This is a genomic window from Nitrosomonas cryotolerans ATCC 49181, assembly GCF_900143275.1.
GTDB classification, from domain to species: Bacteria; Pseudomonadota; Gammaproteobacteria; order Burkholderiales; family Nitrosomonadaceae; genus Nitrosomonas; species Nitrosomonas cryotolerans.
Genome location: NZ_FSRO01000001.1, coordinates 1,730,142 through 1,787,812, shown reverse-complemented (window position 1 = coordinate 1,787,812; position 57,671 = coordinate 1,730,142). Strand labels below are relative to the sequence as shown.

The 57,671-nt window shown below is 43.5% G+C and carries 51 protein-coding genes, 1 tRNA gene and 2 pseudogenes (1 of these 54 only partly in view); 14 read left to right on the top strand and 40 right to left on the bottom strand.

Features of this window, described 5'->3' with window-relative positions; all coding sequences use genetic code 11:
* Positions 1-53 precede the first annotated feature (53 nt).
* The 5 genes from BUQ89_RS08005 to BUQ89_RS07985 all read left to right on the top strand — a co-directional run bounded on the left by BUQ89_RS08005 (position 54) and on the right by BUQ89_RS07985 (position 6,402).
* Complete coding sequence (locus BUQ89_RS08005) at positions 54-410, top strand: ribulose bisphosphate carboxylase small subunit (RefSeq protein WP_028461212.1); 357 nt, start codon at positions 54-56, stop codon at positions 408-410.
* Positions 411-518: 108 nt separating this feature from the next.
* Positions 519-1,322: a CbbQ/NirQ/NorQ/GpvN family protein gene (locus tag BUQ89_RS08000; protein WP_028461213.1), complete on the top strand. Its 804-nt coding sequence runs from the start codon at positions 519-521 to the stop codon at positions 1,320-1,322.
* 78 nt (positions 1,323-1,400) lie between these two features.
* Positions 1,401-3,728, top strand: coding sequence for a nitric oxide reductase activation protein NorD (locus BUQ89_RS07995; protein WP_028461214.1), 2,328 nt, complete (start codon positions 1,401-1,403; stop codon positions 3,726-3,728).
* A 340-nt stretch (positions 3,729-4,068) separates the two neighbouring features.
* A complete protein-coding gene (locus BUQ89_RS07990; protein WP_028461215.1) occupies positions 4,069-5,784 on the top strand; it encodes a cation:proton antiporter domain-containing protein in 1,716 nt (571 codons plus the stop codon).
* A gap of 315 nt (positions 5,785-6,099) precedes the next feature.
* Positions 6,100-6,402, top strand: a complete 303-nt coding sequence (locus BUQ89_RS07985; protein WP_028461216.1) for a hypothetical protein — start codon at positions 6,100-6,102, stop codon at positions 6,400-6,402.
* A 70-nt stretch (positions 6,403-6,472) separates the two neighbouring features.
* Here BUQ89_RS07985 and BUQ89_RS07980 read toward each other — a convergent pair whose 3' ends face one another.
* Positions 6,473-6,880 carry a hypothetical protein gene (locus tag BUQ89_RS07980; RefSeq protein WP_028461217.1) on the bottom strand — a complete coding sequence of 136 codons (408 nt, stop codon included), beginning with the start codon at positions 6,878-6,880 and terminating at the stop codon, positions 6,473-6,475.
* Positions 6,881-6,928: 48 nt separating this feature from the next.
* Between BUQ89_RS07980 and BUQ89_RS07975 the strand changes: the two genes are divergently transcribed.
* Positions 6,929-8,740: an ABCB family ABC transporter ATP-binding protein/permease gene (locus BUQ89_RS07975; protein WP_028461218.1), complete on the top strand. Its 1,812-nt coding sequence runs from the start codon at positions 6,929-6,931 to the stop codon at positions 8,738-8,740.
* A 186-nt stretch (positions 8,741-8,926) separates the two neighbouring features.
* Here the strand turns inward: BUQ89_RS07975 and BUQ89_RS07970 are convergent, their stop codons facing one another.
* The 6 genes from BUQ89_RS07970 to BUQ89_RS07945 form a co-directional block, all read right to left on the bottom strand.
* A complete protein-coding gene (locus BUQ89_RS07970) occupies positions 8,927-10,906 on the bottom strand; it encodes a monovalent cation:proton antiporter family protein (RefSeq protein WP_028461219.1) in 1,980 nt (659 codons plus the stop codon).
* 831 nt (positions 10,907-11,737) lie between these two features.
* The gene (locus BUQ89_RS07965) at positions 11,738-12,604 is read right to left on the bottom strand and encodes a formate/nitrite transporter family protein (protein WP_051537559.1); all 867 of its coding nucleotides are present in this window, start codon (positions 12,602-12,604) and stop codon (positions 11,738-11,740) included.
* A 78-nt stretch (positions 12,605-12,682) separates the two neighbouring features.
* Positions 12,683-13,291 (bottom strand): hypothetical protein, encoded by a 609-nt coding sequence (locus BUQ89_RS07960; RefSeq protein ID WP_051537560.1) that lies wholly within the window; start codon positions 13,289-13,291, stop codon positions 12,683-12,685.
* Positions 13,288-13,902 carry an SCO family protein gene (locus tag BUQ89_RS07955; RefSeq protein WP_028461221.1) on the bottom strand — a complete coding sequence of 205 codons (615 nt, stop codon included), beginning with the start codon at positions 13,900-13,902 and terminating at the stop codon, positions 13,288-13,290. The genes BUQ89_RS07960 and BUQ89_RS07955 overlap by 4 nt, the downstream gene beginning before the upstream one ends.
* 51 nt (positions 13,903-13,953) lie before the next feature.
* Positions 13,954-15,438, bottom strand: a complete 1,485-nt coding sequence (locus BUQ89_RS07950) for a cbb3-type cytochrome c oxidase subunit I (protein WP_028461222.1) — start codon at positions 15,436-15,438, stop codon at positions 13,954-13,956.
* 4 nt (positions 15,439-15,442) lie between these two features.
* Positions 15,443-15,988, bottom strand: coding sequence for a cupredoxin domain-containing protein (locus BUQ89_RS07945; protein ID WP_028461223.1), 546 nt, complete (start codon positions 15,986-15,988; stop codon positions 15,443-15,445).
* A gap of 1,423 nt (positions 15,989-17,411) precedes the next feature.
* Between BUQ89_RS07945 and gshA the strand changes: the two genes are divergently transcribed.
* Together gshA and gshB are read left to right on the top strand one after the other, a co-directional pair.
* On the top strand, positions 17,412-18,710 hold the full coding sequence (gshA, locus tag BUQ89_RS07940) for a glutamate--cysteine ligase (RefSeq protein ID WP_028461224.1): 1,299 nt from the start codon (positions 17,412-17,414) through the stop codon (positions 18,708-18,710).
* A 6-nt stretch (positions 18,711-18,716) separates the two neighbouring features.
* Entirely contained in the window at positions 18,717-19,661 is a 945-nt protein-coding gene (gene gshB, locus BUQ89_RS07935; protein ID WP_028461225.1) for a glutathione synthase, read from the top strand.
* A 120-nt stretch (positions 19,662-19,781) separates the two neighbouring features.
* Here gshB and BUQ89_RS07930 read toward each other — a convergent pair whose 3' ends face one another.
* The 9 genes from BUQ89_RS07930 to aroQ all read right to left on the bottom strand — a co-directional run bounded on the left by BUQ89_RS07930 (position 19,782) and on the right by aroQ (position 30,434).
* Entirely contained in the window at positions 19,782-20,417 is a 636-nt protein-coding gene (locus BUQ89_RS07930; RefSeq protein WP_036572870.1) for a DsbA family protein, read from the bottom strand.
* A 148-nt stretch (positions 20,418-20,565) separates the two neighbouring features.
* Positions 20,566-20,874 (bottom strand): hypothetical protein, encoded by a 309-nt coding sequence (locus tag BUQ89_RS07925; RefSeq protein ID WP_028461227.1) that lies wholly within the window; start codon positions 20,872-20,874, stop codon positions 20,566-20,568.
* A gap of 257 nt (positions 20,875-21,131) precedes the next feature.
* Positions 21,132-21,401 carry a hypothetical protein gene (locus tag BUQ89_RS07920; protein WP_178377645.1) on the bottom strand — a complete coding sequence of 90 codons (270 nt, stop codon included), beginning with the start codon at positions 21,399-21,401 and terminating at the stop codon, positions 21,132-21,134.
* A gap of 68 nt (positions 21,402-21,469) precedes the next feature.
* Entirely contained in the window at positions 21,470-25,180 is a 3,711-nt protein-coding gene (gene metH / locus BUQ89_RS07915) for a methionine synthase (RefSeq protein WP_028461229.1), read from the bottom strand.
* Positions 25,181-25,534: 354 nt separating this feature from the next.
* Positions 25,535-26,377 carry a zinc-ribbon and DUF3426 domain-containing protein gene (locus BUQ89_RS07910; protein ID WP_028461230.1) on the bottom strand — a complete coding sequence of 281 codons (843 nt, stop codon included), beginning with the start codon at positions 26,375-26,377 and terminating at the stop codon, positions 25,535-25,537.
* Positions 26,378-26,722: 345 nt separating this feature from the next.
* Positions 26,723-27,640 carry a 50S ribosomal protein L11 methyltransferase gene (gene prmA, locus BUQ89_RS07905; protein ID WP_028461231.1) on the bottom strand — a complete coding sequence of 306 codons (918 nt, stop codon included), beginning with the start codon at positions 27,638-27,640 and terminating at the stop codon, positions 26,723-26,725.
* Between the two features lie 104 nt (positions 27,641-27,744).
* Positions 27,745-29,106 carry an acetyl-CoA carboxylase biotin carboxylase subunit gene (accC, locus tag BUQ89_RS07900; RefSeq protein ID WP_028461232.1) on the bottom strand — a complete coding sequence of 454 codons (1,362 nt, stop codon included), beginning with the start codon at positions 29,104-29,106 and terminating at the stop codon, positions 27,745-27,747.
* A 69-nt stretch (positions 29,107-29,175) separates the two neighbouring features.
* On the bottom strand, positions 29,176-29,652 hold the full coding sequence (gene accB, locus BUQ89_RS07895; RefSeq protein ID WP_028461233.1) for an acetyl-CoA carboxylase biotin carboxyl carrier protein: 477 nt from the start codon (positions 29,650-29,652) through the stop codon (positions 29,176-29,178).
* 326 nt (positions 29,653-29,978) lie between these two features.
* Entirely contained in the window at positions 29,979-30,434 is a 456-nt protein-coding gene (gene aroQ / locus BUQ89_RS07890; protein WP_028461234.1) for a type II 3-dehydroquinate dehydratase, read from the bottom strand.
* Positions 30,435-30,675: 241 nt separating this feature from the next.
* Here aroQ and BUQ89_RS07885 point away from each other — a divergent pair.
* Positions 30,676-30,751: transfer RNA gene (locus tag BUQ89_RS07885), tRNA-Thr, on the top strand.
* 483 nt (positions 30,752-31,234) lie between these two features.
* Here the strand turns inward: BUQ89_RS07885 and BUQ89_RS07880 are convergent.
* The 4 genes from BUQ89_RS07880 to BUQ89_RS07865 form a co-directional block, all read right to left on the bottom strand.
* A complete protein-coding gene (locus tag BUQ89_RS07880; RefSeq protein WP_074202566.1) occupies positions 31,235-32,407 on the bottom strand; it encodes a GIY-YIG nuclease family protein in 1,173 nt (390 codons plus the stop codon).
* A gap of 47 nt (positions 32,408-32,454) precedes the next feature.
* Positions 32,455-32,973 (bottom strand): hypothetical protein, encoded by a 519-nt coding sequence (locus BUQ89_RS07875; RefSeq protein ID WP_143071227.1) that lies wholly within the window; start codon positions 32,971-32,973, stop codon positions 32,455-32,457.
* A 193-nt stretch (positions 32,974-33,166) separates the two neighbouring features.
* Complete coding sequence (locus BUQ89_RS14615; RefSeq protein WP_074202565.1) at positions 33,167-33,337, bottom strand: integrase core domain-containing protein; 171 nt, start codon at positions 33,335-33,337, stop codon at positions 33,167-33,169.
* 111 nt (positions 33,338-33,448) lie between these two features.
* Positions 33,449-34,495 (bottom strand): IS5 family transposase, encoded by a 1,047-nt coding sequence (locus BUQ89_RS07865; protein WP_483869885.1) that lies wholly within the window; start codon positions 34,493-34,495, stop codon positions 33,449-33,451.
* A 75-nt stretch (positions 34,496-34,570) separates the two neighbouring features.
* Between BUQ89_RS07865 and BUQ89_RS14700 the strand changes: the two genes are divergently transcribed.
* The 4 genes and pseudogenes from BUQ89_RS14700 to BUQ89_RS13260 all read left to right on the top strand — a co-directional run.
* The gene (locus tag BUQ89_RS14700; RefSeq protein ID WP_483869883.1) at positions 34,571-34,690 is read left to right on the top strand and encodes a transposase; all 120 of its coding nucleotides are present in this window, start codon (positions 34,571-34,573) and stop codon (positions 34,688-34,690) included.
* A gap of 16 nt (positions 34,691-34,706) precedes the next feature.
* The gene (locus BUQ89_RS13720; RefSeq protein ID WP_178377644.1) at positions 34,707-34,847 is read left to right on the top strand and encodes a hypothetical protein; all 141 of its coding nucleotides are present in this window, start codon (positions 34,707-34,709) and stop codon (positions 34,845-34,847) included.
* Positions 34,848-35,006: 159 nt separating this feature from the next.
* On the top strand, positions 35,007-35,201 hold the full coding sequence (locus BUQ89_RS13265; protein WP_143772760.1) for a hypothetical protein: 195 nt from the start codon (positions 35,007-35,009) through the stop codon (positions 35,199-35,201).
* Between the two features lie 80 nt (positions 35,202-35,281).
* A pseudogene (locus BUQ89_RS13260) lies at positions 35,282-35,791 on the top strand (IS3 family transposase); the annotation flags it as partial.
* Positions 35,792-35,948: 157 nt separating this feature from the next.
* Here the strand turns inward: BUQ89_RS13260 and BUQ89_RS07850 are convergent.
* From BUQ89_RS07850 to BUQ89_RS07825, 6 genes are all read right to left on the bottom strand, one after another.
* Positions 35,949-36,716 carry a hypothetical protein gene (locus BUQ89_RS07850; protein ID WP_028462350.1) on the bottom strand — a complete coding sequence of 256 codons (768 nt, stop codon included), beginning with the start codon at positions 36,714-36,716 and terminating at the stop codon, positions 35,949-35,951.
* A 476-nt stretch (positions 36,717-37,192) separates the two neighbouring features.
* A complete protein-coding gene (locus BUQ89_RS14390) occupies positions 37,193-37,567 on the bottom strand; it encodes a transposase (RefSeq protein ID WP_256205463.1) in 375 nt (124 codons plus the stop codon).
* A gap of 56 nt (positions 37,568-37,623) precedes the next feature.
* Positions 37,624-38,091: a transposase gene (locus tag BUQ89_RS14385; RefSeq protein WP_083399561.1), complete on the bottom strand. Its 468-nt coding sequence runs from the start codon at positions 38,089-38,091 to the stop codon at positions 37,624-37,626.
* Complete coding sequence (locus tag BUQ89_RS14610) at positions 38,009-38,269, bottom strand: transposase (protein ID WP_483869884.1); 261 nt, start codon at positions 38,267-38,269, stop codon at positions 38,009-38,011. Before BUQ89_RS14610 ends, BUQ89_RS14385 begins: the two co-directional genes overlap by 83 nt.
* Positions 38,270-38,610: 341 nt before the next feature.
* The gene (locus BUQ89_RS07830; RefSeq protein ID WP_177183614.1) at positions 38,611-40,101 is read right to left on the bottom strand and encodes a caspase family protein; all 1,491 of its coding nucleotides are present in this window, start codon (positions 40,099-40,101) and stop codon (positions 38,611-38,613) included.
* Between the two features lie 112 nt (positions 40,102-40,213).
* Entirely contained in the window at positions 40,214-41,083 is an 870-nt protein-coding gene (locus BUQ89_RS07825; RefSeq protein ID WP_051537724.1) for an HNH endonuclease, read from the bottom strand.
* A gap of 645 nt (positions 41,084-41,728) precedes the next feature.
* On the opposite strand from BUQ89_RS07825, the pseudogene BUQ89_RS14605 reads away from it, so the two are divergent.
* A pseudogene (locus BUQ89_RS14605) lies at positions 41,729-41,894 on the top strand (IS5/IS1182 family transposase); the annotation flags it as partial.
* 55 nt (positions 41,895-41,949) lie between these two features.
* On the opposite strand, the gene BUQ89_RS07820 reads toward BUQ89_RS14605, so the two are convergent.
* The 14 genes from BUQ89_RS07820 to BUQ89_RS07760 all read right to left on the bottom strand — a co-directional run.
* Positions 41,950-43,884, bottom strand: a complete 1,935-nt coding sequence (locus tag BUQ89_RS07820) for a nitric oxide reductase activation protein NorD (protein ID WP_028462348.1) — start codon at positions 43,882-43,884, stop codon at positions 41,950-41,952.
* A gap of 28 nt (positions 43,885-43,912) precedes the next feature.
* Positions 43,913-44,737 carry a CbbQ/NirQ/NorQ/GpvN family protein gene (locus BUQ89_RS07815; protein WP_036573921.1) on the bottom strand — a complete coding sequence of 275 codons (825 nt, stop codon included), beginning with the start codon at positions 44,735-44,737 and terminating at the stop codon, positions 43,913-43,915.
* A gap of 9 nt (positions 44,738-44,746) precedes the next feature.
* Positions 44,747-46,096 (bottom strand): cbb3-type cytochrome c oxidase subunit I, encoded by a 1,350-nt coding sequence (locus BUQ89_RS07810; RefSeq protein WP_028462346.1) that lies wholly within the window; start codon positions 46,094-46,096, stop codon positions 44,747-44,749.
* Between the two features lie 33 nt (positions 46,097-46,129).
* Positions 46,130-46,582, bottom strand: a complete 453-nt coding sequence (locus tag BUQ89_RS07805; protein WP_028462345.1) for a c-type cytochrome — start codon at positions 46,580-46,582, stop codon at positions 46,130-46,132.
* 249 nt (positions 46,583-46,831) lie between these two features.
* Positions 46,832-47,458, bottom strand: a complete 627-nt coding sequence (locus tag BUQ89_RS07800) for an alpha-ketoglutarate-dependent dioxygenase AlkB family protein (protein WP_028462344.1) — start codon at positions 47,456-47,458, stop codon at positions 46,832-46,834.
* Entirely contained in the window at positions 47,434-47,682 is a 249-nt protein-coding gene (locus tag BUQ89_RS14600; protein WP_074202561.1) for an Ada metal-binding domain-containing protein, read from the bottom strand. The genes BUQ89_RS07800 and BUQ89_RS14600 overlap by 25 nt, the downstream gene beginning before the upstream one ends.
* Before the next feature lie 196 nt (positions 47,683-47,878).
* Positions 47,879-48,592 (bottom strand): 2OG-Fe(II) oxygenase, encoded by a 714-nt coding sequence (locus BUQ89_RS07790; RefSeq protein ID WP_028462343.1) that lies wholly within the window; start codon positions 48,590-48,592, stop codon positions 47,879-47,881.
* Between the two features lie 2 nt (positions 48,593-48,594).
* Positions 48,595-49,458, bottom strand: coding sequence for a bifunctional helix-turn-helix domain-containing protein/methylated-DNA--[protein]-cysteine S-methyltransferase (locus BUQ89_RS07785; RefSeq protein ID WP_245812948.1), 864 nt, complete (start codon positions 49,456-49,458; stop codon positions 48,595-48,597).
* A gap of 566 nt (positions 49,459-50,024) precedes the next feature.
* Positions 50,025-50,762 carry a tetratricopeptide repeat protein gene (locus BUQ89_RS07780; RefSeq protein WP_051537723.1) on the bottom strand — a complete coding sequence of 246 codons (738 nt, stop codon included), beginning with the start codon at positions 50,760-50,762 and terminating at the stop codon, positions 50,025-50,027.
* Positions 50,763-50,974: 212 nt separating this feature from the next.
* The gene (locus BUQ89_RS07775; protein ID WP_074202560.1) at positions 50,975-52,534 is read right to left on the bottom strand and encodes an SEL1-like repeat protein; all 1,560 of its coding nucleotides are present in this window, start codon (positions 52,532-52,534) and stop codon (positions 50,975-50,977) included.
* Between the two features lie 460 nt (positions 52,535-52,994).
* Complete coding sequence (locus tag BUQ89_RS14205) at positions 52,995-53,450, bottom strand: transposase (RefSeq protein ID WP_245813041.1); 456 nt, start codon at positions 53,448-53,450, stop codon at positions 52,995-52,997.
* Complete coding sequence (locus tag BUQ89_RS14200; RefSeq protein ID WP_245812946.1) at positions 53,444-54,067, bottom strand: transposase; 624 nt, start codon at positions 54,065-54,067, stop codon at positions 53,444-53,446. The genes BUQ89_RS14205 and BUQ89_RS14200 overlap by 7 nt, the downstream gene beginning before the upstream one ends.
* A gap of 189 nt (positions 54,068-54,256) precedes the next feature.
* Complete coding sequence (locus BUQ89_RS07765; protein ID WP_051537611.1) at positions 54,257-57,307, bottom strand: efflux RND transporter permease subunit; 3,051 nt, start codon at positions 57,305-57,307, stop codon at positions 54,257-54,259.
* On the bottom strand, positions 57,304-57,671 hold the end of the coding sequence (locus BUQ89_RS07760) for an efflux RND transporter periplasmic adaptor subunit (protein WP_074202559.1). Its footprint extends 904 nt past the window's final position; the window shows 368 of its 1,272 coding nt (coding positions 905-1,272); the start codon falls outside the window, past its right edge; the stop codon is at positions 57,304-57,306. The genes BUQ89_RS07765 and BUQ89_RS07760 overlap by 4 nt, the downstream gene beginning before the upstream one ends.

Here is a 57,671-nt window from a genome sequence, read left to right as displayed (position 1 = left end):
GGCTGTCATAGGGCTTTTTCTTCCCTTGTAACTGAATTCAAGGAGTAAAATTAATGAGTGAAGTAATCGATTACAAATCGCGTGTCAGTGATCCAGCAAGTCGCAAGTTTGAAACCTTTTCTTACCTGCCTGCAATGACTGATGATGAAATCAAGAAACAGGTAGAATATCTAATCAGTAAAGGCTGGAATCCCGCGATTGAGCATACCGAGCCAGAATACCTGATGGATTCCTACTGGTATATGTGGAAATTACCCATGTTTGGTGAGACCGATGTAGATCGCGTATTGACAGAAGCGGCCGCCTGTCATAAGGCTAACCCAAACAATCATGTACGCTTGATTGGTTACAATAATTTCAATCAATCTCAAGGTGCAGCTATGGTGATCTACCGTGGCAAGACCGTTTAAGCAGTAGCCGGGCTTTACTTACTACCCGAAGCCCCCATTACCCGTAAGGGTCGGGGGTTTTTTTTGACCTAAATATATGCATTCTAAAGAGTTAAACAGGAGTTCATCATGAGCGAGATCATTGATCAGTACCGTATTACTACAGAACCTTACTACCTTCCAATTGCTGACGAAGTGGAACTGTATGAGGCTGCCTATTCTGTGCGTATGCCCATGATGCTTAAGGGCCCGACCGGTTGCGGAAAAACTCGGTTTGTCGAGCACATGGCCTGGAAATTAAAAAAACCGCTTATTACTGTCGCCTGTAACGAAGATATGACAGCATCCGATCTGGTCGGTCGTTTTTTACTCGATGCAAAAGGAACATACTGGCAAGATGGCCCGTTAGCCATTGCTGCCCGTTATGGTGCAATCTGTTATCTGGACGAAATTGTGGAAGCGCGACAAGATACTACTGTAGTTATTCACCCACTAACTGATAACCGGCGTGTATTACCGCTGGAGAAAAAAGGCGAACTCCTTCATGCACACGCTGATTTTCAGATTGTCATTTCTTATAACCCGGGATATCAAAGCCTGATGAAGGATCTCAAACAATCTACTAAACAACGGTTTGGTGGCCTTGATTTCAATTATCCAGAGCATGATACAGAAAGTGAAATTGTCGCACATGAAACGGGCGTATCACTGGATATTGCAGAAAAATTGGTTTCAATAGCTGAACGAGCACGCAATTTGAAAGGACATGGGCTGGATGAAGGAATTTCTACGCGCATGCTGATTTACGCAGGAAGCCTGATTGTCAAAAATATTGATGCGCATGCTGCTTGTCGAGTTGCGCTGGTTCGACCGATTACTGATGACCCTGATATGCGAGATGCACTGGATGCCGCTGTAACCACTTTTTTTTAATTAACCATTACATTAAAAATAACAGCAATAACTAATTCTCACCAGCTGGTGGATTTTGTGTAAATAGGTGAATACAACATGAGTATTAATCTGAGTGACTACAAGGAATTACTAGAAGATCTGGAGCCTGAGTCGATCGCATTATTAAATAATATCTGGCCAGATGCGACTAAGATTTTTTCTCCCCGTGGCCTGGATAATTATTTGAAAGGTGCGTCTGCACTGCAGAACCTTGGGCGTGGGCGTAGCCTGGTGGATACCTGGATTGACGAAGCGCCGCAAGTAGCCAAGGAGGTTGGTGAAGACGTTGTTGCTGATCTCGCCACAGCAGCCTTGTCTCTGGCTTCAAGAACTTCAGGTTCAGTCATCGAACTGGTTCTAGCCACTGCACCGACAGCCGCTCAGCGGTTAGGGGACGCACAGTTATTCCAGAATTATCTGCAATTTCTGAATACGCTGATAGCACAGGCCCCACGTGGCGTACGCCCAATGCTTGACAAATTAGATGTGCTATTCGGACAGCTTACTTTGGGTGGATTACGCCGTTGGGCAATGTGGGGAGCACACGCGCATCGCACCGATTATGAGGAACAGTTTAAGTATTTCGGCTTACAATCCAAAGAATCCCTGGCTATTTTACAAAAGGAACGTAAAGGCACTTTATTTGTCGATGTACAACGTCGTATTAATATGTACATGCGCGCGTTATGGGCCCGTGATTTTTTTATGAAGCCAACATCAGGTGATTTCGAAACGCGCGAGGGTTACAAGCCATATATTGAAAATTATTTCATACATCTGCCAGATGCTTATGATAGCTATGCCGATGTAGAAGCCAGTGAAATTTATCGTGCAGCCGCCGCTCATGCAGCAGCACATCTAGTAGAAACAAGGGAACCCATCTCTGCTGAAGGACTCAACCCTCTGCAAATGGCGGTTATTGCTGTCATAGAAGATGCACGTATTGAGGCACTTTCAATTCGCCGCTTTCCAGGCCTACGCAAAACCTGGTCAACATTGCATACTGCCACCCCGGAAATGGCAACGAGTGTTGGTGATTATTTGAATCGCCTGGCTCGGGCATTATTAGATCCAGCTTATCAAGATGCAGATAACTGGATTGTTGAAGGCCGACACCTTTTTGCACAGGCACAGGGCAAACTCCATAGTCATCATATATCATGGGAAATTGGTGTTCAGCTTGCGCATCGCATTAAAGATAAGGGACTTTCCTTTAATCCGCGTACTGATCAACTGACCGCGCCTTACCTGGATGACAATCGTTATTTTTGGGAATTTGTTGAATTTGATTTCAATAAGGCATTAGCCGCCGGTTATGATGCACCCAAGCAAATCCGCAAGCATGTCAGCGTCATGGAATTTGCAAACGCAGTGGAAGTTGAAAATGCTGGAGATGATGCCCAGGAAATTTGGGTCATGGAAACAGAATTTTTTCCCTATGAAGACATGGGTATTTCTTACAATGAATTAGAAGGTAAAGAGCCTGTCTCATCGCCCTATCACTACTCCGAATGGGACTATCAGATTCAGCTTGAACGTCCTGCATGGACAACGGTCCAGGAAAAACGGGCCAAACTGGGTGATATTCACTGTATTGACGATATTGCCAAGCAATATAAACGTGAAATTGCCCGCATGAAATTCCTGCTTGATGCCATGCAACCACAAGGTGTTCGTCGCATACGCAAACTCGAAGATGGTGATGAAATTGATATCAATGCGGCTATTCGCTCCATCATTGACATGCGGATGGGTATGCAACCAGATCCACGCATCATGATGCGGTCAGTGAGAAAAACCCGTGATATTTCCGTTCTGGTCCTGCTCGATCTGTCTGAATCAACCAATGAAAAAGTTGCCGGACAGGATTTTTCAGTACTGGATTTAACACGCCAGGCGACCGTGTTACTGGCTGATGCTATCGATAAGATTGGTGATTCATTTGCAATTCATGGTTTCTGTTCAGATGGTCGACATGATGTAGAATATTATCGTTATAAGGATTTTGATCAGCCTTACAATGAAATACCTAAAGGGCGACTCGCGGGAATGACGGGACAACTTTCCACTCGCATGGGTGCAGCCATGCGTCACGCCAGTCACTATCTCAAATTACAAAAATCTGCCAAGAAGCTGATGCTAGTGATCACCGATGGCGAACCCGCAGATATCGATGTACGGGATCCTCAATATTTGCGCTACGATACCAAAAAAGCAGTAGAGGAAGCTGCTCGCGTTGGTATTGTTACCTATTGCATGAGCCTTGATCCGCGCGCTGACCAGTATGTTTCGCGCATCTTTGGTGCGCGCAATTACCTGGTGGTAGATCATGTGGAAAGACTGCCAGAGAAATTACCCATACTCTATACTGGGCTGACTCGTTAACCTCATTCACTTTGCCATTAGATAGCAACAATCGTATTCAATACCTATCTAATGGCAAGTATCCAAAATTAAAAAGCAGACATCGCCTGATTATAAATCAAGGTAGCACGATCATAACCAATAGCTTCACACCCGATAGCTCTTCTCTACCTACATACTCCTCAACCGAACACCTTCTGGATAGAAAATACTCGAATCTCCATCCTTTATGCAGGACAAAGTAAAACACCATTCTATCTTATACATCAAAAAAGCAAGCAATCAATAAAAAGACGTTCTGTCATTAACGTTATAATAATGATAGTGAATTGAATTTGAATGGAGTTTGAATAGGATTTGAATGGAACATAACGTAACCCTGATCACCACGATCGCGGCTGGTTTTGGCCTCGCTTTGATATTTGGCTTTATTGCCGAACGATTTAAGATCCCAGCACTGATTGGCTATCTACTCGCTGGAATTGTGCTCGGCCCAGAAACACCAGGATTTGTAGCAGATATCGGAATTGCTTCTCAGCTGGCAGAAATCGGCGTTATGTTGCTGATGTTTGGCGTTGGGCTTCATTTTTCCCTGGATGACCTGCTAGCGGTTAAGCGGATTGCGTTACCTGGCGCAATCGTACAAATGGCAGTAGCAACTATTCTAGGTATGAGTATGGCCTCATGGTGGGGCTGGAACTTTGGCGCCGGGCTGGTTTTTGGCTTATCATTATCCTGTGCCAGTACTGTGGTGTTACTCAAGGCACTCGAGTCTCACGCTATTCTAGAAACGATGAATGGGCGCATCGCGGTGGGCTGGCTGGTTGTAGAAGATCTGGTAACAGTCCTGGTTCTTGTGTTACTCCCATCACTTGGGGGAATACTCCACAATCCAGTTACATCCATCAGTGAAGCCATCCCACTATGGCGCACGGTCGGGTGGACGCTGCTTCAAGTCTCGGCCTTTATTGCCCTAATGCTGATCGCTGGCCGCCGTATATTACCTTGGCTGTTATGGCAGGTCGCACGTACTGGCTCGCGGGAATTATTTACTTTATTAATCGTCGCATCTGCGATTGGAATTGCTTATGGCGCATATGCACTATTCAATGTGTCGTTTGCATTAGGTGCTTTTTTTGCGGGAATGGTCATGCGGGAGTCTGAATTCAGTCATCGTGCTGCTGAGGAGTCACTACCACTGCGCGATGCATTCGCAGTACTATTTTTTGTTTCCGTAGGAATGTTATTCGATCCAGCCATCTTGATTGAAGAACCCGTACATGTATTAGGTGTTGTTGCTATTATCATTGTCGGCAAGTCGATCGCAGCCATGTTGCTGGTGCTCGCTCTTCGCTATCCTTTGAATACTGCCTTGACCGTAGCAGCCAGCCTGGGCCAGATCGGTGAATTCTCTTTTATTCTGGCTGGACTTGGCTTATCTCTCGGCTTAATGCCTACCGAAGGATTAAGCCTGGTGCTTGCTGGTGCATTGATCTCCATCGCTTTTAACCCATTGGCATTTGCAGTCATCTCACCAATCAATCGCTGGGTGCTCAAGCACTCGAAACTGGCACGCCACCTGGAACGACGCGATGACCCATTTGCCGAATTACCGATGAATACGGAGCGCAAGTATCTTGAAGGGCAGGTTATACTGGCAGGTTATGGCCGAGTCGGGCAATGTATCGCAACCGCCCTGAATGAAAGAAGCATTCCCTATGTCGTTGCGGAACAAAACAGAGAGTCGGTAGAAGATCTTCGTAAACAAGGTGTTGCTGCTGTATCAGGCAATGTAACCGAACCTTCAGTTCTGATTCAGGCACATATCGTCGATGCTGCAATGCTCATTATCACAGTGCCAGATCTTCTTAGTATACGCAAAATGCTTGAAATCGCTCATACACTGAATCCGGATATAGAGATTGTACTGCGTACTCAAAGTGAAGATACTTCAGAGCTTCTGAGAAAAGATAATATCGGCACCATCTTCTTTGATCAGGAAGAGCTCGCCAAAGGAATGATAAACCACGTATTACAGCGATTTTCGCCGCAAACAACAACGGCACAGAAAAAATAATGACTGCTTAATATGTTGAAACCCAGTAAATAATAGATCGCTACATAATTATGTTCTCAACATTTTTACTCAGAATGCATTACAATCGATTTAATGAATCTATTTCCTGTTTTGATATAGACTATTATTACCCCATAATGATACAAGAATAATCGAATACATTATCAATATGCTCCGTTTGTATACCGCGATATGAGTATTACTACAAAGAAAATTATTTATCATAAATTATATTTTTTCCATGATTAATAGACATTCCGTGAGCAGAGACGAACGCATCATTAGGGATAGTCAGTATTTTTTAAAATTTAAACTATGACAACAAAATTCTATGTCGGAATCGATCAGGATGAAAATGGTGGGCTTACTCCTGTGGGGCGTATAGTGCGTGATGCCTGGGTGTTTAATATTCTACCTGAATCCGAGACATGCACAGGCTGGAATATCGCTCAAATGCAAAAGCTGTACGAACAGGTATTTGTTGCCTGGGAACCCTATGCTCATTTACCCAGCCGTTTACCAGATGAATTACAACAGCGACATGCACAAATCTATACACAAGCTATTGATAAAGCCAAAAGCGAAGGATGGGATGCCGAGCTGGGAGAGAATGAGTAAAGGTTGATTAATCGGAAAACCTACTCTTTCCTCTTTCTTAATCACAAGAAATAGAATCGCAACATTTTTGCTAAGATCTCAATGGCGGGAACTTGATTATTCTCGCTGGACCCTCGAGTACTGTTTTTTTTGCCAATACCTGTAATGCAGCAGGGAATTCTCTTTGTAAACGAGCCATAATTATTGCCTGATCCTCACGGTAATAAATGGCATCATAAGCAACCGGCTGGTCAAGTGCCGTACGTCCTTGAGACTGAAAATGACACCAAGCGATATCAATCCAGCATTTGCGTTCGCCGTCCACAAATACAAATTCTTCCGCATCCAGAATAGCCAGATACTGCATGCTGCGAATAGGAACAAACAAGTGTCCGGTAGCACAACGTGCAAGCAAAGTAATTGCAAGATTATAAGTAACAGCAGGCAAATAACGTGATTCACGGCTTATTTCACTGTCCCGATAGCAAGTAATTTCCATATCGAATTATATTAAAGTTTGTTATGAAATTTCTACAAAAATAAATATATGCATTCCACACGTCTGGAACAACCAACACGTCATCGTAGTGATTTGCAAACTATTCGTACCTTACTGCCTTATCTATGGGAATTCAAGGGGCGAGTTGCATTGGCATTAGCTCTGCTCACGCTAGCCAAGCTGGCAAATGTCTCAGTTCCACTGATTTTAAAAGAAATTATTGACGCACTTGATCAACCGCGTGCCATGCTGGCTCTACCTGTTTTCTTATTAATAAGCTACGGCGTATTGCGTTTATGCAGCACCTTATTCGGGGAATTACGTGATGCAGTTTTTGCTAAAGTTACACAACGGGCTATTCGGCGTATAGCTATTAAGATATTTACTCATTTGCATTCACTTTCATTACGATTTCATTTGGAACGGCAAACTGGCGGGGTATCACGTGATATAGAACGAGGTTCACGGGGCATATCATTTCTTATGAATTTTATGCTGTTCAACATTCTACCCACCCTGTTGGAAATCAGCCTAGTCATGATGATACTAGCATCTAGCTATGATATTTTATTTTCTATCATTATCATGTTTACCTTACTGGCTTATATAGCCTTAACACTCATTGTTACCGAATGGCGCATGATTTTTCGCCGTACTATGAATGATATGGACTCGAAAGCTAATACACGCGCAATTGATAGTTTATTGAATTATGAAACGGTCAAATATTTTGGCAGCGAATCATGGGAAGCCCGGCGTTACGATGAACATCTGAAAACATGGGAAACGGCTGCAATCCGTAATCAGACCTCGCTGGCGGCTCTCAATACAGGACAAAGTATTATTATTGCAGTTGGCATAACACTCTTAATGTTACTTGCGGCTGACGAAGTGGTAACAGGAACCATGACACTCGGCGATCTAGTACTCATCAATGCATTTATGCTCCAACTTTATATACCTTTACACTTTCTTGGATTTGTTTATCGTGAAATCAAGCATTCTTTGGCCGATATGGAAAAAATGTTTAATCTGTTGACAGAGAATGCGGAGATCGAAGATAAACCTGAAGCAGAAATATTGAATCCCGAGAGCGCGACCATATCTTTTAATAATGTGGAATTTAGTTACGATCTAAATCGCCAAATATTATTTGGTATCAGTTTCGACATCCCCGCCGGAAGAAATATCGCCATTGTTGGCCATAGCGGCTCAGGCAAGTCGACCCTACCCCGTCTACTATTTCGCTTCTATGACGTGCAAGCGGGCACTATTTCAATCAATCAGCAGGATATTCGTAATGTTACTCAAACAAGCTTACGAGCGGCCATTGGTATAGTCCCACAGGATACTGTCTTATTTAACGAAAGTATCTATTACAATATTGCTTACGGACGGCCTGACGCAAGCGATGAAGAGATATTGAATGCTGCTAGATCAGCATATATTCACGATTTCATAGAGAGTCTACCAAACAAATATCAGACTATAGTCGGAGAGCGTGGCCTGAAGCTATCAGGAGGAGAAAAGCAACGTATTGCGATTGCGCGCGCTATTCTGAAAAACCCCTATATTTTTATTTTTGACGAAGCGACCTCAGCATTAGATTCGAAATCAGAAAAAATGATACAAGCAGAATTAAGGCGGATTGCTTCCAATCGCACTACTTTAACCATCGCTCACCGTCTTTCCACTATTGTGGATGCAGACCAGATTCTGGTTATGGATCAGGGTCACATTATCGAACGGGGCAATCACCATCAATTATTGGCGAAAAACGGCACATATGCACACATGTGGAGACTTCAGCAAGAAGAGAACATGATGGAGGCAGGCAGTGAAATAGTCAATTGCCCATGAGCAGTGGAAGAAACGGATGGTTCTATCTCAACATCAACATATACAGAAACCTGCAAGCACGCCTATATTCAGGCTTTTATACGTGGCTATAACAGTACGGTTTCATGTAAAAATCGTTCGAGACGGCAAACCAAAACAGTCATTTTACTTTTGATGAGATTCTTCATTCAGAGTAACGCTCATACGTTATCCTTGCATCAATCTCACTTCAGCAGCAGCCAGGTTTTCTTGTATTCCCCTCAGCACAACGACATCTCCCATTTCCAGTCGGGTCTCAGCAGTGGGTAGTAGCCCACGGATATTGCGTCTTCTTACTGCCGTAACTTCTACTGAAAACTCAGCCAGATCGAGATCTCCTAATGTTCTATTAATGGCAGCAGCACCTGGCACAATAATTACCGTAAGTAAGCGCGGCAGTAACTTTTCATTACCTTCTTCTATGTCGTCTGTCGCACCATAAAAGAAACCTCGAAATAGGCTATAACGCTGTACACGAGTTTCGCGCATACGCCGCAAGATACGCCCGGTTGGAATATCCAGAAGCATCAATGCATGCGATGCAAGCATTAAGCTCCCCTCCATTATTTCTGCAACTACTTCCGTCGCACCTGATTCTTTGAGCAAATCAATATCGGAGTCATCACGTGTTCTGATTACTACGGCCAATTCTGGCCGCAGTGTTTGAACATGGTTCAGAATCTTTAATGCTGAAACAGTGTCAGCATAGCTTATTACTAAAACCCTGGCACGCATTAACCCAGCCGCAATTAAAACCTCTCGGCGAGCGGCATCACCATATACTACTGATTCACCCGCACTCGTTGCTTCATAGATACGCTGTGGATCCAAATCTAATGCAATAAATGAGATTGATTCCTTTTCTAGCAGCCTGGATACATTTTGTCCACTACGTCCATAACCACAAATAATCACATGGTCTTGCTCCGCCATGGTTTGGGCAGCAATTGTTGTAATTTGCATCGCTCGATGCATCCATTCGGACTGATAGAAATACCGCACCATCCGCTCATTATGTTCAATAATAAATGGAGCAACAAACATTGATAATACCATTGCAGCTAATACCGGCTGTAGAATCGTATTATCAATCAATCCAAACACACCTGCTTGAGCCAATAATACGAATCCGAATTCACCACCTTGCGCCAGACTCATACCCGTTCTTGCAGCAACCCCAGAATCGGCGCCGAATAAACGTGATAAGCCTGCGAACAACACCACCTTCAATATAATGAGCGCTAAAAGAATGCATACTATCCACATAAAACTCTGCACTACGACTTGCGTGTCTAACAACATACCTATGGTTATAAAAAACAGACCCAGGAAAATATCCCGGAAAGGCTTGATGTCATCTTCAACTTGATAACGATACTCAGTTTCAGAAATCAACATACCAGCAAGAAATGCTCCCAGAACTGGTGACAACCCAGATAATTCAGTCAGCCAGGCAAGCCCTAAAGTTATCAGCAACACATTTAATACAAATAACTCGGATGATTTCTGACGCGCCACCAGGTGAAACCATGGACGCATCAACTTTTGCCCAAAAAATAAAATAAATGCAAGTGCGGCAAATGCCTTAACCAAGGCAATGACAAACATTGTAATATAACTATCACCGTCGCCTGCGGTGCTGGCTAATGCCGGAATCATAATCAGAAGCGGAACCACAGCTAAATCCTGAAACAGCAACACACCAATAATTTGCCTGCCATGAAGCGAATTAAGTTCCAAGCGTTCTGCCAGCATTTTACTAACTATGGCAGTAGAAGACATTGCCAGAGCACCACCCAGGATCAATCCTGTGCGCCAATCCAGCTCTAACATCCAAGCTACTGCCATAACAAACAAAATGGATAAAACAACCTGCGATGTGCCAAAACAAAACACAATACGCTTCATAGTCACCAGTTTAGGGAGACTAAACTCAAGACCAATATTAAACATTAGGAATACCACACCAAATTCTGCTAAATGGCGGGTTTCTTCTGTTTCTGATATCCAGCCCAATGCATGTGGACCGATGACAACACCCGCGAGCAGATACCCCAGCACGGGTGGCAAACGCACCAGGCGAAAGATGACAACGGCTAACACTGCAGTCGCCAATATAATGAGAACAGGTTGTAAATGACTGGTCATCAGTTAAAGAAGCTTCATTAATTGATATGATAGATATCTAGTTCTTTAAAAACCTATTCCAGTAGTTACTCGATCGCTTTACTAGAGATATACATAAAATAGTCTAAGATGATGTTCTTATTAACTTAATGATTGATAGTTCAACACTTATGATAGTAGGATCAAAAAATTCTCCGAAGTATCACTATAAGATACCGCACAAACGCACCAATTATTCGAATTTTAAGTTAGGCTGATCATATAGCCATAGCTAACAAACCTAGCTATCTATGATTGAGTACGATCCTTGTTGCTGCCATAAAGAAAGTATATTGATTCTACTTTTATCTCTATCTGATCACTCTATCGCTCGGAATCACCTGAAGTACTATGATCTCTACCTCATCATATGCTTCCGAGAGCTATATCATCTAACAGAAAATGACTATGCCGATCAAAAAGATGGAGTAATTCAAATGAATTGAATTTGTCACTGTGACGGATATACAAAATTATATCGCAATTGATTATAAGAAGTTGTCTCAAAATAACCAAAAATACTACTCCGAGGCAATCTTATTTATTATCAAGCTTACATACCACATATAGCTGATCGATATTAGCGCTAATAGATCTAAACGAACATACTATGGGGCATTAACAAAATACTGATTCACTTTCGTGATCTAACTTAATATTTATATATTATTTCAAAATTAATCATCTACTTGCATCAAGGTGATTATTCATTTAACTCAATGCAAGCAGACCATCATCAACTAGATAAACAAAATATTATTTATGCTCTTATACGAAAAAATATAGGCATACCCAATAAAATCATATCTGTTCTTATTTATTACTTGTTACTGCTTCATTCATTACCTGCCTGACATTCTTATCTGATTCCTGTTTACCAGAAGCAGTCGAAGCCTTATTACAATAAAACAGCAAGCCACCCGTTAGTACAGCGCCACCAAAAATATTACCCAGCGTTACCGGAATCTGATTCCAAAATAGCCATTGCTCGACAGTAATATCTGCGCCTAGAATCATGGCGGTCGGAATAATAAACATATTGACAATTGAGTGTTCGAAAGCTAAAGCAAAAAATGTTGAGACCGGCAACCATATTGCAGCTATTTTACCTGTTGCAGACGAAGAAACCATTCCCAGAACAGTGCCCATTGCAACCATCCAGTTACATAAAATACCTTTAACAAAGGCGGTCACCCAACCGTTAGCACCAGCATGCTCATAGACTAATGTTTTTGATTCGGCTACAGCAATAATTTTGGCACCCAATGAACCGGAACCTTCGAGAAATGCCTCAGTTAATGAAATTGCAATCAAGAAGCCAACAAATACACATCCGAGAAAATTACCAAAATATACCCAACCCCAATTACGAAGCATCTGCTTATACGTTACCTTGCCACTCATAATTCCAACAGGTAATACCGCAAAATTACCCGTAGCCAACTCCATTCCAAGCAATATAATCATGGCAAAACCAACAGGAAAAACAGCTCCTGAAATAAGCGCAACAGCTCCTCCTGAAAAGCCATCGGATGCTTTAAAAGCCAGAGCAGTTGCATATGCTAACAATGCGCCCGACATGAATCCCTTCAGTAACATGCTACGTATATCCAGACCGGCCTTCTTTTTACTTGCAGCCTCAATTTCCTCCATGAGCTTTAATGGCGGGTTATAGTCCATACTAAATTATTTCTCCTAAAATAAATGGGTTATCTCGCGACCAAACACACTTTATAGTTATGTTTTAATCGTTTTGGTTTATTGATTCGGGTTTTCTGGATAAGGTCTCGAGCCATTATCAATAAATAAACTGCCCAGCCATCCAATAAATAAGAATCCAGCCAGTAAAACCATCAACCAGCCCGCATTTTCCTGATCATTGACTAAATAGCTGTTACATACACGAACAGGAGCAACAATGTATAGCCATCCTAAAACGGCCAACATACTGAAAAAATTGGTTAATACAAATCCACGGCCAATTAGTGAAAGATGTTTCCATGCCAAAACTAATGGAACGCCAACCAATATGGGAAAGCTAATAAATTTTGCTAATTCTGCTAATGATTCTGTTAGCGCCGCATCCAACGCACGTGGTAACATCCAGTAACTTGACACGAACAGTGCCACCACCACACATGGAATAGCACCGCCTATACGCACAAGAAAACGATCTCTTATATGTTCTGGCAACAGCCCGCACGCCACCCCCCCTATTAACGCAAGCAAGGGAATCTGCAGCAACATATGAGCTGTCATGGTAGACTCTAACCAGTCTCGCGCAACAGGTGTTGCAAGAATTATATACGACACTCCAAGTACAAGACCTGATCCCAAGCGCGAACGAAAGAAGAAGGCATATTTCATAGCTGCTCCTCAATTTCTTTTACGAACAAAGCCGCTTCGGTAATATCATAAATTAGCTTTAATCTTCCATCACGACCAACGAGATGGAGCGCAGCATTGTGCTCATATCCACCTAGTCCATCTGGAATGACTATAATACCAAAGGCGTCCAGCAATGATGCTAATTCCGTCGCATTTTTTACTCGCGCAAACCGCCAGTTTTTACCATCGGCGCCATAGTCGTTACTGTATTGCTTCAGGTTTGCCGGATTATCGCGTTCCGGATCAAAACTAATGCTAACCAGAGCAAAATCACGGCCTAACGCATCGGGTGAAATACTATCATGTATTTGTTTAGAAATCGCACTCATGCTGCGACATAAACCTGCGCAAGTTGTGTAAATAAAATCAACCGCTAACAGTCGTCCGTGATATTCCTGCAAGGTAAATGTATGTCCATCCTGATCTTCAAGGACAACAGCCGGTAATGGACGAGGCGAGCTTAAAACTTCTAACCGTCTTGCTGTTTCAGCCGTAAATGCCCTAAAACCATCGGTACCCCACCAGAAAACACCTAAGCCTAGAAAAGTGACAAGTGTTGTTATGATAACACTGCGCTTATCTAGGCCCATGTGTGTAACCTCTATACTCTTGTTACGATTAATAGTCGTGCTATTAATCTATTATGCTTCATTACTTGCTTGAGAGGCCCTTTGGTAATCCCGAGTAGCCGACCCCAAACGTGTTAGGAAGCGGAAAATAAATACCAAAACAGCAAATATCAGTAGTGCAGCAAAAACTGAAGCGATACTGCTAATTGGCACCCAATCTGGCAAATGTTCAGCATAGCGACGCGGAACGCTTACTTTCCCAGAATAAAGGAATGCAAAAATAAAACCCATTGTTCCCACGACATAAGCCCAGAACGATACGCGATCAATAAAGCTATCTTTTGCATCCTCGCTAGGCTTGCCAATGTAATACATAAATCCAAATACCATCGCAACCATGCCCAGTACTAGATAGGTATGAAAGTGACCTGGTACCCATAAGGTATTATGCATCACGTAATTAACGGTAATCGTACCATCTATAAATGCCGGCATAGCACCTGCCGCCCATCCAAATAATGATACAAACAGCAATTTGCTAGCCATATCCCATTTAATTCCTGAACGATATATGATCATCAATGCACCATAACCGGTTACGATCAGAATTGGAAAAGTATTAAGATAACCAATGATATGACCAACTATCAAGAACCAGGTTGGATAAGCAAAATCCATTAATAAGTGATGTGGAAAAATAAACAACACCATAAATGTAGAAGCAGTCCATGAAGCAAGAAATACTTTATTCGACTTCCATGGGCGTTGAGTGTAACGAGGTAATATTTCGTAGACTGCAATTACAGCCATATAAATGACGGCATTAATAAATACATGTCCGAAGAAATAAATCAGGCCCTTTGCCAACAACGGATCAATAGTAAAACTAGGTACATACAGGTTTACCAACATCATGATCAATATGCTAGCGCCAGCAACCAAACCAGCCAAATTTACAATCGTCACCATTGTACTCGCGACTACTGCAGGAGGAGGTGCATTTCCATCATCTTTGCCAAATAATTGAGGCCATCCCAGCCCACGTCCCAAACTGCCATAACGTGCAATAACTGCACGGGCAATATCAAGATGCAGCAGTACAAAACCGACACCAATCACTAATAGTCCGCCCATAAACAAGGCAGCTGCCTCCTGACTCCACATACCCATAGATTGTGATGGTAACGGATAAAGGAAAGTCCATGCGCCATGGAAGTCTCCATACAATACGCTAGCAAGAATCATCACAACGCCGATCAGAAAGATTACAAGATTGGCGACAAAAATACCCTGCGAAAGATCAACATATTCGCGAAGAAAATGCCACATAATCGCTGCACCGGCCATAGCAACAATTCCTACCATGCCAGCGCCATGTAGCGTCATTATTTTATAAAACCAGGGGGGGCCCATGGATATAATTTCTGACTGCTCCAATCGCATTAATAAACCAAACACCATCATTAGCAGCAGCACGATCGCTGCTGTAACTAGATAAGCCAATACGCTAACTTTTGCCCCTTTATCGGGAGTAGCAGTATAAGTGTAATCTGCCATATTATTATTCCTCGTTGATGTTGATGACTTTGATTTCGCTCATCATACTGTGGTGCGCAACACCACAATATTCCATGCACAATATTCTGTAGGTGCCTGCTTTATCAAAAGTATGCCGAATCTTATTCGTGTATTCCGGCATAGCTTGAGTCTGAGCAACCAATCTCATGTTGGTATCATAAATACCAAAACCATGATTCACATCCGCACTCGTGACATTAATTTCCACAGGCGTTCCGGTAGTGACTTCATTATTACTCATCTGCCAATACCATGAATGCCCCGTCACATTAATTACCTGCGGTTCTGCCGAGCTATCTTGCTTGCTATGGCCAGGTGAATAAGGTAGATCGAACAGGGTATATATCATTACAGGAAAAAACACCAATACCAGAACCCAGAATAGCTTGGTCCGAGTGCCATAGGCACTTTTCACTAGTGGCTGATAATCCTTAATACGTTTACCAGAATTAATTGCAACAAAAACAAAACCAAATGCTATGATCGTCATCAATACAAGCGAGACTTGCCAAGCAGTTTCTTGCATCATACCCTCCTTCTTTCTGTTTTTTTATTTTCTATACACGCCATTTCACAATATCAAGCAATATGTGATGTGGCAGCAACTGTGGATTGATTTTTATAAGAGAATCGCACCGGTAAATATGGCCAGACAAATCTAGAACACTATATTCCACTGTTCATATTTGTCCTTGGTTATAGCAATCTGCGATCCAGGCAAATAACACATAGAGACTTCCATAGACATAGAAATTATTACGCTACTATTCATCATTACTACACCTCTACAGTGATTATTAATTTTATCGATTCACGGTACAAACCATAACATCAAAAAATCACGTACGTATTTATCCTGACTGGCCAGTGTGCAGAATAAATCATATGCCAGAGTCCTATTTTGCATAAAAAAAAACAATCATACTTCGATTGGCGACAGTTTCTTTTTTGATCGGATTTTTTGCTTATTCATAACCTATATTTTTTAATTATAGATATCTGATACACCTCATCAAATCCGAGTGAAATTCTAGCATGCTAAAATTGCTCTCACAAGCGAAAATCAATGATTTTTATAGGAATATTCCCCTATTTACAAAGTGGGAATCTATTTTTTTGATCCTAAATATCCCCTAATCGAAGCAAGGGAATTTAACCTTTTTAATCTCAATGGATTCTCTTCTTTCTCATTATCAATTGAACCTATTAATCAGCTCTTCTGATCAATACAGGTTAATGCCATGACCTGACTCCTCCCCCTTCCTATAAGAAGGAAATTCCAACTCAATAGAAAACGATCCGAGCACACTTCAATACGAACAACATTTACGCCATCCCCAAGGGCCAATTCCGTCAGTCCGGCGGTTAAAACATAATGCGATTGATATCACGGCCACGAATTGCTTTACATTTAAGATCGCTGCGCGCGCATTCAATAATCATTGAACGAATATAGCTCTGCAGGCATTCCATCACTTACTCAATGCTCAATGAATACGATTTGTCGACACCAATCAGGACACCGCCATACCACAGCAACAAGTATTCAAGCTATTTTTCTAGTTTAGTCAGCAAGTTGGCGCACGCATGATAATCGCCTCTCTCCTGCCGCTGCTAGTAAGTTAACAAACGCAATCTATAGCGATAAGCAAAACACCCACAATCAAAGATACTCGCAAGCATCGTTTCCTATGTTCTTTAATTGACTAAAACCAAGACCTGCAAGCGCATTTGATGTTTATGCTTCACATAAGATGGCAGCACTGTGTAATATGAAAACTATTCCATACGAAAAATCAAGACCCTCTCCTAACCTTCTCGGCCTGAAAGTCGAGACTTTCTGGGAATTTTGATAAACATAAAAGTCCATCCGTTAATTTTCTTTATCGTTTGCAATCTATTAAAACAATACTGAATGCTATAATAGTGTTGGTTTAATATCTATCATCTCAATGCCAATACCTCATCTCTCCACCGCATTACGCGGCCCAATTCTTGACTTGGAAAACCGTATTCTCAAGGCCACACCAACTATTGAACACTGGCTACGAGGAAAATGGCGAGATCATAATGTGCCTTTTTACTGCTCAGTAGACCTGCGTAACAGCGGTTTCAAGTTGGCCCCTGTTGATACCAATTTATTTCCTGGCGGCTTTAATAACCTTAATCCGGAATTTACACCACTCTGCGTACAGGCAATGATGACCGCCGTAGAAAAAATCTGTCCGGATGTTCATAGTGTATTGCTCATTCCTGAAAATCACACACGTAACTTTTTTTATTTACAAAACATAGCTTCGTTGCAAAATATTATGCAACATGCGGGCATGCATGTCCGCATTGGCACACTGTTACCTCATATCACTACGGCTACCAAGATCGACCTTCCTGACGGTAATACATTGACCTTAGAACCCATTATTCGTAAGAATAATCGACTAAGTGTGAATAATTTTGATCCCTGTGCCATATTACTTAATAATGATCTTTCAACAGGTATTCCTTCAATTCTACAAAATCTGGATCAGGTTGTTATTCCGCCAACTCATGCGGGTTGGGCAACGCGGCGCAAATCAAAACATTTCTTGGCTTATGATAACGTTGCCCAGGAATTTGCTAATCTAATTGATATCGATCCCTGGCTCATTAATCCTCTTTTTTCTTCCTGTGGGAAAATTAATTTTCATGAAAAGCAAGGCGAAGATTGCGTGGCCAGTGCCACCAATGAAATTCTGTCCAACCTCCAGGAGAAATACACGCAATATGGAGTCAAGGAAAAGCCGTTTGTGATCATTAAAGCCGATTCGGGTACCTATGGTATGGGTATCATGACGGTCAAGGATGGTGCTGATATCTATGCGCTTAACCGAAAACAACGCAACAAGATGGCAGTAGTAAAAGAAGGTTTACCCGTATCAAATGTACTGGTACAAGAAGGTGTATATACTTTTGAGAGTATCAATCAGGCGGTGGCGGAACCGGTGATATATATGATTGACCACTATGTGGTAGGCGGCTTCTATCGGGTGCACACCGGGCGGGGTGTCGATGAGAATCTTAATGCACCCGGTATGCATTTTGTACCTTTAGCCTTTGAAACTACTTGCCAATCACCTAATCGTACTGCGCAGCCAGATTGCATCCCCAATCGCTTCTATGCTTATGGTGTGGTCGCTCGACTGGCATTACTCGCAGCGGCATTAGAATTGGAACAAGCTGTTGTCGCTGCTAAAGAAACCATATCAGCGTAATCATTCATGAAACTGGCTTTTATTCTTGATCAGTTAGACTCAATCAAAACCAGCAAAGACACCAGTTTTGCCATGATACGTGAGGCCGCTATCCGTAATCATCAACTTTTTGTCCTGCATCAGAATGATCTTGTCTGGAAGGATGGTTTAGTTGTTGGTTTTGCACGCACCCTAGCACTCACTGGAAAATCAAATCATCATTGGTATCAAACAGGCAAGCCAACAGAAATACCACTACAAGAATTTGATATCGTACTGATGCGAAAAGATCCTCCCTTTAATATGGAGTATGTCTATAGTACGTATTTATTAGAATTAGCCGAAAAACAGGGCGCTCATATCATCAACAGCCCAAGCGGAATTCGAGATCACAATGAGAAACTGGCTATTGCAAAATATCCACAATTTATTGCACCAACCCTGGTAACCAGCCAAGAATCTCTGATTCGAGATTTTCTTGACACACATCGCGACATTATATTAAAACCGCTGGACGGAATGGGCGGTGCCAGTATTTTTCGCGTCCACAGTGCCGATCATAATATTAGCGTCATTCTTGAAACACTCACACACTACGGCACACGCACAATTATGGCACAACGTTATCTTTCTGAAATTTCTCAGGGAGACAAACGGATCATCCTGATTGCCGGCAAAGCTATGCCATACGCACTTGCACGTATTCCAAAGTCAGGCGAGACACGCGGCAATCTTGCAGCAGGTGGTACTGGAATAGCACAACTCCTAACTCAACGGGATAAAGAAATCGCTAAAACTTTAGGTCCAGCTTTATATGATCAGGGCCTCATGTTAGTAGGACTGGATGTCATTGGTGACGCTTTAACTGAAATTAATGTCACCAGTCCGACCGGTATGCAAGAAATCACCAATCAAACTGGCCTCAATGTTGCAGAAATAATGATAAAAGAAATAGAAAAACTAAAGGAATAGCGGACGGAGCCAGCATGATTACGTCACGACAGCATGTCCATTTCATATTATGAATAGCCGGTAGAAATCTTATAACTCCTTTCAAGACCGAGCAGATAAAATAAATATATTGCTATCAAATTACGTAGGAAAACTGCTTTGTATGTGCATTATTTCATCGATCATTGAATGATGATTAAGGTAATCAACGGTAATGGGAAACTGGGTTTCATTATGTACCAAACGCAAAGAGGGATAAGAAAAAACATTCATACTCCGCGCGTATTTAATTTCACGCTGTAACTCACAATCGATAATTGGGTCCGTCAAATCCTTAATAAATTTATTTGCATCCAATCCAACTTCAGTCGCACATTCTTGAAGTATCGTTAATAATGATGGATTTTTAGCGTTTTGATAATAAGCCGTTTGGATAGCTTGCAACATCTTAGATTCCAATGCCATATCTTGTTTCCTGGCAACTAAAATAGCTCTACAAGCGGGATAAGTCGAGCGAAACGGTGTATTCAATCGCCAAAAATCATGATTAAATTCGGCATTAGGAATACTTTCCTCTATGCGACGCCAAACTTGCTGAATCATATCTCGCATACTGACAGGCATTGGCTCTTTTGTATCAGGCGCCAGTCCGCCTAACAGACCAATAACGCGAATACTTGCTGGCAAATCTTTCCGCAATGCAGCCCAGCTGGTATTAAAAGCATAGCACCAGCTGCACATAGGATCATAAATATAAAATAAGCGCGTATCTGACATTATGAAAAAGACCGCTGCATAACTGTTATCTCGGGCTGGATAAGATTTTTAAGTGTTTGATTTATCAATGCTGCAAGTAATCAGAAAAGCTCAAAAACACAGTTATGCAGCGGTCTTTGAAATGAAATTCATTCCTTCTTTAATTTTTCTAACGACCATTCTCCGGAAAGAACAGCGGCCAGGAATCTTCAGAACCGGCTAGCAAACTTAAGTTATCGAAAGACGGTCTTGCACACCGATCCGCATCAATTTTGTTTGCAACAATAAACGTAGCGGGCGAAAAATAGGCTTTGACTTCGCAATGAAGAGAGCCTTCTGACTCATGCCGAATGAATACAGCCATGTCCTTAGGACAACCAGCCTTTTTATACTCGGATAAAAATAGTGTCTTAATATGATCCAGCGGCTCCCAAGCCACTATGCCATCACCGAGGTTTTTTGAAAACCAATGATTCATCGTATATCAATTACCGACATCACAGGGATCAGTTAGAGCGGATTACAGATGCTTATTAGCGATCCAGGTCAGGAAATAATCCATCAATAGCACTCCCGTGCTAATGGATGCCGCCGAATATAATTTCATCATGCGAATATCGTACTAGACAGGTGCTGTCTAGTACGACAATTTCATTCTAATCTCAGCACAATGTCTGCCTAAAGATTGCTATCTTTACCAAACAGTTCAACTTAAATCCACCTGGATTTTTTCAATTATACGGATACATTATTAGCAATCTCTTTACTATCCGCCGTTTCCGATACACGACGAATACCAAACGAAACACTGGGTGGAATACCCATTGCCAGATCAATGCTACTGACTCGGTAGTTGGAACCCCGTGATTTTAGAATGGCATTCACTTTTTCCTGTTTGTTTACTGCCTTCATAATTGTATCCGCAATAATCTCATCGCTACTGAATTCAATCGTTTTATCAGCAACCCGATTTGATAGCTCTTTGGCTTTATCTAGAATACCCACATGTTCCTCTTTTAAGATAACGAATTCAACAAAGTCAAACCGATTTCGATTCAAACAAATTTGATCAACTATCGTTCATACGCCAGTACGGGGGCTAACCAGCTTTCCGTTTCTTCCAGCTCCCAGCCTTTACGTTGAGCATAATCTTCTACCTGATCCTTACCAATTTTACCAACCGCAAAGAAAGTAGATTCTGGATGAGAAAAATAAAAACCGGATACCGCTGCTGTCGGCACCATCGCAAAGGACTCTGTCACGATAATGCCTGAATTCTCTTGTGCATTCAGCAACTGAAACAAAGGCCCTTTCTCAGTATGATCTGGACAGGCGGGGTAACCTGGCGCGGGACGAATACCGGCATATTCTTCGGCAATCAATTGTTCATTACTCAGGCCTTCATCCTTCGCATAACCCCAGAACTCACGCCGTACACGAGCATGCATATGCTCTGCAAACGCCTCTGCCAAACGGTCTGCTAACGCCTTCAGAATGATCGCACTATAATCATCATGCGCGGCTTCAAATGACTTTATGCGCTCTTCAATGCCAAATCCGGCACCTACTGCAAACAAGCCTATCGTATCTTTTACACCGGTTTCCTTGGGCGCAATAAAATCTGACAGACAACGATTAGGACGTCCAGATGGCTTAACCGTCTGCTGACGTAAACAATGATAAGTCATGGCAATTTTGGTGCGTGACTGATCCGTGTAAATTTCGATATCATCACCAACCGAATTAGCCGGAAATAAGCCAATAACTGCATTTGCAGATAACCATTTCTGCTCAACAATTTTCTTCAGCATGGTCTGTGCATCACGGAATAAATTGCTGGCTGTTTCCCCTACCACTTCATCTGTCAAAATAGCCGGATAACGCCCAGCTAATTCCCATGCCTGGAAAAATGGGGTCCAATCTATATACGGTACAATCTTCTCCAGCGGATAATTATTTAGAGTCCGGACACCTATCAGGTCTGGTTCAAACGCTACGTATTGATCCCAATCAATTTTATGTGCATTAGCGCGGGCTTCCGCAAGAGTTAATAATTTCGCAGGTCCTTTCTTATTTTTATGCTGCGTACGGACCTTTTCATATTCAGCCCTGATTCCTTTGATGTATCCTTCCTGTAAATCTTCTGACATCAAATTGCTACAGACACCAACGGCACGACTCGCATCTGGCACCCATACAGTTACGCCATCATAATGAGGGGCCACTTTCACCGCAGTGTGGACACGTGACGTTGTTGCTCCCCCGATCAACAGTGGCATAGTAAACCCTTCACGCTGCATTTCTTTTGCCACGTGCGCCATTTCTTCTAGGGAAGGTGTAATGAGCCCAGACAAACCAATCATGTCGACCTTTTCTTTTCGAGCAGTTTCCAGAATCTTTGCACTGGGAACCATGACGCCCATATTGACGACCTCATAGTTATTACACTGAAGCACCACCGCGACAATATTCTTCCCAATATCGTGTACATCGCCCTTAACCGTAGCAACGACAATTTTACCCTTTGGTTTGTTATCGCCACTGATCTTCTTTTCTGCTTCAATAAACGGCAACAGATGCGCGACGGCCTGTTTCATTACCCGAGCTGATTTTACAACTTGTGGCAGAAACATCTTGCCCGCACCAAACAAGTCTCCGACCACGTTCATCCCATCCATGAGTGGTCCTTCAATTACCTGGATAGCGCGCCCTTTTCGCTTCTCAACTTCCAGCCGTGCCTCTTCAGTATCCTCAACTATATAAGTAGAAATGCCTTTTACTAATGCATGCGTTATACGTTCCTGGAGTGGCTCATCACGCCAGGCAAGATCCTCAACCTGCTCTTTTTTCTTGCCCTTGAAGTTTTCAGCAAAATCAACAAGCCTTTCGGTTGCGTCGGCATGACGATTAAGAATGACATCCTCAACCTTTTCCAGCACCTCTGCAGGAATATCCGAATACACACCCAGTTGCCCTGCATTGACAATACCCATGGTCATGCCAGCCTTGATGGCATGGTACAAGAAGGCAGTATGAATCGCCTCCCGAATCGGATCATTACCACGAAACGAAAAAGAAACATTGGATACGCCGCCACTTACCTTCGCATAAGGCAGGCTCTGTTTGATCATACGCGTTGCTTCAATAAAATTGACACCGTAATTATTGTGCTCCTCAATTCCGGTCGCAATGGCAAAAATATTCGGATCAAAAATAATATCCTCGGGTGGAAAACCAACCTGATCAACCAGAATATGATAGCTCCGTTTACAGATTTCCACCTTCCGTTCTATCGTGTCAGCCTGACCGTCTTCATCAAATGCCATGACAACAACTGCGGCACCATAACGACGGGCTAACTTGGCGTGCTTAATAAATTCCGCTTCACCTTCTTTCATACTAATGGAATTAATAATCGCCTTGCCTTGCACACATTTCAATCCCGCCTCAATCACAGTCCACTTACTTGAATCGAGCATAATTGGAACACGACTAATATCTGGCTCGGATGCAACCAGATTCAGAAATGTAACCATGGCTTTATGCGAATCAAGCATCGCTTCATCCATATTGATGTCAATGATTTGCGCACCATTTTCAACCTGGTTTCGAGCGACGCTTAAGGCTTCCGAATAGTTATTCCCTAAGATCAGACGAGAAAACGCCTTAGAACCAGTCACGTTAGTACGCTCCCCCACATTTACAAACAGGGAATCCTCATCCACATTGAAGGGTTCTAAACCAGATAATCGTAATTTTTTCGGGATATCGGGAATCTTGCGTGGCTTAATTTCACATACAGCATCTGCAATCGCTTTAATGTGTGCGGGTGTAGTGCCGCAACATCCTCCCACGATATTCACGAAACCAGATTCTGCGAATTCTTTAATCAGACTGGCCGTATATTCCGGTGATTCGTCATAGCCGGTTTCTGATAATGGATTTGGCAAACCCGCATTAGGGTGCACGCTGGTATAAACAGCAGCAACATTCGATAGTTCTTCCGTATACGGACGCATTAATTCTGCGCCAAGCGCACAATTGAGCCCTACCGATAATGGCCGCGCATGACTGACTGAATTCCAGAATGCTTCCGGTGTTTGTCCGGAAAGGGTCCGGCCGGAAGCATCCGTGATGGTCACCGAAATCATAACAGGCAGGCGAATGTCGTGTGTTTCAAAATATTGATCAATTGCAAATAATGCCGCCTTTGCGTTAAGCGTATCAAATATCGTTTCAACCAATAAGATATCTACACCACCATCAACCAGACCGCGAATAGACTCGGAATAGTCTATGACCAACTGATCAAAAGTAATACCCCGGAAACCGGGATCATTGACATCCGGCGAAATAGAGGTCGTTTTAGTTGTGGGTCCAATAACACCGGCAACAAAACGGGGTTTATCTGGCGTTTTTGTTTCTATTGCCTGGGCGGCTTTTCGTGCAAGCTTTGCACTCTCAGAATTCAATTCGTAAACCAAATCCTGCATATGGTAATCAGCCATCGAAGCCGCATTTGAGTTAAACGTATTCGTCTCAATAATATCCGCACCAGCTTCCAGATATCCAGTATGGATTGAATAAATAATGTCTGGCTGCGTTAGGGTTAATAAATCATTATTACCTCTAAGATCATGAGGAAAATCAGCAAAACGCTGACCGCGATAGCCCGCTTCTTCAAGCTTATAACTCTGAATCATCGTACCCATAGCACCATCTAAAATCAGAATACGGCGAGTCAGTAGGTTTTCCAACAAGTGCGTTCGATCATTTTTGTTCATGGCTGAATACATTCTTATAGAAGAGAAAGCTTTTTATTATACCCCACCGTCAACTACCTGCTTTCCTATACCACAACTAGAGCAGTTTTGCCTGGTGATTCATATTGACATCCTCAACACCATAGAGAATGTAGGTTTTTGCGATGTCAGATAGTTTTTCCTTGAATCGTTTCAAAACTTATCTGAAAACTACCGTATTCTCAATAAACTAATCTGGCATAGTCAGGTGATTGCAAAACAAATATCTGATTGATAGCTATTCTGGAGCAGGCCTACTCATCATCCGAAGACGGCACCGTCACTCACACAATTTAACAGACTGAGCGGAAATCCTCTCCGTTCAGGGAGAAAATGTCAAGGATACAGCAAAGCAAGCTGATACCCCGTTGCATCCAGATCACGGCTTTTAAAATACAACCTGATATCCATTTCCTGATTAGGCTGAATGGATTGAATCGGATCTGTTTTACGACGCAGATAATCCTCAGCAGTAAAAACTCGACTTGCAAGCTGCTTGCCCCGAATATCCGTCAGCGTCAGTTTGAATGCGGGCAGCGCTTGTGGAAATAAGGCATGATTACGTATAGTCGCATCCAGCGTAACCACTTCTGGCCGCTGAGCTGAATCTATCCGCAACTCGGATGCCTCAATACTTAATAAAGTCAAATCCTGGGGTAATGGAACAGTACACGAAAATACAGCACAATACTGTTCCAGATACGGCCTTATTCCCGGTGTAATCACAGAAAGCTCGACACGATAAGCATAAACAACAGCCTGGCCAGCTAATACCAACAATAAAAATAAACCAGCAATTCCCCATGCACGCTGCTGCTTGCGTGGTGGCGGTGCATCAAAGTAATCAACCTCATCGGATGTTTCAATTTCTTCCGCATCTGCCTGCGCTTTTTTATCCGGAATCAAATAGGAAGCAAGCGACAATTCAGCATTACTATTGACACCTGATGTTGGCCTGCTTTCTTCAGGCACCGATTCCGGCGCATTTACTGATCGGGCTGTGGCGGTCATCTCAGAAGAAGAGGCAATCTCTGACTCGGACACCGTCATCAGTGTCGCAAACCCATTAAAGATTTGACGGCATTGCCCGCAACAAACATCACCATTATGCATCTGCAGCTGCATAGCACTCACACGAAAGGCCGTACTGCAATTTGGGCAAAGTGTAACCAGCGCCATTGTTTTAGCTTAGCCTCCTCATTGAACAACAGGAGGATAGCGAAATCCATTGTGAACCAGTTCGCTCAACTAGCGAATCAATCGATAATCGAGCTGATCTGCTGAATATCAGGATAAAAAACAGAGAAAAACAATCACAAGAAACGGGTTGTGCCCTGGCGGTCGTAACAAATAAAATCAGGAAAAAAAGAAAGGCTGATTGAATCTTGTGACATAAAGAGATGCTACCCAGTAAAAAACCAGAAAAAAAATGCTTGGATTTTTTATTCGTATCGTCAATCAATTCCAAATTTGACGAACTCCCAATACTCAAAAAAAACAATCAACGCTCTACGTAAGATGATTCTATTTTTTTATTCCTGCCAACAAGACCCATCCCTCTTTTTCATCTGCAATGCTCATCTGGAACCATTGCTGATAAATAAGTTTGACATCTTCTGCTTGCTCCCGGAGCACGCCAGACAGCACAATATGACCACCCTGGCGAACAGCACGCATCAACAATGGCGCCAACAGAATAAGGGGATTCGCTAAAATATTGGCAACCACGATATCTACCGGTATACCCACCCTAGAGCCCATATTAATTTCATCATGTGCTGGAGCAAATGCAATCCTTGATTGATCACATTGATTCCGTACAGCATTATCACGGCTCGCTTCGATTGCACGGGGATCAATATCAATGCCAATGACATCACTTGCACCCAGCTTTACTGCGGCAATCGCCAATATACCGGAACCACAACCATAATCCAGGAGCGAGTCACCTTCTTGTAAATGCGCATCCAGCCAGGAAAGACATAAATGCGTCGTAGGATGACTACCTGTGCCGAAAGCCAATCCTGGATCAAGTATCAAATTAATAGCAGCTGGATCGGGTGACTCATGCCAGGTTGGAACAATCCATAATCGAGATGATATTTGAATCGGGCTAAACTGTGACTGAGTCAGGCGTACCCAGTCCTGCTCTTCTACATGACCCAAATGATAGACGGGTTGATCTGGCAATTGAGCGACTTCTGTTACCGCTTGCATAATGGCAGCAACGTCTATGCTTTCATCAAACAAAGCGGTTACCTCTGCATCACACCAGATTTCTTCAGCAGGCTCCCCCGGTTCACCAAATAGCAACTGTTCGCCCGCAGTACCCGCAGCAGCATCATGTATATCTACTGATAATGCGCCCAACTCAAGCAGGCCATCGCTCAAGGCTTCAGTATGCGCGGCGTCAACCTTGATAGTAAGTGTAATCCAAGCCATACCGAATTAATTATCATCTTAAAAAATAAAAAACCAGCCGGTCCGATAAAATACGTACATGAAACCGGCCATTCTAGTCTGCTTCAACACGTGTTTACATCGACTTAGCCTGCCTTCGCCTTATTATGCACGGCCAGTTTCTGCTCTAAATAGTGTATCGTGACACCCCCCCCAATAAATGTTGCATCAAACAGGAGATCCAGGTGTAGCGGGATATTGGTTTTAATTCCATCAATCACCATTTCAGATAATGCGATCCGCATACGCGCAATCGCCTGCTCACGGGTATCCCCAAAGCTAATGATTTTACCAATCATGGAATCATAATAGGGTGGAACCATATAGTTGTGGTAAATATGAGAATCAACCCGCACTCCCGGCCCGCCAGGTGTGTGATACTGTGTAATACGGCCCGCAGATGGCGTGAGTTTATAAGGGTCCTCAGCAGTGATGCGACACTCAATCGCATGCCCCTTAAAGACAATATCATCCTGCTGAAATGGCAATTTAGCGCCCGCAGCCACATTAATCTGCGCTTGCACCAGATCAATACCTGTAATCGCTTCAGTAATGGGATGCTCGACTTGCAGACGGGTATTCATTTCAATGAAATAAAATTCATCGTTTTCAAACAAAAACTCAAACGTGCCCACGCCGCGATAATTAATCCGACGACAAGCTTCCACACAACGTGCACCGATTTCATCACGAAGTGCTGTAGAAATTCCAAGTGCAGGTGCTTCTTCCAAGATCTTCTGATGGCGCCGCTGCATCGAGCAGTCTCGTTCTCCCAAATGAACCCCATTACCATGTTCATCAATCAATAATTGGAACTCAATATGCCGAGGACATTCCAGATATTTTTCCGCGTAAACGACCGGGTTACCAAAAGCGGCCTGCGCCTCATTACGCGTCATGATGACTGCATTGGATAACGCCGCTTCAGTATGCACAACACGCATGCCACGCCCACCGCCGCCACCCGCCGCCTTTATAATAACGGGATAGCCTATGGCACGAACAATCTTGCGTACCTCCTCGGGCGATTCCGGTAAAGCACCGTCCGAACCGGGCACACATGGCACACCCGCCTGCTTCATTGCCCTTTTTGCGCTGACCTTATCACCCATAATACGAATGGTTTCGGGTCGCGGGCCAATAAATACAAAGCCGCTCTTCTCGACCCGTTCTGCAAAATCAGCATTTTCTGAAAGAAAACCATACCCTGGATGAATTGCTGCGGCATCGGTCACTTCTGCCGCACTGATAATAGCCGGTATATTCAAATAACTCAGGGCAGATGGCGCCGGGCCAATGCATACTGATTCATCAGCAAGCTTGACATATTTTGCTTCTGCATCTGCTTCTGAATGTACCGCTACTGTTTTAATACCCATAGTTCGACAAGCCCGCTGGATGCGCAAGGCTATCTCGCCACGATTTGCTATAAGAATTTTTTCAAACATATTGTGCCAAGTGATCTCAATTTGAGGAATAAAGAAATCTACCTTGATTCCTGATCTCTATTCAGAAAATTATTGAATTATGAACAATGGCTCACCATACTCAACCGGCTGACCATTCTCTGATAAAATCGCCTTGATAACACCGCTTTTATCAGACTCAATCTCATTCAGTAGCTTCATCGCTTCAATAATGCATAATGTATCGCCTACTTTCACCGTCTGCCCAACATCTACAAACGCATTAGCGCCTGGCGATGACGAACGATAAAATGTACCCACCATGGGCGACTTGATGACATGACCATCGGGGGCCTTCGCCGGCTCAGCTGTCGGAACAGCCGCACCAATCTCAGGCACAGGCGCAGGCGGATATTGCGGGGCTGCTACCATAGCCGACTGCATGGCTGGCTGCAAAACCGCGTAACTTTGTACGACCGAACCTGATTTACTGATACGGACTTTTTCCTCACCCTCAGTTATTTCCAGTTCAGCAATACCTGATTCTTCAACCAGCTCAATTAATTTCTTAAGCTTGCGTAAATCCATATCAAACCTCCCGAGACGGCGTCTCGTTATCAGGTAAATTCATAATAAAAATAAGAATAATAATCATTAATAAAATAGCATATTATTTATGCCTAATTTATAGCTAATACCCATCACGCTAGACTATAAATACTGCCGTTATGTTGGCCTATTCTGATAATTAACTGCACATAATTACCTGAAAAATACTTTTACGGCATCATCAATACTCTATAAATCCAACGCCATACATACAAATCAAACATCCAACAAAGAAATATATTTCTACAAGACAAACCTGAAAACAAAACAATTTTTAAATTTTAATCAGCTCGCTAGCTTGCTAACTAACGGGTTTTTACTGCATACATCAACGCCAATTCATAACCCTGGGCGCCTAATCCACTAATAACACCCACTGCCAGATCAGAAAAATAAGATTTTTGACGAAAAGATTCACGAGAAAAAACATTAGAAAGATGCACTTCGACAAACGGCAACCCTACTGCCGCTAAAGCATCCCGCAAAGCAACACTCGTATGCGTATATGCAGCCGGATTAATGATAATAAAATCAGTCCCATCGCTCATAGACTCATGAACACGCTGTATCAACTCAGCTTCGGCATTACTTTGAAAAACATCTAATTTTACTCCAGCATCTTCAGCTGCTTTGTATAAATTTCTGTTAATATCCTGCAATGTGACATTGCCATAAATATTAGGTTCACGTACACCCAAAAGATTTAAATTGGGGCCATGAATAATCAAGATATTTCTTGCATTTATATTTTCTAATGTCATCGTAATATTATGGCTTGTTGAAAAGGAAATGTACAGATTTTTAAAGACATTCGCCGAACTTAAGCGAGATTTATTGAAAAAATAACAATTTTAGGTCGCTATTATTTATTTCGGATAAATAATTTTATCCTCGATCATTGCTCGAATTATAAAAAATTAACTCGGTAATTTGCCCGCTACTCTCCAAACCTCTATAATTGAGCGGGCTAAGGCATACGTAACACAGATATACGCAATACAAGCTGTTGTAGCTCAGTTGGTAGAGCAACTGATTCGTAATCAGTAGGTCCGCAGTTCGATTCTGCGCAACAGCACCATTAAAACAGTTAGTTAAGTAAAACAAAAATATTTATCTACTTTAATGTAGACGCCAGAAAGATAAATTACGATCTATTTTTTTGGGACTTCCCGTCCTAATATTGCCGTATATATCAACAAATTGTTAATCCGCAGGTCCCAAGTTCGATCCCTGGCCATGGAACAAATAAATAAACAGGTTACGAATGATAAGAGAATCTTAAGTTATGATTAGTAGCCATATGGCAGACTAATCAGATGAAAACTTGCTGAATTTAACCTCCAGAATTTTTTGGAATTTAGTCTTGACTTTTTTAGTGCACACAACATCTTATCTCTTACACTAGGTATCTAAAATTCCGAATAAACTATTCAGTTGCGTTGTTTAAATTCAAGCGATTGACGAGTTAACAAAGAATAGCTTGCCATAACACTTCATTATCCAAACACTACAGCAACATGTTGCCATTAGTAATTGAGAGTAAGTTAATATCTGGTCGGATTTATAATAAATATATAGCCATGCCTATAGCTTTAAGAGCCATTATGATAATAAATGGGTGTACTCCAAACGAATTTATAACCCAATTTTTATTTTGGTTGGAAGCAATTATCTGTTCGAAAACCGGGATTATCTTTTCACGTGGCAGTAATAAGTTGAATAAAAAATTACAACCCGGCCAATTGCTGCAACCATAAAAAGGTTTGCCGCTTCTTCTTCCTTGTTTTAATACAATTGTTCCTTTATTACATAATGGGCACTCTAAGCCCTCTTGTATCTGTTTCCTTATGCCAGCATCTGTGCCAAATATACTCTCCCAGTGTCCAACCAAATGAGTTATTCCAGTTGACTTGAGTAGCTCAGAAAGAGTCGCTGGAAACAAACCTTTTTCAATTAGTTTATATAGTAACGTATCCCCAGGTCTTATTCCTTTTGAAGATAAACCCAAGTTTATTTCATCAGTATGAAGAGAATATGTAAAAGAGAAATAATAATCATAAGTATCTACATCATGAAAAAACCTTTTTGTCATTACGCCAATAGATATATATATCTTTGCATTATCTGCTTGCAATTGTTTGGGCCTTTGATCACCGCCATGGTATGAGTAAGAGGCATTTATCTTCCACCCTGTATGCGAAATAATCTTACCAGGGATATCTTTGTTTTCCGTTTTACTTAAGAACTTAATAACTTCATCAGCTGACAATATTGACTCTAAGCAGGCTGCGATTAAATCTTCGTTTGAGTTAATTTCTCCAATTAACGCATCTACTTCTTTAACTAGAGTAACTTCAATTCCATGTAATGTCTGTTTCCATTTACGAACCTTTTCCCCCCGCTCTTTTTTTTCTTTTTCTTCTTTTATTTTCTTAAATTCAAGATCGCTTTTTCTTTTAAAATAATTTGATACAGATTCTCTAGCATCATCAACTGATAATTCAAAAAACTCTCTATTATTGCTGTACCGTTTACTTCCCAGCTGCTTATGAATCTCTTTTTCAATTTTTCTTAATTCTTCGCTAGAACATTCCCAATACTCTTCAACAACAAACTTGTCTGGTACACCAGTGCTTGATAATTGTTCAGCTCTCAAATATGGTGAATTAAAAGTCAAACCTATTTTCACCAATCCGGGCATTGATCTGTTTGAGAGAATATATATATATGACAATTTGGCTACCTATTGCTTTGATATTCAATCTTATTCATCATTTTAAACTAATGATGATCGTAGCTTTGCAATCTAAAAACTAAACTAAATATACTTATAACAACGATACATTTATCATCATGATCTTTACAGTAATTCAGATGCTCAGACAAATCTGGCCTCATTTGCTGAACGTAAGATACAGTTTGCTTTATATCTGAATACTCGAATTTGGGCTTCGATATATCATGAGCCATATTATTTCTTATCCGTTGTATTTCTCGAAGTGGAGATATAAGATTTATATAGTTTTGCATATCCTCGCCTTCTTCTGGCTCATAAACTTTAAGAAAATCTTTAAATACATCGATTTTCTTACCAAACATTTTTGATTCAATTTCTGGATTAAAGCCAATTAATAGTTGATTAATTTTGTATTCAATTAAGAGGATCAAGGTAAAAAAGCCACCAATGAATTCGTAATCCTTTTTTGATCTCCCTTGCACCCAGCTATGGCCATCGGACATAAGCTCTACAGGTTTCTTACTGTTATCATCAGGACTTCCAGGAGATGCGTATTTAATCACTTGGTATCCATTCTTGGTATTTCTTTTGTAGTAACCAAACTTATTTAAGATGTTTTCAATCACTATGTTTTTTGAAAAGTATTAGCACAATAAAAAAAGAAAAAATCCCAATTATCATTCAAGATTTGAAGTAGCCCCCTTTAACTAGACAACCTGAAGATAAATTAGCTCTAACATGGTTGGTTAATCAAACTCAACCAGCTTGAGAAATTGCATACTTCTGATAGTAAACTTCATCTGGCGTTAGATCATCAAGACTTTGATGAAAACGCTCTTGATTGTACCAATTGAACCAAGCATTTAAACTTTTTCTTACTTCCTTTAGATTGTTGAATTCCCGAGTATATAAATAAGACCTCTGCACAACTGCGTAAATTTACTGTGACAATGGAAAAAATGCCCAAATGACATTTTTTATGCGTGTTATCTTGGAAAAAAATGAGGTTTTTTCTCTTTTTAAAGGGAATTTCCCCCTTTATGTAGCATTTGGACGGACTACTCCCCTTGGTGGCTTGTCCACGAAAATTTTGTTGGCCGCTTTTTTTAGATTCATGCAGATACTTTTCAGCATAACTTGGGCGTTGACTTTTGCCGTGCCGAAGTAGCTGGCGCGTCCCATCCCGAATAGGCGTTTGGCCGTGCCGAAACACTGTTCAACAATATAGCGTTTTTTGCTGATCAATTTATTCGCCAGCTTCTGGCGTGCCGAGAGTGGCTTGTTCTTGTACGCACGATGCATGATTGCGCTCTTGATTTTGTGATTTCTTAGAAACTGCCGATTGGCGTTGCTGGCTGATCCTTTGTCGGCATATACCCGATTTGCCTCAAGGTGCGCACCCTCGATAGCTGCTTCGAAATGTATCATTTCGCTCTGGTTGGCAGGGGCAGTGTGAACTCCACGCACATAGCCGTCTTGCGAGTCCACTACCAGGTAACTGCGATAGCCAAATTGCGACTTCTTGCCTTTTTTTAGCCAGGCCGCATCTGGATCCGCGCTTTGTTCTTCAATACAGGTGATTCCTGGTTGGCTGCCATCCTCAAATTGAACAGCCTTACCTTCGGTATCCACTTCAAGCAGGATAGCCTTTTTGGGGCGTGCCGCTGACTCAATCAGCGTGGCATCAATTACCGCTCCCGTTGCGCCCTTGATCATCAATCCGTGTGATTGAAGCTGTTCATTGATCGAGGCTAGCAGATCATCTAACCGATCGCCGGACACCAATCGGTTGCGAAACCGACACAAGGTGGTTTCGTCCGGTATCGCATCCGACAAGGACAAACCACAAAATTGTAGAAAATCAATCCGAACATACAGTGCTTGCTCCAACGCAGCATCCGACAAACTATGCCACTGTCCCAGCAGGATCGCCTTGAACATCATCAACCTATCAAATGGTTCCTGTCCTCCACCATGCGATAACTCGCGCTTGTATAAACCTGTAAGCTTCGAACGTAACTCCTCCCAGTCAATCAGGACATCAATCTTCATTAGCACACTGTCTCGTCTCAATCGCTGTGCCAATTCCAGTGTGAAGTGGTACCGCAAAACTGGACAAATTGTTAAGCTCTGATATGAGATAAATAGAGAAACATAATCATGAACAAGAAACGCACGCAACATTCAACAGAATTCAAAGCCAAAATAGCCTTGGCAGCAATACGTGGAGAAGAAACAGTACCACAACTAGCCGCTTCATATCCATCCCACGCAGATTAATAGCTGGAAACGTTATTTGATTGAAAAGGCCAGTGATTTGTTTGGCAAGAATGGTGACGCCAATAATAAGAATGGTCATAGTGCCGACGATTTACATCGCGTGATTGGGCAATTGACGGTGGAACGCGATTTTTTAGCCAGAAAGCTCGATCATTAAGTGTTGCTGAGCGCAAAACAATGATCGAGCACCACGAGAAACTAAGTCAATCGCGTCAATGCCATTTGACTTCATGTCGCACGCTCGTCGTATTATTATCAGCCACAACCCACAGATGGGCGTGAGTTAATTTTGCTGCGTCAAATGGATGAGCAGTATTTGAAAACACCACAGTATGGTTCACGCAGTTATGCCACGTGGTTCAGGCGCCAGAGGATGATGATAGGCCGCAAGAAAGCAACTTCAATGATGAAGATGCTGGGCATTATTAGCACAGCACCAAAGCCCAAAACCAGTATTCCGGCCAAGCAGCACAAGAAATATCCTTATCTGCTCAAAAGTAAGACCCATTAGAGACCTTTGCAAAATCCCAATAGTTGAAAGATTAACCCTTTATAATCAATAGTAGAAAGCTTCTGGCGGGGACTTTTGCAAAAGTCTCCATTAGTCGTCCCAGCCAAGTTTGGGCGACTGATATCACTTACGTGCCGATGGAAAAAGGTTTTGGCTATCTTGTTGCTATTATGGACTGGTATTCGCGTAAAGTATTGAGCTGGCGCTTATCCAACACACTGGACGCTGACTTCTGTGTCCAGGCTTTGGAAGCTGCCATCCAGGATCATGGCTGTCCGAAAATCATGAATAGTGATCAAGGTGTGCGGCTTACCAGTGAGGCATTTACATCAATACTAAAAACCAATGGTATACAGATCAGCATGGATGACAAGGACTGCTGCTATGACAATATTTTTGTTGAACGACTATGGCGTACAGTCAAATACGAACATTTATATACTCGGGAATTCAACAATCTAAAGGAGGCAAAAAAAAGTTTAAATGTTTGGTTCAACTGGTACAATCAAGAACGTTTTCATCAAAGTCTTGATGATCTAACACCAGATGAAATTTACTATCAGAAGTATACAATTCCTCAAGCTGCCTGAGCTTGATTAACCAGCCATGTTAGAGCTTAATTTATCTTCAGGTTGTCTAGTTAAAGGGGGCCACTTCAGTCTTGCCTGTTACAGGCTGTTAGAATGAGCAGCATAATTACCGTAATAGATGTTTTTACTGCTATTTTATCTAGTAGGAGCATAGCTGTCACCAGGGGCCATACAATGGTTCATTATCTAATTCTGACTGCGTAACATTATTTGATAGTTCTTCATGACCATATCTCTTTAACAGTGAAGACATTGCCTTTTTATATGCACTAGGAAAGGTAGGTGATAAATAAACACTTTCTATCGTATTAGATATATCTATTTCCACTTCTATGCCGTTTCTTAACTCAGGCTCACTGTTTGTTTGATTCAATACTTCCCGAAGCGCATCCGCACGCTGGATAACTGCTCTTAATTCTTTCTCGTCCTCAAAGTGTACACTTTTATTAAAATACGGTATCAGCGTAGAGGTACCTGTTGGATTTAGCTGTTGTGTTTTATAACACTTATAATCGACTACTCCAAAAACAATATCATTGCGATCCTTTAAAGACTGATATAGTTTTTCGTATGTGGTTTGTATCGCTATAGCATGACCATCCTTTCCGTATATTTTCCACATACCATAGGACTCTGATTCTCGCATATGCCAGCAGTTTATATATGTGTATTTAGGAAGTTGTTTTGTGAATTCGATTCTCTTTTGCTTATCAGCTTTATCTAGAGGAAAATCTTTTAGAAGCTCTGCATATAATTTAGAATGCGATCCTTCAAAAGGATCATCAAACTTCGCTGCTGATGAAAACCATAAACTTTTGCTATCAAGTAGAGAGATAAATTTGGTCATATCCATATACCGCCATATTTTTATATCTCTTTGCTCTGGGCAGGTCATTTCCCAAGCTGTTGGTCTATGGTTTGTCATTAGATTCTCCTTTTTAGTCAGTATTAATCGCAACCTCAAATTAGAACCCAATGTGCTGAGGACGTAAACAGCTGAGATATAGTTTGATAGCCCAAACACATCTCTGTCACAAGAAACCGCAATCATCTAGCGTCTTAAGATATTAATTTTAAAACGTACCCATCTAGTTCTGGCCGACAGATCGAGTTGGCCCAACAGAATCAACTGTCCGTTTTCCGTAGGCATGTTGTCATTTGGTAATATGGGGCGAATGACTTCAACGGGTCGTAAGCAGACTACTAGCTGGATTACTTCAGCCCATACTACAGAATGTCAGCATAAGCATGACTACTACATGTATCTAAGGAGACCTTTGCAAAACCCAGTTTTTAAAATACAGTCCACAAGTACGGTCGTTACTTTGAATAATTGATGTGTTTTAGCCGATCTTAATCATAAAAACTGTGGAACAAGCGATTTATTATCCTATTTGCTGTTTAAAAAGCGGATGTTTCCTGCATTACTAAATTTTGTATAAATAATTTGGGTAGTCTTTTCAAGTTATACGCCATAGCCTGCAGAATATGCCAAACATGCACTTTGGCCAAACCTCGGTAACGTAGGAATTTACTTCCAAACCAACGCGCCTGATTGCCAAAGGTACGTTCCACGACATACCGGACTTTGGTGATCAAGCGATTGCGTTGTAATTGTCGTTGAGTCAATGGTTTGTTCTTCACCGCCTTATCCTGGATGCCATTCTTGATGCCGCGTGATTTCAAAGCCTCACGATGCTTCTGGCTACAATAGGCCTTGTCGCCATACACTCGGGAACCTGGTTTAAGGGGCTGTCTCGTAATAGCATTTTCCAAAATTTCAGGTGTTAACAATCAATAAGTTGTATAGTAAAAAATGGGTAGATCCTACATTACGAGACAGTCCCTTTAATTGCGGCCTTATCGAGTAATTTAAGCATAGGCTGGCTGTCATGTTGATTGGCAGCAGTGGTCTCAACCACCATCACCAAACCATTGTCATCAACCAACGTGTGTTGTTTATAACCAAACATAAATTTGCCACCTTTCCTTACCCAACGAGCATCTGTATCTACACCGGGTTGATTGACTGCAATGACTCGCATGGTCGCTTGAGCAGAGGATTCATCATCTCGCTTTTCGCGGTCGTTGACCACTTCATAGGACGGCTTAGTCTTCGGTTTACGTGGGCTATGTGTGATGCTGGCATCAATGTGACAGCCTGTTTTGACAGTGACATTAAGTGCATGGGCTTGCTGATTGATTTGTTCCAACAGATTATCCCATGCCTGGGTAGCTGTTAAGCGTGTTCTGAAACGAGACAGCACTGAATGATCGGGAACATCGTCTTCCAGAGACAAGCGCTAGAAAGCGCATGACGTACAGATTGGCATTAGCCATATCTTCAACTGCCTCGTCACTGAGGCCGCCATGCCAGATACCAACCAACAGCATTTTAAACAAGAACAATCCTGGATAGGCTGGGCGACCCGTAACATCAGTTGCAGGCGCATAATGCTGACCAATCGTTTTTTCGATGGATGCCCAGTCAATCAGATGGTCAATTTGATTCAGAAAGTTTCCTTTGCGGGTGCGGCGTACGGCATCAAAATCAGAAGAGCTTACAATGTATACTCATCTAATTGATTAAAAGTAGTATTTTATGGCAAAGAGCAGTCAAATATACCATCTACCGTGCAAAAGTCTCCATAAGTATCTACATCATGAAAAAACCTTTTTGTCATTACGCCAATAGATATGAGGAGACCTTTGTAAAACCCAGTTTTTCAATATTATCCCGATTTACGTAGGGGTTACATTGAAAATAAATAACAGGCTCTAATACAAATACAAATGCGCTTTTTTCTCGTGTAGTGAATTCAGATGAGTTCCGCTGCGCGTAATAGCCTTTCAAAATCCCCGCGAGAGATCATTCTTCCGCAATTGGCCTTACCAATGAAGCTTTGAAGCGCCGCACAGCTGTTCGCACCAAAATCACCGTCAACTTGTATATCTGCGCTTAATGCCGTTAGCAATCGTTGCGCCAACCTGTTTACGTCTGTCCAAGCGTAGTCGCTCCAAGTTCCTTTCCCACCATCCCTGTCTTTAGCCTCCAAGTAAAGGTCATATGCTTTTAAGTAGTCCTTTTTAACATAAATACCATCCTCATACATACGGGCAAGACCATCAGTCCTGCCACCTAATTTGTAAGAGAGTGTGTTTATTTTATATGCAATCTTGGCGTTCATCGGCAGATAGATAGCCCGGTCATAATCTCCACAATCATGTTTCAGAGTGCCTCCTGCTCGACAACTGGGATGGAGGACGCCACTTACTAGGCTCTCGCCTAGATTTCCCCAGAACTGGGCAGCCGTCTGATTTTGATGGTCCCAGATTACTGTGTCGAGGAAATCACGACGATCCCGCTCATCAGCCAATCGGTCGTCCCATATATAAATATCTCTCAAGGAAACATTTCGGATATGTTCAAGAATGTACTCTACCAACTGATTTTGCTGCTGATCCAATGTGGCCGTTTCTGACTGTGCTATTTCCTCACGTTTTTGTGTGATAACTGTCAATTGGCTCATACCTGATGAACCATCGGTAGGACTGACTGAGCTAGTCGATGATGAGTAAAGTGCATAGTCTTTTAGCAATGAGGATGCTTCCCACGGAACTTGCTCACCACCCGTCGCATATATGGTGGAGCGCCTTACTGAGCGGAAAAAGTCGTCAAGTGACCGAGAATTTTGCAAACCAAATACAATCCCTTTCGCATAAGGGCTAATATCCTCATTACCGTCCAATGCTGTTGCATGAGGAGCAGTGGCGAAACCAAGTACGGTATTTGAGGGTGCCGTGATCTGTAGCAAACCCTGAGATAGCATTATATTGTTGCGAGGGTCAAAAGGTGGTGTTCTGCATGCGTCCAATAGAATCACTTTAGCGGCATCACTGGAAGCGAGTGTTTCGATAATATCGAGCGATGTCAAGGAACTAGCTCGTGCCGAGTTAAATGTCGAATGTTCACCTCCCAGCATCAAGTAATTCTGGTTGCCCAGTTGGAATCCGTGTCCGGAAAAATATACCAGTGCAATATCGTTGCTGGAAAGTTGTAACGATACTGCTCGGAAGTCCTTTAATGACGCTATTACCTCTCGCTTTGTGGGGTTCTTAATGACATTGGTTGACCAGCCTATTTGACGCAACGCTTCGGCGATCTCATCCACATCGCGCGTCGGTGTCCGTAGAGGGGCATCGCGGTAGTCCGATACGCCGATCAGGATAGCCACATTTCTTGCTGCCAAATTACCGCTGACAAGAAAGCTAGCGATTACAACAATAATTGTAGAGAATATTATTGCCAAATAACACCTTGATCTGGCTATCTTTGACAGATTAAGTGTATTTCTTTTTGCAGTTATCACATAAAATCCTCTGCAAAGTCTACGTTTGACGTTTGATCTCAACGGTGGCACGTCAGGCGCGTCCGTTGGGGCGAGTTGTTATGCCGCGGCCTAAGAATACGTTTTTTCTATGCCATTTCATGTACTCCTCATGCTCCGGTTGAAGGCGCACCTTTGCATCCTTGGGACATCCAAGTGCTTTTCGCGTGGAATCTGGTAAGCGGCTTGATATCAGTACCTCGCCATTATCTCCGAAGGAGATGAGCCCTTTATCAAATAAAACATCAAGGTTTGGCGAGAGAAGAAGCCCATTGAATTTGTCGAGACGCTCGCCGTTTGTAGAGTCCCGCCAAGGCTTGATGTGGGATGCACGAAGAACACCGACATAATCACAGCCAGTAACACAGCACTTACGCCACTCGGTGATAATCTTTTCACGAAACACGCCTTGCCCGATGCGTGCCCTCACTAACTGCTGCCTTTCTGTCTCACTTAGGTCTGGGTCCTGATTAATACTGCTCTCAGCCCTCTTTTCCTTTCCAAAATTCTCAAAAGCTTTGGTAGCTATCCAATACTTTCTTTCGATGCCGAATGCTCCTCTCTCTGCCGGGGTTACCCCTATCGTCTCGCAGAATTCTTTATAGGCTTGCTCAAGATCTGTGTGCGCACTAGGCCGGGCGCCAAGTATCCCATTTATGGCGACGTTCGTGATGCGTCCGTCTCTCTTTGGATTATTTGCATGGATTGCCAACTTGTTGTCGATGTATCCAACAAATCTTGATGGTGCGAATGAGAGACTCCTTTGAGATTCATATGGCAAGAAGCAGGTACCACGCTTAATCAGTGCTCGGTACTCCTCAAGCTCTTTGCCCCTGGCGGCCCTCCCGCGTTCCAACTCGACGATGTTTTTCTCTATTTGCTCAAGAGTTGTGACAATTTTCATTCAACTGCCTCCGTGATGGCGGTATAACGTTTAAGCTGTGCGGTGCAAACGAAGCGTAGTGTAAGTTTGCATCCGAACGAGCGCATTCATTGTTAAGGGTTAATTGCAACTCCTAACTATTCATTTAAATATAGACTAGCAAAAATGCCCAAAATAAAAACAAATTAATTAGTCTTTCTCTGGGTTGTCCCTTTCCAATAGTAAGCTCAAGCTGCTTTACCAATACTTTGGCTTTATCTTCCTCTAATTCGGCCAGGGCTGAATACCTATCATATTCTTTTCTTTAGTCTTTCAACTTTAAATACACACTCCTTAAGAGCCTGCCTCTAGCTCAGAAATTAATCACGATGTTTCATGAAGGAACTCATATTCTCTTGTAACCTCTTAATATAGTGAAGCGCATGATTTTGCTAGGCATTTAACTAGATCACAGATTTCTGGTCCAAGAATCGATAGGAGCATACGAAGCAGAACACGGGATATTCTTTCCGTGATTATTTTCGCTTTACTCCCAAAAAAACTTGATTCGTCAAACATATTTTCCTTCACCCCTAACATGATATATACGACAAAAATATCTGTTCCTAAATAATATAATCACGAAATGAAAAATATGAGGCGCTTGTAAAAACGAAAAAATCTCATATAACGCATTCACCTCGCAGGCATGATATATCAGGCGAAATATTAGTGCGCTGCTTGAGACTCATTTGCCTGGCTGTCAAGGCGCTGAGGAGGCATAGCTAGAGATAATCACCCGTTCATTAATGCCATTTTCTGGATTATGCACACAGGCGCACCGTGGCGGGATTTTCTGTCGGCGCATCGGGTGATCCACGAGGACGATTTTGTAATACCCCCTCTTCTTAACCGACCAACTGATGATAAAGAATGGGTAACGCGCGGGTAAGCCGGTCAAGTCGGTCCACAATGGCATGGTTGCCACGGCCAAACAGATAGGGGAAATAATCCTGGGCTTTACTGTCGACGGTGATACCGAATACAGTTAATCCTGAATGACGCGCTTCCAGGATCGCCTGGCGGGTATCTTCGATGCCGTAACGGCCTTCATAGTGGTCCAAGTCATTGGGTTTGCCATCACTTAATAAAAGCAACAAACGATAGCGCTCGGGACGCTGCGCCAGTTGTTTCTGTGTATATCGCAGTGCGGCGCCCATGCGGGTGTAATAGCCGGGACGCAAAGCTGCGATTCGGCGCAACACTTGGGTGTTGAAAGGGGAAGTGAAATCTTTTACCGTGGCAACGCGGACGTATTGCCGTTTGCGCGAAGTAAAAGTATAAATGGCAAAGGCATCTCCACAGGCATCTAGTCCGGCAGCGAGTGCGGTAAGCGCCTCTTTTTCAACATCAAGAACCCGCTGATTATCAATCCAGCTATCCGTGGATAGAGAAACATCCACCAAAATAGCCACAGCTAAATCACGAGTTTGCTGGCGTGTCGTAAGATACACCTGATCGGAGCCAGACCCGCTGGCTGCCAAATCACAGTGCGCACGTACCAGCGCATCCATGTCGAGTTCCATGCCATCCAGCTGGCGGCGTAAAATTTCCCGCTTAGGCCGTAGCGCTTCGAATTGGCGGCGAATCTGACGCAGGCGGCGTCTGACATGAATATCAGGCTCCCACTGCTCTCCTTCTTCGGCAGCAGTTTGGGCAATAATCCGGCAATGGTCGTTGTGATAGTGGTTGCGGCGGTAATCCCACTCTGGGTAAGTGTGTTCAGAAATTAACGCAGTAGGGTCTACATCGGTAGGCGCTAAGTCGAGATCAAATTTTAGCTTGGTGGCGGCGCGGCGCTCATGAGGACTCAATGCCAGCGTCTCCATACTATCGGCGACTTCCTTCGCGGTATCTTCATCCTCATCTTCCACCGCCCGATTGACGTTGACCATTTCAGCCCAGCTCATGAGCTTCTCAAAGCGGTTCAACATTAAAGGGTCATTTCGCTCACTTTGATCATATCTTTTCCGCTCCGCCTTTTTTTTGCGCGTGTCTTGTTCATCCTGCTGACTACTGCCATCGGTCTGTTCAGACGCGGCTGAGGCAGAATGTTGCGGTTTAGGGTTGATGCTGATTTCTCCCCATAACGGTACAGGGAGGAATGGCTGATAACGTTTGGAAGCGCGCCAGCAGGTGAAATCAGGTGTCGGCTGTTTAATGGCCGCCAGAAACTGCTTACCCAGGGTATTTGAACACTTGGCATTTAATAGTGCATGGATCACCGCTTCCACTGCTTGTTCCTGTTCCGGCAGGAATCGCTGTGGCCGCAGCGTGCTCAGCGCTTCGCAAAGTGTACGGTAACTTTGTGCCAGTCCAGGGTATTGATGGCAAACATTTACGCTGGTCCGATAAGCCCAGTGTAAAAAAGCGAGATCGGCCTGTAGTGGGTCAGTCGGACGCTGACGAGAAGGTGCTTCCGCCAGGGCAAAAAAAGCGGCCAACCAGAAGTAAAGACGCCGATTATCCGCAGCTGAAGAAAAGTAAGCAATAGATGCCGGCAACAATAACCGCTCAGCATTGCGAGCGGCTTGCGGTAGACATTCCTGCTCAAGCCCCAGGCGTTGTCGCAGTTTTAAACGATGCCCCGAAGACTGAGGCGTGCCGGCAGTCAGTGCCAACCCTGGTGTTCCGCCTAATCCCCGAAAGAAGACACTGAGAGAAGCGTGTACCGAATCCAGCGTTACTGCCGCCGCCTGATGATAAGGATAACTGTCTGCCTGACCTACAAGTCGGTGCCAATAACGACCCACCTGCTCTTCCAGTTCCCAGAATTCCCACATATTATTGGTGCATTATCAATTCTGTATACTAGCCATAGGTGGCACGGATCAGTTCCAGCAAACCTTCCTTGACATCCGTTTCGTCACAAAGCGGTTCTACTAACGTGATCTGAGCGGCCTGTAGGGGGTCTAACCCTTCTTCCATCAGGATGGCACAGTAAACCAAGAGGCGGGTAGAAACGACTTCCTCCAGATCAATGCCTTTCAATGTTCGCAGCCGGGTTGCTAAATTAATCAACGGAATACAGCGCTCCCGCGCCAGGCCGCTTTCATTCGCCACAATTTCCACTTCCACTTCACCTGGTGGAAAATCAAAGCTAAGCGACACAAAGCGCTGACGGGTGCTGGGTTTTAAGGATTTGAGGATATTCTGATAACCCGGGTTATAAGAGATCACCAGCATAAATTCATCCGGTGCACGTAAAGTCTCTCCGGTGCGTTCCAATGGCAGGATGCGGCGATCATCGGTCAGTGGGTGGAGTACCACGGTTACATCCTTACGTGCTTCCACAATTTCATCCAGATAGCAGATCCCGCCTTCACGCATGGCGCGTGTTAATGGTCCATCGACCCAGACAGTTTCACCCCCTTTGAGTAGATAGCGACCCGTGAGATCAGCTGCGGTCAGATCGTCATGACAGGAAACCGTAAACAAGGGGCGACCCAGCCGGGCCGCCATATGGGCAACAAATCGGGTTTTGCCACAGCCTGTCGGCCCCTTGAGTAAAAGCGGCAGCTGACGCCGGTAGGCGGTTTCAAACAAAGTGCATTCATTACCGACTGGCAGATAAAAAGGAATCTCCTCTGCCACAGGGGTTATCTGAATATTTTGTTGCTGTAAGGAGGTCTCCACAACCTGCCTTTATTCCGCTTTCGGCCGTGTCTGGAAGGACGATGCCCCGACCTGCTCGCGCACAGGCCCCAGTGCCGAATAAATAAATAGCAAAGCGCCAATCAAGAAAAACACACCGGAACCAAGGCGGAACCAATAGAAAAGATCGACTTGCGATTGAATTTCCATAAATCCCATGTCAAGTACGCGCTGAAGATGTGTCTGTATCACGCCGGCAAATGACAGGCTAATGGTCATAAATGTCATAGACCCCGTCATAAGCCAAAAACTCCACATGTTCAAAATCTGATTAAACGGCTGCAAACCGCGTAGTGCCGGCAGAGCATAAGTAAAGAAGGCCAGATTCAACATGACATAGGCGCCGTAGAAGGCAAGATGTCCGTGCGCTGCCGTCAGTTGTGTGCCATGCGTATAGTAATTAATCGACGGGAAGCTGTGCATAAGCCCAAGTATTCCAGCACCAAAAAAAGCCATAATAGGACAGCCCAGACTCCAGAGCATAGCGGCTTTATTAGGATGGTCGCGCCCACTGCGATAAACCAGATAAAAGGCCCATATTATCATGGCAAAAAAAGGCACCACTTCCAGCACTGAGAATACCGCACCAATCCAGTGCCAATATTCTGGAGTGCCAATCCAGTAATAGTGATGGCCGGTACCCAGAAGACCGCTAAATAAAGAAAATCCGACAATAATATAGAGCCATTTTTCAATAATCTCGCGATCCACACCGGTCATTTTAATCAGAAGGAATGCCAGCATTGCAGCCATGATGAGTTCCCATACACCTTCCACCCATACATGCACGACCCACCACCAGTACATCTTATCCAGTGCCAGATTGTCCGGATTATAAAAGGCAAAGAGGAAAAACAGGAAGGCGCCCCATAATCCCAGTAGCAAAACGATGGAGACGACCGTTTTTCGTCCCTTAAGCACCGTCATGGATACATTGTAGAGGAATATCGCCAAGGCAATAGCCATCAGGATTTTGACCCAGAAAGGTTGTTCCAGGAGTTCGCGCCCTTCATGAATGCCAAACAGATAGCTGGTGACAGCGGCTAATGCCGCAAATACAAAAATCCCTAATTGCAACCAGGCCAGCTTTGGGCTATGAATTTCATTTTCACTTTCTTCAGGTATCAGGAAATAGCTGGCGCCGAAATAACCCAGCAGGAGCCACACCAATAATGCGTTGGTGTGTATCATGCGGATGATATGAAAAGGAACCGTCTCTGAGAGAAAATTTGGAAAAACATAAATGGTGCCGGCCAATACGCCTGCCAGTATTTGAACCAGGAATAAGCCCAAAGCAGCGATAAAATAAGGGTAGGCAAGTTTCTGGGTTTGGTATTTCATTGTCAATCTCCTAAGGCAAAATTCTCAGACTAATTAACCAGCATCACTCGGGGGCCAGCCCAACGTATCAATTCGGCTTGTCCATTCGAGGAAATCAATCAAGTCATCCAATTCCTGCTCAGTCAGGTTAAATTGTGGCATTTGGCGCCGTCCTTCAGTCCTCGTGGGTTGCGCACGCATCCAGGCTTTAAGACCCATACGCGCACCGACTGCGCTCTCACGACCACCGTAGCGCACCCAGACATTACCCAGTTCTGGCGCAAAGTAGGCTCCTTCTCCCAGCAAGGTATGACAATTAATACAAGAATGGCGCTCCCACACATGTTTACCCCGAACAACCGACTCTGTTAATGTTGATTCATCCGTTGAAACATTTTTAATGTAATCGTGGCTATGTAGGGTCAGAAGCGTAAAAGCCACCAGAAAGAAAATTGAGCCACCGTAGAAGATGTTGCGCGCAGCGGACTTGGTTAAACGTTCTGCCATAACTCCCCCTTTTTTCTTGACTTAACTTTTCACAACAACATCGTTTGGTGCATTTTGCTTAATGAACACGGGGATGTCAATGGCGAGATTTCAAATCGGGATTCAGCGTGTATTGATAACATAAATGTATCCATTATTTCATGAAGTTAAGTTATTTTACCAAAAATACCGGGTTGTTTTTATATTGTGAGTCCGTTTTTCACTATACAACCCATTAATTATTAACAACCATTATTTTGAAAAATTCTATTACACTACCTCAATATTCTGATTCACAATCATTCGAAATGTTAAATTAACGCGAGGGGTATGAATAGTCTTGGTTGGAGGCAAGCGATGAAGCCAATGGGTCTGGGTGGTTCCTTTCATAACCAGAAGGCTACCATGTTCCAAAATAATGGAAACGGTTTCTTTGCTACGTTTATGCTTAAAGGCAAATTTCCGTTCCGCGCCAAAGCTCAAGGAGCCTATCGCACCGTCTTTTTTCAGATCTTTTTCTCCATCACTGTGCCATGCCATCCCTTCGGAGCCATCATGATAAAGATTAAGCAGGCACGAATTAAACCGCTCCCCACTCGCCTGCTCGACAATCGTTTTTAAATCCAATAAATCCTGCGTCCATGGCAAAGCCTGTTTGGTAATTTTCGAATACGTATATTTAAATGGCGAATCCGCATACCAGGCGATATGACGTTTTGTAAAAATATGCTTGCCCATAATGATTGCCTCATCCGGTTTCCACGCGATATTCTTCAAAAGTATCGATAAATAACGATCAGATTCTTCCAGTGATAAAATCGGCCCGTAATAATTGACCTCACCCGCTTTGGGCAAAAGATTTTCAAGGGCATCTAAAGTGTGCGCGAACAGATCCATTTCTTATATGCTTCTTTCATACAATTTCCGCAAGGACGATAACCTGCCTCTATGGCTTCCTGCGTACTAACAAAAGATACCCGATTTTCACGCTTCATTCTTTTGCCGGATTTACATCTCAAAGTGTCATAGATTCGCCCTTGACTGTTGCCGCCAAATTGAATGTGCAGGGCTTTTATGCTCCGCCTTAAATCCTGATCGTTGATTTCACTATGCCGGATCATCTTCTGGACCTATCCACATGAAAGGGTTATGTGCAATTCAAGAGGAAAACGTGACGTCTTCCGATGGACGTTCAAAACAGGGGAACACAAACCCATTTTCGTAAAATTCTATCGATTTCTGTCGATCATCTACTCCAAATACAATCATCTAGCGTTCATAGCCCTCTCCGCTTAAGTTCATTTCATCTTTAAATTTTTAACTCACCGCATCATGAAAAATAATACCCATCGTGTAGCGTTGTCCGCTATGCACTTCACTAACACCATGTTTCATATTAGCGCGGTGATAGCCTCTGCTTCCCTTCACAGGACGAAAGTGGGTCGTCACAATCAACATGTCGCCTTTCCTGGGTTTTAAGACGATTGCCTTGGACTGTGCCCGCGGTGTTTGCTGCGTTAAGACAAATTCGCCCCCGGTAAAATCTTCATCAGGCTCCGTCAGAAAAAATACGGTTTGAATCGGGAAATAAACATCACCGTACAAATCCTGGTGCAATGTATTAAACCCACCTTTGCCGTATTTCAAAATCAAGGGCGTTGGCTGACATTGATTATGGTCGCGGCATTGCTCATGCAAGCCTTCCAGCTTTTCCGGAAACCGCGTTTCGATATTCAAAGCCTTCATCCATAGATTAGCAATAGGCACGAGTCTGGAATAGACCTTTTCCCGTAAGGCCTGAATCATATCCGGCAACGGGTAGGCAAAATACTTATACTCCCCCAGGCCGAACCTATAACGCGCCATTGTCACCCTTTTGCGATAACCCTCGGGGCGGTCGTAAAGATCAATCAAATGGCAGCACTGCACGTTCGATAAAATACCGGGCACGATCGCATAGCCTTTTTCGTGCATATCATCGGCAACACTCTGCCAATTCACCGCGGCTATCTTTTTAAGGGTATCTTGCATGTTCACGCTCCCGTTCTCGCGGCTTCCCAACCAATAATCGCGGACTTGCGGGTTGACCCCCACATATAACCGCCAATCTGCCCACTTGATTGAATAACCCTGTGGCATGGGATTAGAAATGCGACGGGATTGCTACCGACTGCCGTACCGACAGCTCTGGAGGCTTTGGGGTTTCCGATTTCTTTTGCAATATGGCCATAGGTTGTTAGACCCCCCATCGGAATCTTAAGCAGGCATTCCCAAACCTTAAGCTGAAACGGCGTGCCGTTTAGATGCAGCTTGATTTCATCCAACCGCGACCAGTCCTTTTGAAAAATAAACAAGGCATCCTGCTGAAATTTATTAACCATCTGCGTATAGGACGCATTGGGAAAACTCTTTTTAAGATTACTGAAAGCCAAGACTTCATCCTCTTCAAAAGCGACCCAGCAAACACCCTTGGATGTGGACGCGATAATCACTTTTCCAAACGGACTTTCGGCAAAACAGTAATTGATACGCAAGGCTTCACCGCCGTTTTTAAATTCACCCGGCGTCATGCATTCTATATTCACAAAGAGATCGTGCAATCGGCTTGATCCCGATAACCCCGTCTCATGCGCTGCCTCCATCAAGCTGGCATTTCCGTTCTTCAACAAACCCTTGGCGTATTCCAGACTGAGATATTGTACAAATTTTTTGGGACTAACCCCCGCCCATTCAGAAAACAGCCGTTGAAAATGAAACGGACTTAGATGCACTGCCGCCGCAATATCATCTAAAGAAGGCTGCTGTTTAAAATTTTCTTTAATATATTCGATTGCTTTGACAATACGGTCATAATGAATTTGCTCCTGATCGATCATCGCTTTTATCCTTTGCGCCATATTTTATCTCTTATATATTCATAGAATAAAAGCGAATTTTCATCAACACGACCCGAAACTTGCTGACTATCGAATCTGTAGCGCAGATTAAGCATCTATCGCGTTTGCGGGCTGAAGCTATTAGGGCAGATTTGTAAGCGATTTAATTGGATTTGTCATGCATATTGTCTGAGACTTTTGCACAAGCCCTCGCCAGAAGCTTTAGGGTATTGATTATAAAAGGTTAATTTTTCAGCTATTGGGGTTTTGCAAGGGTCTCATAAAATCAGTTTATAAAGGGATGAGGTGGAGAAAAATCAGAATAACAGTGGGGTTCGATACATGCCAGAAAAATCACCTGGCATATCTCGCGACGGGGCGATCGTCGCGCCCCTGCGCAAGAGTCAAGATGAAGCTAATAAAATAAGAGCATTTCCAATCGTTGAAAAGGTGAAATTATTTCAAAATTGTAAATCACAGCATTCTACAAAGCACTGAGCAAATGAAAACGATTACAGAAATTTACCAATTAAGTTTTTATGCGGGAGGTCACAAATAATTTTTGGCAGTAAATTTAAAGCGATAAATCAGAACTTATGTTTTTCCATCCATTCTCTTGCCATTTCTTGAGCCTCTGCTATCTCTTGAGGTGTCATTTTAGCTGATATTTCATCCCGATTTTTCCTACCTTTATCTATACCGTTAGAAGCGGCAATATTGTAAAACATATGAGCCATCTTATAATTTTGCAATACCCCTCCTTCACCACGCTCATACAGGACCCCAAGATTAGGCTGCGCTAAGACATGTCCCTGATCTGCAGCCATTTGCAACAACTTAACCGCCATCTTATAATCTTGCGGAACACCTTGGCCGGTTCCGTACATAACCCCAAGATTGTACTGCGCCGAAGAATGTCCCTGATCTGCGGCCATTTGCCACAACTTGGTCGCCATCTTATAATTTTGCAACACACCTTGACCCATTGCGTACATAACTCCGAGATCATACTGCGCTAAGGCATTTCCTTCATTCGCAGAGGATTCTAATGTCTTAAAAGCTATTTCATAATCACCTTCCTCATTATCGTTATTTGAGAATAATTCGATCGGCCAACTTAAGCCTTTAATGAAAAAAATAAGTTGACGACTTGCCATATCTGAGTTGGATATTACATCTGATTCGCACCAAAACAACCCTTTCACCCATCCTTCTCTATCAATGCATTCATGTTTTCTTTCTATTTCATAAACACACATCATTATTGCAGCGCCAAAAAACCAAAATGTAAATATTCCATACCCCATTATTTTGATAGTTCTCATTTTTTACCCCTGATGCTTATCTGTTTGAAATTAAATACCAGACCTTTGTCCACAGAATTTCCAATTATTGAAAAGATGAAACCGTTTCAAAATTGTAAATCACAGCATTCTACAAAGCGCTGAGCAAATGAAAGCGATTACAGAAATTTACCAATTAAGTTTTTATGCGGGAAGTCATAAATAATTTTTGACGATAAATTTAAAGTGATAAATCAGAATTCATGTTTTTCTATCCATTCTCTTGCCATTTCTTGAGCCTCTGCTATCTGTTGAGGTGTCATTTTGACTGATATTTCATCCCGATTTTCTCTGGCTTGCTCGGTTCCGTTAGAAGCGACAATATTGTAAAACATATGAGCCATCTTATAATCCTGCAACACGCCCTCACCATATTCGTACATGACCCCAAGATTATGTTGTGCAACTACATCCCCCTGATCCGCAGCCATTTGATACCACTTAACGGCCACCTTATAATCTAGCAGAACACCTCGACCATTTGCGTACATTAAGCCAAGATTGTACTGTGCTGAGGCATCTCCCTGATCCGCAGCCATTTGGTACCACTTAACGGCCATTTTATAATCTTGCAATACGCCATGACCGTTTTCGTACATAACCCCAAGATTGTACTGTGCTGAGGCATCTCCCTGATCCGCAGCCATTTGAAACCACTTAACGGCTATCTTATAGTCTTGCAACACGCCTTGACCATCTTCGTACATAACCCCAAGATTATACTGTGCTGAAGCATCTCCCCGATCCGCAGCCATTTGAAACCACTTAGCGGCTATCTTATAGTCTTGCGACACGCCTTGACCGTTTTCGTACATAACCCCAAGATTGTACTGTGCTGAGGCATCTCCCTGATCCGCAGCCATTTGGTACCACTTAACGGCCATTTTATAATCTTGCAATACGCCATGACCGTTTTCGTACATAACCCCAAGATTGTACTGTGCTGAGGCATCTCCCTGATCCGCAGCCATTTGAAACCACTTAACGGCTATCTTATAGTCTTGCAACACGCCTTGACCATCTTCGTACATAACCCCAAGATTATACTGTGCTGAAGCATCTCCCCGATCCGCAGCCATTTGAAACCACTTAGCGGCTATCTTATAGTCTTGCGACACGCCTTGACCGTTTTCGTACATAACCCCAAGATTGTACTGTGCTGAGGCATCTCCCTGATCTGCAGCCATTTGAAACCACTTAGCGGCCATCTTATAGTTTTGCGATACGCCTTGACCATCTTCGTACATAACCCCAAGATTGTACTGTGCTGAGGCATGTCCTTGATCCGCAGCCATTTGAAACCACTTAGCCGCCATCTTATAGTCTTGCAATACGCCTAGACCGTCTACGTACATGGTCCCAAGATTGTACTGTGCCGAGGCATATCCTTGATCCACAGCCATTTGAAACCACTTAACGGCCATCTTATAGTCTTGCAATACGCCTTCACCCTTTCCATACATTAAGCCAAGGTTGTTTTGTGCTGAGGCATTTCCCTGATCCGCAGCCATTTGATACCACTTAGCCGCCATCTTATAACCCTGCAATACACCTTGACCCTTTCCGTACATAACCCCAAGATAGGACTGTGCAAAGGTATGTCCCTTTTCAGCAAGTGGTTTTATAATTTTTAATGCTTTTTCATAATCACCAGCTGCATAAGTTGTAATGGCTTCATCCCATTGAGCATTAACAGGAGCAACAAATAATACACTTAATAAAATACCTGCTAAACATGCTCTAAACCATTCCATAATTTTCTCACCCTCTTGGAGACTGCTAAGCTATACAAACTTTTAATTTAATTAAATTATTTATCAATTGCTAAAAATAGGATTAAGCTAATTATTTCCTAACGTCAATAACAAGATATTCCTTAGGTTTTTAATACTTCTTAAAGTGATAGGCTTCGATGCGATACATAACCAAGACCGCATCAAAGCTGTATTACCTGTTAGCCTCACGATAAGCCTCCATTTATATACCTATAGAAAAACTCTAAATAGGGCTCAGAATCGATTATTTCATCAAGAAGGCTTCAGGTTGAAGTGGTATCGCAAAACTGGGAAAATTATTAAGCGCTGATATGAAAGACCTCTGCACAACTGCGTAAATTTACTGTGACAATGGAAAAAATGCCCAAATGACATTTTTTATGCGTGCTATCTTGGAAAAAAATGAGGTTTTTCCTATTTTTAAAGGGAGTTTCCCCCTTTATGTAGCAATTGGACGGACTACTCCCCTTGGTGGCTTGTCCACGAAAATTTTGTTGGCCGCTTTTTTTAGATTCATGCAGATACTTTTCAGCATAACTTGGGCGTTGACTTTTGCCGTGCCGAAGTAGCTGGCGCGGCCCATTCCGAATAGGCGTTTGGCCGTGCCGAAACACTGTTCAACAATATAGCGTTTTTTGCTGATCAATTTATTCGCCAGCTTCTGGCGTGCCGAGAGCGGTTTGTTCTTGTACGCGCGATGCATGATTGCGCTCTTGATTTTGTGATTTCTTAGAAACTGCCGATTGGCGTTGCTGGCTGATCCTTTGTCGGCATATACCCGATTCGCCTCGATGTGCGCACCCTTGATAGCTGCTTCGAAATGTATCATTTCGCTCTGGTTGGCAGGGGCAGTGTGAACTCCACGCACATAGCCGTTTTGCGCGTCTACTACCAGGTAACTGCGGTAGCCAAATTGCGACTTCTTGCCTTTTTTAGCCAGGTCGCATCTAGATCCGCGCTTTGTTCTTCAATACAGGTGATTCCTGGTTGGCTGCCATCCTCAAATTGAACAGCCTTACCTTCGGTATCCACCTCAAGCAGGATAGCCTTTTTAGGGCGTGCCGCTGACTCAATCAGCGTGGCATCAATTACCGCTCCCGTTGCGCCCTTGATCATCAATCCGTGTGATTGAAGCTGTTCATTGATCGAAGCTAGCAGATCGTCTAACCGATTGCCGGACACCAATCGATTGCGAAACCGACACAGAGTGGTTTCGTCCGGTATCGCATCCGACAAGGACAAACCACAAAATTGTAGAAAATCAATCCGAACATACAGTGCTTGCTCCAACGCAGCATCCGACAAACTATGCCACTGTCCCAGCAGGATCGCCTTGAACATCATCAACCTATCAAATGGTTCCTGTCCTCCACCATGTGATAACTCGCGCTTGTATAAGCCTGTAAGCTTCGAACGTAACTCCTCCCAGTCAATCAGGACATCAATCTTCATTAGCACACTGTCTCGTCTCAATCTCTGTGCCAATTCGAGTGTTCCAAAACTCATCTGCATCTCTTGCTCCAAATGTCTTCTGCTTGTCACTATTTTAGTCGGTTATTGCGCTGACGGGGGAGTTGTGCAGTAGTCTTTATGAGATAAATAGAGAGACATAATCATGAGCAAGAAACGCATGCAATATTCCACAGAATTCAAAGCAAAAATAGCCTTGACAACGATACGTGGAAAAGAAACAGTACCACTTCAGTTTTTGAATACGTCATCCAGATAAAGGTAAATAACGGGTGTAATAAATAATGTGATCACTTGCGAAAAGAGTAATCCGCCGACTACGGTCAGGCCCAGTGGCTGGCGCAGTTCAGCGCCGGCACCCAGGCCCAGCGCAATGGGGAGCGCGCCCATCAATGCAGCTACCGTCGTCATCATGATTGGGCGAAAGCGCAATAAGCAGGCTGCTCGAATGGCTTCGAATGGCGTAATCTGTGCATTACGTTGCTTATCCAGTGCAAAATCGATCATCATGATTGCATTCTTCTTGACTATTCCAATCAATAACAAGATTCCAATCATGGCGATAATCGATAATTCGATATTAAATATCCATAATACTGCCAGCGCACCGACGGCAGCTGAAGGTAGTCCCGCAAGAACGGTAATGGGGTGTATATAGCTTTCATACAACACGCCCAGTAGCACATAAACAACGAAAAGCGCCACCATGATCAGCACGATCTGGCTCATTTGAGAAGATTGAAATGCGGCAGCATCGCCTGCATAGCTTGTGAGTATGCTTTCCGGTATTTGTAATGTCTGTTTTAGCTGATTCAGGCGTGTCGCAGCATCGCCCAGCGCCGCACCGGATGCGAGATTAAAGGAAACAGTGACCGATTCGAGTTGTCCGGTATGGTTGATGGCAACCGGCCCCACTTCGCGTTCAACCGTCACAACCGTGGATAAAGGAATGAGCGTGTCATTTTTACCGCGCAAATGAATGTCGCCAAAAGCACTCTCATCCAGTTGGTCCTCGGCAACAACCTGCATAATCACCTTATAGCGGTTACTCGCGGCATAAATTGTGGAAACCTGGCGCTCACCAAATGCGCTATAGAGCGCAGACCGGATATCGTCTATTTCCACTCCCATGAGGCCGGCTTTATCACGATCGATATTCAGCCGCGCCTGTAATCCTTTAAGCTGCATGTCGCTGCTGACATCACGAAAAATGTGCTGATCCTTGAGCATGTGCGACATCAGTTTATCCGCAGCCTGATGCAGTTTATCGGAATGGAGACTGCGTAAAACATATTGATAACGACTTTTACTCGTGCGGGCACCGAGTTTCAAATTCTGAATGGGGCTGATAAAAATCTTTATGCCCGGAATCGCGCCCACATCACGACGCAGGTTTTCAGCAATGGCGTCTATATGCGGCCGTTCATGGCGGGGTTTAAGTGTCACGAACATACGGGCATGATTACTGTTGGTCGCATTGATACTCAGGATTTCGACTGCGGGATGATTGCGGATCACTTTTTCTGCTTGTTGCAGAACATGGATCATGGCGGGAAAAGAAATATCCTCAACGGCTTCCACAGTAATAATCGCCTGTCCGGTATCCTCACTCGGAAAAAAACCTTTCGGTAACACCATAAACAATACGACTGTCGCAATCAGCGTGCTCAATGCAACGCCTAGCATGATGCGTCGATGACGTAATGCGCGATCCAGGGCATATTCATAAGCGCCTGATAAGGCATCAAACCCACGTTCGAACCAGCCCTGCCATTTGACGCCGCCCTCTTTTACCTTTACCGGCACCGTTAGATATTGGCTGGCCATAACCGGAACCAGGGTCAGGGAGACCAAAGCGGATACCAATACGGCAATCCCGACCACGGCCGCAAATTCATGAAATAATAATCCGATGACACCCGGCATAAAAAAAACCGGAATAAAAACAGCCGCCAGCGAGACGGAAATGGAAACAATAGTAAAGCTGACTTCCTTTGATCCACGCAAAGCAGCTTGCAGCGGAGGCATGCCTTCTTCAACATAACGCACAATATTTTCCAACACCACGATAGCGTCATCGACTACCAGCCCAACCGCAAGCGTAATGGCCAGCAATGAAATATTATTTAGCGTATAGCCGAATAATTGCATCGCAGCGACTGTTCCCAGCAAGGACAGCATCAATGACAATGCCGATATCAGGATCGCACTGGCGTTGCGCAAAAAGAAAAATATGACCAGTATAACCAGAAGAATCGTGACGATCAGTGTCACTTCAATGTCATGAATAGCATCGCGAATGGAAACTGAACGATCACTGAGCAATTTCAGACGGACAGATGAGGGCATTTGTGCGTTCAATTCCGGTAACAGTGCCTTGATCGCGTCAACGGCTGCAACCGTATTGGTGCCGGGCTCACGTTGTACTGCCAGTGTAATGGCACGTTCACCATTAATCCAGATTGCACTCTTAATTGATTCCACGCTGTCTTCAACCTGCGCCACATCAGACAACCGTACCGGTGCATTCCCCCGCGTAGTCGCCACAATCAGATTGGCAAATGCCGCCGCATTATCGAGCTGACGATTGGCTTGAATGGTCAGCGTTTGGCGAGGTCCATCCAGCGTGCCTATCGGCGAATTGGCATTCACAGTGCTCAGCACAGCGGCAAGATCATCCATCGTCAGATTACGCGCGGCAAGCGCGGCCGCATTCACGCGGATACGTACTGCATATCTTTTTTGACCATTAATCTGTACTTGCGCCAGGCCCGGAAGGGTAGATATCGCGGGTGATATCAGGTTTTCAGCAAAATTATTCAGGTCCGCTAACGGCAATGAAGGCGATGTTAAAGCCAGATGAATAATCGGTGCTTCAGCGGGATTGATTTTGCTATATGACGGCGGCGCAGTCATTTCGACCGGCAGCAAAGGCTGCACGCGCAAAAGTGCGGCCTGTACATCGATAGAAGCGCTATCCATCGAATGGTTCTGATTGAATTCCAGCGTAATCGCACTCATACCCAGCAAGCTGGTTGAACTGATTACGGCAAGGCCCGAAATGGCGGATAATTCCCTTTCCAGCGGCGTGGCCACCGCAGAGGCCATTGTTTCAGGACTGGCACCGGGCAGCTCAGCATTGATTACAATAGTGGGAGCATCGTAACTGGGCAGCGCCGCAATGGGCAAACCATGATAAGCAAGGATGCCGGCTATGATAATCGAAAGGGATAACAATACCGTCATAACCGGACGACGGATACAGAATTCAGGTAGATTCATCGCAGGCTTGTTTGCCCGACTGTTTGCCCGACTGCTGCCAGATCATGTTTAACCGAGACACCCCAATCCCGTGCTTCACCTGCCCGATTATTGAGCGGACTACGCGTATAAGCCACATGATCATAGGTGGCGGATTCAGCCACAAAACTACCCGGCCCAAGATTCTGGGCACCTTCCGCAACAACCCGTGTACCAGGCGCAAGCCCTGCTCCCTCGATTACAGCCAGCCCATCCTGAATCAAACGCACATCGACCGATCGAGAGCTGACGCTGTTATCTTCCGCGATGACATAAAGAAAATTTTCATCCGGGCTAATCTGAACGGCCTGCACGGGTACGGTAAGAACGTCCGCAAGCAGACGCG

Excerpts from the sequence above, each read along its gene's own strand:
- BUQ89_RS14700 (WP_483869883.1), top strand. The coding sequence starts at position 34,571 with ATGAACAAGAAACGCACGCAACATTCAACAGAATTCAAAGCCAAAATA.
- gshA (WP_028461224.1), top strand. The coding sequence starts at position 17,412 with ATGCCAATACCTCATCTCTCCACCGCATTACGCGGCCCAATTCTTGAC.
- accC (WP_028461232.1), bottom strand. The coding sequence starts at position 29,106 with ATGTTTGAAAAAATTCTTATAGCAAATCGTGGCGAGATAGCCTTGCGC.
- BUQ89_RS07810 (WP_028462346.1), bottom strand. The coding sequence starts at position 46,096 with ATGAAATACCAAACCCAGAAACTTGCCTACCCTTATTTTATCGCTGCT.
- accB (WP_028461233.1), bottom strand. The coding sequence starts at position 29,652 with ATGGATTTACGCAAGCTTAAGAAATTAATTGAGCTGGTTGAAGAATCA.
- BUQ89_RS08000 (WP_028461213.1), top strand. The coding sequence starts at position 519 with ATGAGCGAGATCATTGATCAGTACCGTATTACTACAGAACCTTACTAC.
- BUQ89_RS07945 (WP_028461223.1), bottom strand. The coding sequence starts at position 15,988 with ATGATGCAAGAAACTGCTTGGCAAGTCTCGCTTGTATTGATGACGATC.
- BUQ89_RS07925 (WP_028461227.1), bottom strand. The coding sequence starts at position 20,874 with ATGAATCATTGGTTTTCAAAAAACCTCGGTGATGGCATAGTGGCTTGG.
- BUQ89_RS07850 (WP_028462350.1), bottom strand. The coding sequence starts at position 36,716 with ATGACAAACCATAGACCAACAGCTTGGGAAATGACCTGCCCAGAGCAA.
- BUQ89_RS07970 (WP_028461219.1), bottom strand. The coding sequence starts at position 10,906 with ATGACCAGTCATTTACAACCTGTTCTCATTATATTGGCGACTGCAGTG.
- BUQ89_RS07965 (WP_051537559.1), bottom strand. The coding sequence starts at position 12,604 with ATGGACTATAACCCGCCATTAAAGCTCATGGAGGAAATTGAGGCTGCA.
- prmA (WP_028461231.1), bottom strand. The coding sequence starts at position 27,640 with ATGGCTTGGATTACACTTACTATCAAGGTTGACGCCGCGCATACTGAA.
- BUQ89_RS08005 (WP_028461212.1), top strand. The coding sequence starts at position 54 with ATGAGTGAAGTAATCGATTACAAATCGCGTGTCAGTGATCCAGCAAGT.
- BUQ89_RS07910 (WP_028461230.1), bottom strand. The coding sequence starts at position 26,377 with ATGGCGCTGGTTACACTTTGCCCAAATTGCAGTACGGCCTTTCGTGTG.
- BUQ89_RS07775 (WP_074202560.1), bottom strand. The coding sequence starts at position 52,534 with ATGGAATGGTTTAGAGCATGTTTAGCAGGTATTTTATTAAGTGTATTA.
- BUQ89_RS07955 (WP_028461221.1), bottom strand. The coding sequence starts at position 13,902 with ATGGGCCTAGATAAGCGCAGTGTTATCATAACAACACTTGTCACTTTT.
- BUQ89_RS07780 (WP_051537723.1), bottom strand. The coding sequence starts at position 50,762 with ATGAGAACTATCAAAATAATGGGGTATGGAATATTTACATTTTGGTTT.
- BUQ89_RS07785 (WP_245812948.1), bottom strand. The coding sequence starts at position 49,458 with ATGGCGCAAAGGATAAAAGCGATGATCGATCAGGAGCAAATTCATTAT.
- BUQ89_RS07990 (WP_028461215.1), top strand. The coding sequence starts at position 4,069 with ATGGAACATAACGTAACCCTGATCACCACGATCGCGGCTGGTTTTGGC.
- BUQ89_RS07980 (WP_028461217.1), bottom strand. The coding sequence starts at position 6,880 with ATGGAAATTACTTGCTATCGGGACAGTGAAATAAGCCGTGAATCACGT.
- BUQ89_RS14600 (WP_074202561.1), bottom strand. The coding sequence starts at position 47,682 with ATGATCCGGCATAGTGAAATCAACGATCAGGATTTAAGGCGGAGCATA.
- BUQ89_RS07820 (WP_028462348.1), bottom strand. The coding sequence starts at position 43,884 with ATGTGGGAATTCTGGGAACTGGAAGAGCAGGTGGGTCGTTATTGGCAC.
- BUQ89_RS07805 (WP_028462345.1), bottom strand. The coding sequence starts at position 46,582 with ATGGCAGAACGTTTAACCAAGTCCGCTGCGCGCAACATCTTCTACGGT.
- BUQ89_RS07985 (WP_028461216.1), top strand. The coding sequence starts at position 6,100 with ATGACAACAAAATTCTATGTCGGAATCGATCAGGATGAAAATGGTGGG.
- aroQ (WP_028461234.1), bottom strand. The coding sequence starts at position 30,434 with ATGACATTAGAAAATATAAATGCAAGAAATATCTTGATTATTCATGGC.
- BUQ89_RS07825 (WP_051537724.1), bottom strand. The coding sequence starts at position 41,083 with ATGAAAATTGTCACAACTCTTGAGCAAATAGAGAAAAACATCGTCGAG.
- BUQ89_RS14200 (WP_245812946.1), bottom strand. The coding sequence starts at position 54,067 with ATGCAGATGAGTTTTGGAACACTCGAATTGGCACAGAGATTGAGACGA.
- BUQ89_RS07800 (WP_028462344.1), bottom strand. The coding sequence starts at position 47,458 with ATGGATCTGTTCGCGCACACTTTAGATGCCCTTGAAAATCTTTTGCCC.
- BUQ89_RS07765 (WP_051537611.1), bottom strand. The coding sequence starts at position 57,307 with ATGAATCTACCTGAATTCTGTATCCGTCGTCCGGTTATGACGGTATTG.
- BUQ89_RS07790 (WP_028462343.1), bottom strand. The coding sequence starts at position 48,592 with ATGCAAGATACCCTTAAAAAGATAGCCGCGGTGAATTGGCAGAGTGTT.
- gshB (WP_028461225.1), top strand. The coding sequence starts at position 18,717 with ATGAAACTGGCTTTTATTCTTGATCAGTTAGACTCAATCAAAACCAGC.
- BUQ89_RS07950 (WP_028461222.1), bottom strand. The coding sequence starts at position 15,438 with ATGGCAGATTACACTTATACTGCTACTCCCGATAAAGGGGCAAAAGTT.
- metH (WP_028461229.1), bottom strand. The coding sequence starts at position 25,180 with ATGAACAAAAATGATCGAACGCACTTGTTGGAAAACCTACTGACTCGC.
- BUQ89_RS07930 (WP_036572870.1), bottom strand. The coding sequence starts at position 20,417 with ATGTCAGATACGCGCTTATTTTATATTTATGATCCTATGTGCAGCTGG.
- BUQ89_RS07995 (WP_028461214.1), top strand. The coding sequence starts at position 1,401 with ATGAGTATTAATCTGAGTGACTACAAGGAATTACTAGAAGATCTGGAG.
- BUQ89_RS07960 (WP_051537560.1), bottom strand. The coding sequence starts at position 13,291 with ATGAAATATGCCTTCTTCTTTCGTTCGCGCTTGGGATCAGGTCTTGTA.
- BUQ89_RS07975 (WP_028461218.1), top strand. The coding sequence starts at position 6,929 with ATGCATTCCACACGTCTGGAACAACCAACACGTCATCGTAGTGATTTG.